The following is a 57137-nucleotide window of genomic DNA, read 5'->3' on the forward strand; positions in this document are numbered from 1 at the left end:
CACTGATCCAAAAATGATCAAAGCTTGGGCCGCGCAGTTAATCAACTATGTATATTGGGCCAAGCAAATCGGTGTTGGCGACTATTACCAAGCTTACAAACAAGCTTTCATTAAAACCTATCCAGATAGTAATGATGATAAGCTCAAAAAAGGCCAATATAAAAACAAAGTTTATGGTATGACTCACTTTATTTTTTCAGCTAGCGAGTATTATCAACATCCAGTAGATCCAAAAGAGTATCAGTGGATTTTAGATTACTTTGAAAACAACATTGATCGCATTTTAACCGATACTACTGAAGATATTATTACTGAAGTGGGTATTAGTTTCTTAATTACTGGTAACGGCGATAACCCAGTTGTAGAGAAAGTGAAAAAGCATGTGATTGCGGCTTACGATCCTAAAACGATGATGATCCCCTCACCACATGGCAAAGTTGAATTATCTTCTGGTGAACACAGAAACGTATTAGCAATGATGTTATTAGATTGGCCTGAAACGTTACATAAAGGACCATATTTAAATAATATTTCTAGTACCAAGAAATACTTACCAAAACTTGTTAAGCCTAAAGCGTCTATGAACGATGCTAAATCACACTAAATATTAGCAGTGATACGTTTGAGGCAAATGCAGTGCATTTGCCTTTTTTATTTCAAACAAAGCTATGATTTTCCGTCATTTTTACTCAACAATAAAGAGAACACTTAATGAGCCGAGCTAAATCAACCTTAGAACAATGGCGAATTGTCCAAGCTGTCGTTGATTTTGGAGGCTATGCTCAGGCTGCAGAAAAGCTCAACAAGAGCCAATCGTCACTAAACCATGCGGTGGCCAAGTTGCAGCATCAACTGGGGATTAACTTACTCGAAGTAAAAGGCCGCAAAGCCTATTTAACCGAGCAAGGAGAAGTGTTATTACGTCGTTCTCGTCATTTAACTCAATCTGTTGAAGAGCTAGAACAATTAGCCTCAAATTTAGGACAAGGTTGGGAACCTAACCTTACCATTGCCAGAGAAATCATTTATCCGATGGGCACTCTAGTGGCAGCTCTAAGCGAATTTTTACCTCAAAGTCGTGGTACAAGGGTAACGATTATCGACTCGGTGATCACTGGCACTCATGAACTTGTGCTTAATAATGAAGTCGACATTGCTATTTGCGCTACACCACCCAAAGGCCATATTGCAGAGCCATTATGTGAATTAAATTTTGAACTTGTGTGTCATCCAGACCATCCGCTTGCGCAATTAGAACGCATTGATGATGACAAGCAGTTAGCCCAGCATTTACAAATTGTGATTAAAGATACGGGAATAAATGCAACCAATGATATTGGTTGGCTTAAAGCGGAACAACGTTGGACTGTATCAAACTTTCATGAGGCAAAATCGATTTTAGCGCGTAACATTGGCTTTTGTTGGATCCCGAACTTTGTTGTGCAGCAAGAATTGCAAAATAAACAACTCATCCGTCTTCATTTGCGTGGAGGTAATAATCGAAAAGCAATATTGAATCTGGTTGTCCCTAATCGCGATCAGCAAGGCCCTGCTTGTAAGTTATTAGAAAGCTTAATTTTAAAACAGCATAACTTACCTTTTAATGGCTGATTATCAGTATACAAAAGTTTACTTAGATTTGGTGTTGTAGATATTTAATCAATATGGCGACTTATTCAAGTCAGCTTCTACATAACACATGATTTTTGTCATGCTCGTGAATCCTTATCTTGCACAAATCGCTGAAAAATCATTGTTCCCTGCACTTTCAATTAAACATCTTAGCATCCATATAAATTAGCTCATTTGGCAAAATATACATAGGGCATTATGATTTGGCTTGCGATACTAGGATGCGTTCAGCCAAGTTCTGATTAAGTAGTTAATATCGAGTTCAGATAATTTACCATCGCTAAATTATCGAATTTAGTTGGTGTTGAATGCATACTGCAGAGACATCGAAAAAAACTACACGTAGATTTCGATGGATTGATGCTGTTGTGAATAACGTTCTGGGAAAGGTAGAGACTGACTAGTTGAATCGTCAACTGCTGCAGTGTCGTTTGCCATAGTAGAATGACGCTGTTCTGCTGATAATGAACGATTTGGAGACAATAAACTCATGTTTGAATCATCAGCATTAAGAGGATCATTGGTTAAAGTTTGACTGTTTTGCGATATGGAAGTATTCGTTGTTGTTGATGACAAAGCATCTGAATTACTTGTTATTAACTCTTTCTTTGCTTCATTCATGTTTTGTAATGCTTGCGCCGCCACACGAATATCAGCCATTGACGGCTGTACTGGCGCCATCGCAGCGGCATACACTTTCTGCATTTTACTTAACGTTGCTTGCGCATCACCATCAACAGTAGACACATCGATATTGACCTCACCATCCACCGCATAGCGACGTCCATCGGGGCCTTTTTCATATTGATAACTCGGGCTTTGTGCCAAACTGCCTCCCACTGCTGCGTGGGCTTGTTCGTGGGTTTTAACTTCGGTATCTCGTTGTGCCAGTTGATCAATTTGTTTAATTTCAGCTTGTTCAATTTGTTGTTGTTTGTCTTTTTCCTGTTGCTCAACTTGTTGAGTTGCTGTTTCAGCTTGACGGTTTGATGTTTGAGATTCTGCATTGACTGACGGATCATCCACTGTTGAATTTTGGTCCGTACTATTTGTCGCTACAGCTGAAGTATTTGTTTCTGTCGCTGAAGCATCCGAGGGTTGATTAAAGATATTAACTGCTGGCTGTTGAGCATTAACGGCTTCACCATGACTCGTTGCGGCTGGTGTATCGGTACTCACAAATGTCCCAGCAACGGTATCAGTTGCCTGGATTGGAGTAGGTGAACGATTTAATACTCCAGTAAGATTAAGTGGACCACTTTTTAAGCTGTAACTATTGAATGTATCAGCAATAATGATTTTTTGAGACTTGGTTTCATTGCTCGCAGTTAAGCTAGATGTAGAGTTATGCTGAGTATCTGTGCTTATAGTGGGTTTAAGGTCTATCGGTACCTTAAACGCCGCTGTTGATGTGACCGTAGTTTGAAATGAACTGGATTTGAGCGAGCTGTTTTTAACTGAACCTGACTGAATATTTCCAGATTGAATGTCTATAGAAATAGTAGGGGCAGATCGAGGGTTACTGGCTTGAATGCTATTTGTTGTTTGAGCACTATTGATTGCTTGTGTATGTGGTTGAGCTTGCGGCGTGGACAATGAATTGCGGTGGTTAAGTTGGGCAGTATTATTAACTGCCCCAGTGTTTGCAGAAACCATCGCCGCATTCATGATTACACTTCAATATCAATCAAACTACCAACAGTCTCAGAAGCTACTTCAATCACTTTAGCAGATGCTTGAGCTTGGTTGGATGATTCAGTCGCAGACACTAAAGCTGATGTGGTGTCAGTTTGCCCAACAGCACGAGAACTTAAGGTCACAGTATCTTGGCTTGGTGAATTAGACACAGCCGGTTTTTGTTGATCTGGCATCGCAACAGATGTTGTTGCTTGCGCTAAACCTTGTTGAGCACTTTGCAATCCCTGCATACCTGACGCATAGGCTGATTGAACTTGCATAATACTGCTCCTGATTTTAAAAAAGTCGATTTATTATGGCCTAAACCGACTAATATGTACAGTTTTCAAACAAAAGTTAGCCGTTAACCCAACCCATCTCCCAATCTTTCCATACTGGATTCATCCCTCGTAATTTAATTTGTGAAATAACCTGTTCAACAGAGCGGTTATCACTGATTTCAAATTGATCAAGTTGGCTGTCTGGCGACATATAACCACCTGGTTGAGTAGAGCTTCCAGCACTCATGTGGGTAATGCCTAAAGGGAGTAAATTATCCCTCAGCGACGGCAGCTCACGCGTTGATAAACTGATTTCAAGTTGAGAGTTAAACAATCTAAACGCACAGATCATTTGCACTAATCCTGCATCGGTTAATTCAACTTTTGGTGTAATACCGCCAGTACACGGACGTAAACGAGGTAATGAAATACTGTAGCGACTGCGCCAATAGGTTTTTTCCAAATAATCAAGATGATGCCCCATTAGCAATGCATCGAGTCGCCAATCATCTAACCCAAGTAATACACCTAGGCCAATTTTATCAATTCCCGCTTGAGCAACTCTGTCTGGGGTATCTAAACGATAGATAAAATCTTGTTTTTTACCGCGTGTATGATGTTGAGCGTAAGTATGTGGACGATAGGTTTCTTGATAGACCATAACGGCATCAACGCCTAATTTGCCAAGACGCTGATACTGTTCAGTTTCTAATGGTTGAACTTCCATTGCTACATAATTAAAAGCCGTGTTAACGAGTGGTAACACGGACTCAAAATACCCCATTCCAACTTTAGTTTCATGCTCACCAGACACTAATAATATCGAATCAAAGCCTCGTTGTTTAATAATCGCCATTTCGGCTGCTAGTTCATCTCTGTTAAGGGTTTTACGCTTGACCTTGTTACTCATACTAAAGCCACAATAATCGCACTCGTTGGCGCATAAGTTTGATAAATATAAGGGTAAGAAAAGACCGATATTGGCACCAAATCGCTGCCGAGTCAGCTGAGCTGCTTGCTGCGCCATCGGTTCAATATATGCCATTGCGGCTGGAGATAATAATGCCAACAAGCTATCAAGATTACCGCTTGGATTTTTCAAAGCCCGCTCAACGTCTTTGGCAGTAGTCGAATACAGCTTCATCGATAACGCATCGGGGGCTAATTGCGAAAATACGCTTGAATACGTCATGTTATCCCCCCTTACCATTCACTGACTTTGCAAGCGAATTGATTGATGGTTCTGACAAGAATCCGGTCAAAGGACTGGTCGCGTTAGCATGGTTGTTCACTGCCCCTAATCCAGCAAGATATGCTTGTCTTCCTGTTGCAACTGCATCAGCAAAACATTTAGCCATTTGTTGGGGATTGGCACTACTTGCAATCGCGGTATTTACCAATACTGCTGCAGCGCCCATTTCCATAGCTCTGCAAGCTTGTGAAGGTGCGCCAATGCCAGCATCTACTATTACCGGAATATTGGCCTGTTCAATAATAATGCTTAAGAATGTTTCCGTCGCTAAGCCTTGATTGCTGCCTATTGGGCTGCCGAGTGGCATAACCGCAGCGCAACCGACTTCTTCTAAGCGCCGACACAATACTGGATCGGCATGCACATAAGGCATAACAATATAGCCTTGTTCGCATAAGTATTGAGCCGCAATCAATGTTTCAATTGGATCGGGCATGAGGTATTTGGGATCGGGATGAATTTCAAGTTTAATCCATTTAGTGCCCAACATTTCATAAGCGAGTTCAGCAGCAAAAATGGCTTCTTTGGCATTACGCGCACCAGCGGTATTGGGTAATACTTTAACCCCCATACTTTGCAAAGGACCGAGTAAATTGTCATGGCCGCGAGTCAAATCAATCCGCTTCATCGCTAAGGTGACTAACTGCGACCCAGAACTTGCTATCGCTTGTAACATTGTATTGTGATCTGAAAATTTTCCCGTTCCGGTGAGTAACCGAGACGAAAATTGATGATCGGCTATCGTTAACATCATTAACCTCCAGCAACGGCAGAAAAGACGGTGATATTGTCATCGGCTTGACACACTATATGCATCCAACGACTTCGAGGCACAACAGTATCGTTGACCACAACGGCCACTCCTTGAGTGGGTAAATCGCTGAGTATAAGTAGTTCAGCCAAATTCAAATTGGCCCGAACATGTTGCTCGACACCATTAAGGTGCAGGGTTATTAGCTCGAGGGGATCAGTTTGTGACATTAGACCGCTCCTGATGATCAGTTAATGGATATTGATGACATACTTCACATTGTGGGTCTTGACTCATTTGGGCATGCTGCCAGCGTAAATCCTTACCATTAAATCGATGTAGAACACCATATTGGGTAAAGGTATTGCAGATGTGCTGAAGGCCCACCAGCGCTTGCATACTGGCGATAATACCCACAGCAGGCCCTAGCACTCCAGTTTGAGTACAATTTTGCATAATGGGGGTATCAAGTGGATATAAACAACAATAGCAACCGCTGTATGAATGCGAATGTGTGTGGGAAAAATCGATACAAAATAATTGCCCCTGATATGCACTGATAGCACCACTAACCAAGGTTAACTGATGCTGTACACACATTTGGTTTATCAGTTGCCTCGCACTCACATTATCAGTGCAATCAAACACCACAGGTTTTACCGCAAATCGTTTAACAAGCTGATTAAAATGCGCTGATGTAACTCGTTGTGCTAGCACATCGATGGTGATTTCAGGGTAAGCGCTACTAAGCACATTTTTTGCAATGCTGACTTTGGCTTTGCCAATATCAGCGGCCCTGAACAGGAGTTGCCTTGGTAGATTGGATAGTTCAACCACATCATGATCAATTAACAGTATTTTCTGAACACCCGCGGCTGCTAAATAGTGCGCCACTAAATGCCCTAAGCCTCCAACACCAATGATCACTACAGCGCTATTCATAATGGCAAGCTGCCCTGCTTCTCCAATATCGCTCAGTAACATGGTGCGCGAATACTGAATATAATCTCGATCAGATAAAGTACTCATACGCCCTCCTGAGATAAATTAGCTTTAGGTAAAGGTCGGGTAAGCTGCAACCATTTATGATGCAAAGTTCGATAAGCCTTCGCCGGATCGTCAGCAGTAGTCACCGCTCTTACAACGGCAGCATCACCAACGCCGGTATCCGCAATCAACGCCAAATTACTGAGATCGATCCCGCCAATAGCAACGGTAGGATAATGGCGCGCAAATAAACTGGCATAACGTTTAAGTTTACTGAGCCCTTGAGGCGCGGAAGGCATTTGCTTGGTCGTGGTAGCAAAAATATGCCCAAGAGCAATATATGAAGGCGAACATTGGTGGGCGAATAAGGCTTCAAAATAACTGTGACTCGATAGCCCTAACGCCATTCCAGCAGCAGCTATCGCGGTTAAATCTGCAGTTGCCATATCTTCTTGGCCTAAATGAACCCCAAACGCACCGTGTTTAATCGCCAGTGGCCAATGATCATTAATAAACAACTGAGCATGATATTCGCGACCGAGTTTGATGGCCTCAATGATATTGGCTTCGAGTGTTAATCCTTGTAATACATGGCTGTCATCAGTATCGATATTAATAGCTAACTTGGCACGATATTGAACCGTCTTACAGCCCGCTTTTAACAATTGTTTAAGCATATCGATATCAGCTACAACAGGATAAATCCCCAAGGGTTGATGCAGTGATTTAAAACCATTCGGTGCAGCTTGCTTGCACGAATCATCAGCGAGATGCTCAGAAGATACCAACTTGATTGATGGCATCATGCCTAAATCATCAGGCCAACCAGTACGGGCTAAGACACCAGGTCCTTGACCAAGGCTTACGCCTAAAGTAAGTCCCTTATTGACGTAGGCTTTTGCCAGCACAATAGCATCATGAATCACGAACTCATGGGCAATAAAACACGCTATGGCAGATGATAATGTGCAACCACTGCCATGATTATTGGTGGTTGCTATCCGCTGGCTACTTAGCATAAACACCGCATTACTGTGTGTAATACTGGCACCTTTAACGTTTTTACTCACATATACATCTATTGCATATTGTTGCTGCCATTGAGCATCACCGCCTTTAGCGAGCACATTGCATTTAAATGTATCGGCTAACAATTTGGCATCGCAGATCATTTGCTGTTGCTGAGCAACCTTGTTATCGACATCACAATATTGCGCTAACGCATACGGAGAACATAAACGTTTCAATTCTTGCTGATTAGGCGTTAGTAAATCAATTAAGCCAATGAGAGGACTAAAATCGAGATCGATAGGATTAAAGTGCGCACCACTACTGGCGACCATGACAGGATCAAGCACCACAAAAGGTACCATCATCTGAGTAGCACGCATTTGAGCTAAACAGCCAGCTAATAGGTCCACCTGTGCTTGGGATGCCAACAGGCCAATTTTAATCGCCACTGGCGGCAGATCGGCAAGTAAACTGCTGAACTGAGCCAACAACATGGATTCAGAAACGGTTTCAACAAGACTCACACTGACTGAGTTCTGTGCGGTTAATGTGGTTATTACGCTACACCCGTGACACGACAAGTCTTGCAAAGTTAATAAATCAGCTTGAATCCCTGCACCACCACCACTGTCAGAACCCGCTATGGTCCAGACAATGGGTGGGGTTTGCGTTATGGATTCACTGACAAATGTCGATGAATTCATGGCGATTATTCCACCTCAACCGTTAAGTCAGTATCAACTTGTGCGACAGATTTGACGTCATGATAAAGCGCCGATCCCGACGCTTTGAACTCTGCCGACTTTTGTGCCATCGCTTCCGCCGGATTTATGGCTTGAGCCGTATGTTGAGCTTGATAAGCACTAGCGGAAGATACTTCAATCTTAAGTGCTTCAGCTTGTTCAAGATTCGCGGCATATTCACGCACTTCGTGGGTTATTTTCATCGAACAGAATTTAGGTCCACACATTGAACAAAAGTGAGCCACTTTTGCCGATTCTTGTGGTAACGATTCGTCGTGGTAAGCACGAGCGGTATCAGGATCAAGACCTAGGTTATATTGATCTTCCCAACGGAATTCAAAGCGGGCTTTTGATAACGCATTATCACGTACTTGCGCACCTGGATGACCTTTAGCGACATCAGCAGCATGAGCTGCAATCTTGTAGGCAATTAAGCCTTGTTTTACATCTTCTTTATTTGGCAAACCTAAGTGTTCTTTGGGGGTGACGTAACACAACATCGCCACGCCGTACCAAGCCATCATGGCAGCGCCGATACCAGAGGTGAAGTGATCATAGCCCGGCGCAATATCGGTTGTTTGTGGGCCTAAGGTATAAAATGGTGCTTCGTCACAAAGGGCCAATTGCTTTTCCATATTGACTTTAATCAATTGCATTGGCACATGACCAGGGCCTTCGATGATGGTTTGCACATCATATTCCCATGCAATTTTGACCAATTCACCTAAGGTTTCTAATTCCGCAAATTGCGCTTCATCATTGGCATCGGCAATTGAACCGGGGCGCATACCATCGCCTAACGACAATGACACATCGTATTGGGCGCAAATCTGGCAAATATCACGAAAATGTTCATATAAGAAACTTTCTTGATGGTGGCTTAAACACCACTTAGCCATAATTGAACCGCCACGTGACACAATGCCGGTAAGGCGTTTAGCGGTCATGGGTACATAACGCAATAACACCCCAGCATGAATCGTAAAATAATCTACGCCCTGCTCGGCTTGTTCAATCAATGTATCTCTAAATACTGCCCAACTGAGGTCTTCGGCAACGCCATTAACCTTTTCTAATGCTTGATAAATCGGCACGGTACCAATTGGCACTGGCGAATTACGGATAAGCCACTCACGCGTTTCATGAATATAACGTCCGGTCGACAAGTCCATGACCGTATCTGCACCCCAACGGGTTGACCACACCAGTTTTTCAACTTCTTCTTCAATCGAAGATGTCACCGCTGAATTACCAATATTGGCATTCACCTTCACCAAAAAATTACGCCCAATAATCATAGGTTCGGTTTCAGGATGGTTAATATTCAACGGAATAATCGCTCGACCTCGAGCGACTTCATCACGGACAAACTCAGGAGTGATAAGTTGCCCAATATGCGCACCAAAAGCCTCACCTGGCGCTTTTTGAGTCAATACGCTATCGGTTACTTCAGCGCGAGCCATGTTTTCACGAATGGCAATGTATTCCATTTCGGGGGTAATAATACCTTGACGAGCATAATACATTTGGGTCACGCATTTGCCAGACTTGGCACGTTTAGGCGCGACAAGGGCGTCAAAGCGTAAATGATCGAGTCCATCATCGGCCAGCCGCTGTTGGGTAAAGCCCGAACTTGCACCCGTTAATTGCTCAGTATCTTGTCGCTCATCAATCCATGCTTGACGGATTTTAGGTAAGCCTTCACGCACATTAATATCGGCAAGGGGATCAGAATAAGCACCCGCGCAGTCATAAACCATTATCGGCGGATTGGCTTGTTTAATGGGTTCAGCGTCAGTACCACCAATGACGGTATCAGTTTGATTCACTTGGCGCATAGCGACGTTGATATCAGCACGACTACCGGTTAAATAGACTTTTTCTGAATTAGGATGTTGTAACGGTTTAAGAGTATCAATAAATTGTTGAGCGTTAGCTCGAGTTTGACGACGGTTTGGATTTGACATTAGCAACCTCAATATTAAGAGTAGAGTTGCTTGTCTGGAGAGGTGTTGATAGCAGCAGTAAACGATAAAAATACTATTGCTTACGTCAATAATCACATAGAAAAATACTAAAGTAATAACGTAACTGGATATATAAACCGATAAAAAACTCGGAGGTAAACGTCCATTTACGGTCTTGTTAATACGTTATTTATCTTCCCAACTATCATGATTATTACGCTTGTTTCCTTCGCAGGTTCTAGCCTGATCAGGTTCAACGGATCCCGAATAAACGGTCTCAGCCATAATGGCACTCCGACAAGATGTCCCGCAGTATAAGCAAGCTTGTCGCTAAATAACAAGCACTAAAATAATCATTTCATACAAAAGTTATCAATCCACATACCAGAAACTAATATGAGGTTATTGATATCCCCATGGTTCATCCATCACCACAGACAGGTATTTATCAAGGTGCGACACTATGTCGCATTCATCATATTTATTAGTAGATTATAATTTCAAAAAACTGACAAACACCTTTGAAATATATTCATCAAAGGTTGATAAAAATAACAATAAAGGTGATGACTTTGGCAAATAAAGCAATCCAAACCATTAAATCAAATACAAATTACCCATGGGTTTACTCATCAATTTCATTGACTATAATGTTTGCTATTACACCTCAAGTAATGGCTGAGCAGTACGATAAGCAAAATAGTGAAGGCATTGAGCGGGTTGAAGTACATGGACAAAACACGACTAACAAAGACTTACTCGGCTCAGCCCAAAGCTTACTTGAAAAGCAAGGAGTAGACTTTTCTGAAGCAGGTGGCGTATCGGCATTACCGATTTTAAATGGCATGATGGGCGATCGCATTAAGGTGCTCATTGATGGCAGTGATATTACCTCATCATGTGCAAACCAGATGAACCCGCCACTTTCTTATGTGTCAGCCAATCACATTAGTTCGACCCAAGTGGTTGCTGGAGTCTCTCCGGTGAGCGCCGGTGGCGATAATATTGCCGGCGTAATTAACGTCACTAGCTTAACCTCTGTATTTACCGATAGTGACAATGTGACATGGCAAAGTGGTAACATATCTAGTGGTTACCGAAGCACCAATGACGCCATTCTCGCAGGTGTAAATGCCACAGTTGCGAGTAAAACATTAAGCTTTAGTTACCAAGGATCATTTGAAGATGCAAACAGCTATACCGACGGCCACGGCGATAAAGTACTAGACACCTTATACCAATCACAAAATCATGCATTAACCGCTGCTTGGCAAGATGACATTCAACAAATTGCTGTCAAATTGACCCATCAACATATCCCCTTTCAAGGTTTCGCTAACCAGTATATGGACATGACGAATAATGACAGTTATGGCGCATTAGTGCGCTATCAACGAACGCTGGAAAATGAAGGCGAGTTCACTGCCCAAGCGAACTGGCACAATGTCGAGCATCAAATGGGCTTCTTTACCGATGAAAAAACCGGCATGATGCCAATGAAAACTAAGGGTAAAGATTACAGTTACCAACTGCATTGGCAGCTACCAATGAGCTCAGACAGCACCTTATTAATTGGCCAAGAATATTATATTTATCAACTTGATGATACATGGCCTGCGATTGAAGGTTCAGCCATGATGGGCCCAAATGATTACGTCAATATTAATGATGGCGAACGTCAACGTGTAGCTCTTTATGGCGAGTGGCAACAAACACTTAATACACGTTGGTGGCTGTCTGCAGGTGTTCGTTATGAATACGTATCAACCAGCACAGGTGAGGTTCAGCCTTATAACACCATGAGCATGATGGGCATGACCAATGTTAATGCCATAGCCGCAGATGAATTTAATGACCTCTATCGAAAGCGCAATGACAATAACATCGATGCCACCCTTCTTGCTCGCTATCAACTCAGCGATACTGAAGTGATAGAGCTTGGTTTAGCCCGAAAGAACCGCGCACCCAATTTATATGAGCGATATAGCTGGGGCCAAAGCACCATGGCCACAACGATGATTGGCTGGTACGGCGATGCAAACGGCTACATAGCCAATCCAGACCTTAGTACAGAAACTGCACATACATTGAGTATGGCTTACAAGCGAGTACAAGATGATTTAGCATTTAGTGCAACAGCTTGGTACAGCAGCATTAACGATTTTATTGATGCCAATGTGGTCAGCAGTTTTAATCGCACAAGCATCGATAGTAATCGTCGTCATATTTTACAGTTTACAAATGTGAACGCTAACTTGTTTGGTGCACGCATTGATGCTGAATATCAACTAGCAGACAACGACACGGGTAAATGGCTCATTAACGCTAACATCAACGCAACGCGCGGCGAAAGAGATGACAACGACCAACCGCTGTATCAAATAAAACCTTTGCAAACAGAGTTAGCTTTGCAACAACAGCTAGGTGATTGGCAAAATAGGTTCAGTTGGCAATGGGTTGCAAGTAAAGATCGCGTGGATGAACAGCGTTTAGAAAACACAACTGACAGTTACTCACTGCTTAATTTAAGCAGCAGTATCCAATGGCATGATGCCACAATGACAATTGCAGTGAAAAATCTACTGGATGAGTATTATCAACTGCCACTGGGCGGTGTCAGTATCGCTGATTATAAAGCTGACAGCAGTAACGGTTTTCAACAAATAGCCGGAGCGGGTCGCTCACTAGAATTAAATGTCAGTTACGCGTTCTAGTTAACCAGCTATAAGTCATAAAGCCGATGCCCTGTAATAATTACCACATTATTGGCTAGGCTAAAACAGCAATTCTGTTGATTATTAGACAGAAAAAGCCTCTACATTACAGTAGAGGCTTTTTCCTATTTGGCTGAGCGGACGCTGATGTTGAAATGGTGAACCAGTTACCTCCGGCGTGACAGGCCGATTTCTATTGTTCTGCGATGGAATTACATAAATACACTAACATTAGCTCATATGGCTGATTTCTGGCTAAGTAAAAACACCAAATCTTTTGATTTTTCATAAGAAAAAAGCCCCTACATTACTGTAGAGGCTTTTTCTTATTTGGCTGAGCGGACGCTGATGTTGAAACAGTGAACCCGCGACCCCCGGCGTGACAGGCCGGTTTCTATTAATCTGCGATGGAATAACATTAATGCACTGACATTTGATAATCTAGCAGGTATTGCATCCTAGGCTGAATCACCAATTCTGGTAATTTTTCATAAGAAAAAAGCCCCTACATTTCTGTAGAGGCTTTTTTCTTATTTGGCGGAGCGGACGCTGATGTTGAAACAGTGAACCCGCGACCTCCGGCGTGACAGGCCGGTTTCTATTGATCTGCGATGGAATAACATTAATGCACTGACATTTGATAATCTAGCAGATATTGCATTCTAGGCTGAATAACACATTCTGTTGATTTTTGAACAGAAAAAAGCCCCTACATTTCTGTAGAGGCTTTCATCTTATTTGGCGGAGCGGACGGGACTCGAACCCGCGACCCCCGGCGTGACAGGCCGGTATTCTAACCAACTGAACTACCGCTCCAAAACGGTTTGCATACACTTAATAAAACTAACAATAGTATAAAAATTATCTGTTTTATTAAGTGTAAACAGTCACTTGAATGGCGGAGCGGACGGGACTCGAACCCGCGACCCCCGGCGTGACAGGCCGGTATTCTAACCAACTGAACTACCGCTCCACACAAGTGCGATGAATAATAAAGTTGTGATAATTAATCGTCAACAGTTTTTTAATTGTTTTCGCTCATTTAGTTAAAAAATGTACAATTATCAAGTTTTAGTACAAAAACCACTCACTTCAGTGGCTTAGTTTTTATCATCTGGCATACTCAAATCAATATCATCTAAGTCGACGCTTTCTAGAATACTGTCTTTAGGTTTATCTTCATTCACTGGATTTTGCTTTAACCTTTCTTCCGCCGCAGCCATCGCCTTTGCCAGCGTTTGTTTTTTACGCCATATCACCAAACCAATAATACCAACGAAAAAAAGTATGCCATTAATGGTAATAATCCAGAACATCGCATCGTCTTTAGCGACTTTCTCTTCAATTTCTGCTTGAATGGCCGCTTTTTCAGCAAGTTCTTCAACTGTTGGGACTGGAGCTGGAGGCTCTACTAAATTAAAAAACATTTCAGGTAAATTGAGCACAATTTCTCGGCCATCAACCGTAGTAGAAACCACACTGCCTTTAACACGATAACTGCCAAACTCAGTCACTTTAGGTAAGTATAGAATTTGATCTGCACTGGTCATGGTTTGCAAGGTAATAGGCAGCAACAACCCAGCAGGGCCGACTAAGTCAAACTCAAAATGAGTTTCTGCTAATTTCACCACAGATTCATCAACCGTTAACTGTATCTGCCATATGCCTTTTAATGGATCGCTATTGGGTACCATTTTGACTTTGATTGGTTGTGGCAAGAGCTCAAACGGCATCACATATTCACGCTCAAAGACATTATTTCGTGCAGTGACATTGAGTACATAATGACCGGTAGGTTGTTGTAAATTATGGCTTCCGGTAAAGATGCCATCGTCAGGTGTTTCGTCCAACAATTCACCATTGTCTTTATAAGCACCAACAATAATGGTTCCCGTTGCGAAATTGTCGTCAGTTGGAAGATGCGCACTGGTAAAACGTGCAGTCCATTCGACCATATACTCCAAACCCGGCATTCTCATGGTTAAATTATCACCCAAGAGTCTTGCTGTAACTTTTAACCTTTCACCCTGATAAAGTGGTTGCGGTAATGGTTGCACAGCAATGTCTAATGCAGAGATTTTTTGTATTGTCGATCCTTCAACCACACTGCCTAATAACTGCCAAGGCCCTGGCATCGGTTTTTCGATATAAATCATATCGGCAGCAATACCATCTACCCATTTTACCGTTTGAGGATGACGATTTGAGTACCATTTGCTGCCATCAGGTAAAATCACCACGACAGGCGCAGAACCATAGCTTCGTTGGATAACTAACGTTAAATGATCAACCATATAATCGATTCGAAAACGATTTTTAAGTTCTGCTGCTTGCGATGCATTGACCATTGCAGCTTGGGCATTAGGTTGCCAAGCAAAGATAAGACTCAGCAACAATAAACATGAAATAGCAAGATAACCGGCGCGAGTGGCACTCATAAAGGTTGGTTTACCCTCTCCAGAGACATTTACCTGACTTCGCAATGAGATCAAGTCGTTGTTCGTGTAATAGTATTTCATCGGCTGATGCACCAACGACTTTAAGATTAAACGCCGCCGGATCGATATTTTTAATTCCGCCACCTTCTTGACCCGCTTTTTCATTAGACAAGTTAAACTTAATTTGTCCACCTGTCATGATTAAGTAAACATCAGCAAGAATTTCCGCATCGAGTAATGCGCCGTGATAAGTACGGCGGCCATTATCGATACCGTAACGTCGACACAACGCATCTAAGTTATTTTTTTGTCCTGGATGCAGACGTTTTGCAATGGCCAAACTGTCGAGAATACTGCAAATCTCTTTGGTTTTAGGCCCAATTGGATTGAGTTTTGAAAACTCATGGTCCATAAAGCTCACGTCGAAGTTGGCGTTATGAGCGACAATTTCAGCGCCATCGATAAAATCGATAAAATCTTTGGCTATTTGATGAAAACGCGGTTCGTTGGCAACACGGTCATTGGTAATACCGTGAACTTGAATTGCCTCTTCATCAATCGCTTGACCAGGATTAATATATTGGTGATACGTTCGACCTGTTAAGCGACGATTAATCACTTCAACACAACCAATTTCAATAATGCGATGGCCCACATAAATCGGTCCACCCGCTTGGTTCATACCGGTAGTTTCGGTATCGAGGATCACTTGACGACTTGCACTAGAAATAATGTTCATATTTTTTACTCATTCAGCCCTCGCCTTTGTATAAATTGAGTATACTGGCGCGAATATTTCGCTATGGTAACAACTTGATGGCCGAACTCAAACAGCTGTATATTTTTACTGATGGCTCTTGCTTAGGAAATCCAGGACCTGGCGGTTATGGCGTGGTAATGAAATATAAACATCAGCAACATGAAATCGCCGATGGATTCTCATTAACAACCAATAATCGTATGGAACTTTTAGCCCCAATTATCGCGTTAGAAACCTTATACGAACCCTGTAATATTATTTTAACCAGCGATAGCCAGTATATGCGCCAAGGTATTATGACTTGGATCCATGGTTGGAAGAAAAAGGGCTGGATAACCTCAACTAAACAACCAGTTAAAAATGTCGATTTATGGAAGCGTCTAGATGCGGTAAGTCAATTACACAAGATCGACTGGCACTGGGTAAAAGGCCATGCCGGCCACATTGAAAATGAACGTTGTGATGTATTAGCACGCAAAGCGGCTGAAGCTAAGCCTCGACAAGCTGATACCGGTTATAACCCAGAATAGTGAGGTCATCGCTATTTAACTCTAGCTCGGGATAATCACTGGTTATCAAAAAGTCCTTTGCTACGCTAACGGGGTGCATTGACATGCAATAAGCTAGATATTACCGCTTCAATCAGCCCTGGTAACAAAAGTAATATTTTGCTATGAAATAGCTCAACTCTTCTGATTTTGGCTTACGGACCTCATCTCTTAAACCGAGTTGAGGTTACTTTTTATGATTTTGAATTGTTTAATGTCTGGGTCTCAATACTCGGAGTGTGAGTTAACCCGGTACGACCTGCCGATGGCGCCGTTGACCAGTTAGGCGCTTTGACCTTCGACTTATCTTTAATCGGTGTAAGTGGAGTCGTCATTTTTCGAGCCACGATTAAGTAAACACTGCCAGTACTAGGTAGCCAGTTGGCGATACTTTTTTGCCACAATGGTGCTTGTTGAGGTTTGCTCGGTTGATTAGGCGTGTTGACTCCCCGGTGCCCTAATAGCGAATGGTACATTAACCGTTCATCTGCTAGTACTTTATATCCCAATAACCCAAGCCAATCTTTAACTCTTGATGGCATAAAAAACTGCCCGTTCCAAGGTAACTGAGTTTGATATTTAGGCAATATTTTGCCTATAAAAGCCGAACTGATGGGATTAAAACCAACAATAAAAATATAACCACTGCTAATGAGCACTCTGTCGAACTCTCGTAAAATTTGATAAGGGTCTGATTCAAATTCTAAAAGAAAACAACTTAACACCGCATCAATGGCACTTTGTTGTACAGGTAAATGATGCGGATCGGCTTGAATACTCGCATCTGCACCATCATAAACAGAAAAATGCCGTGCTATGCTGCAATGTAAACTGTTTAACTGGCTACTTAACGCCCCTGCTTTAAGTAAATGATAGCCAAATATTCGCGGCCACCATGGGGCTAATTTTGCTTCAATCTCAGCTTGCAATAATTCACCAAAAGGTAAATCTTGCCAAATAAGGGGTTTTAACATGGAGCCCGCCAACGATTACTTTGCAAAAATGTCATATTCTCTCAACCCATCAACTTTACCATAGCTCATTTAATGTTCAGCTAACCATCATTGATACTTTCAGGATAACTTCACTTGAAATTATTTAACGATATCCGTTACCCTAACAGATAGTCAATCATCACTCGAGTCAGATTATGCTTAACGTTCATACCATTCCAGCTTTTAATGACAACTACCTCTGGTTAATTCATCAAACAAGTAGCCTTGATGCTTATGTAGTTGACCCTGGCTGCGGCCAAAGTGTTATCGATTACCTAGCTACAACAGAACTTAATTTAGTCGGCATACTCATTACTCATCATCACAGCGACCATACTGGCGGTATAAAACAACTGCAGCAGCACTTCAACAACCGTCTTATTGTTTATGGTCCGAGTAACGAACCTATCGATGGTTTAACCCATCCTTTAACCGTTTCATCGGATATAAATATTGAGATACCTCATTTAGGGCTTACCCAAGTGATGGCAGTTCCTGGGCATACTTTAGGTCATATTGCCTATTATATTGATGATAAATTATTTTGTGGTGATACCTTATTCAGTGGCGGATGTGGACGTTTATTCGAAGGCACACCGACACAAATGCTGCAATCGTTAACTATGCTGGCAAACTTACCCGACCAAACCCAAGTCTTTTGTGCTCATGAATACACACAATCCAATGTCGATTTCGCCTTACATGTCACACCAAATAATTCACAGTTGATTGATTATGCCCACAAAGTTGGACAATTACGCTCACAAAACATACCAACGATACCTAGCACAATCGCGACAGAAAAAGCCATAAACCCGTTCCTACGTTGTCATCTAAATGAGACTCAAGTCGCAATATCAACAGAATACAAAATAACAAATATAGATGATATTCAGACATTTACATTGTTAAGGGAATGGAAAAATCAATTTTAGATTAACATGAAAACACTTTAATAAGACATGCCAAATAATTTAATCTACAATGCCAAACTGAACTAAAGCATGACCAAAAGAGTCTCATAGGCATTTGGTATGTTCGCCCTTTTTTTAACGCCCTGAGAACTTGAGGAAGTGTATCTTCAAATGAAAGCAAACTTGATTATTATAGCTGGCAGTATGCTGGCTATAACGGGGTGCCAGACACTCCATACTGCAGAGCCAAGTTCTGATAGTACAACCCACACTGTTACAGCTAACGCTAAAAACAAAAAATCAGCGACCGTAACCCTTGATCAAATTGAAGAACAAGTTGCTGAAGTTAACGATTTATGGCTCATGATCGGCAATCAAATGCGCTTTCCTGTTGTCGATAATGCTTTAGTGGCTCAATACCGCCAATGGTACATCGAGAATCCTACGCATTTAGAAATCGTGACTCAACGTGCTCAGCCATATCTGTATTACATTGTCGAACAGTTAAAAAAGCGCAATTTACCTTTAGAGCTAGCATTGTTACCTATTGTTGAAAGTGGCTTTGACCCACTCGCCTATTCACCAAGTGATGCCTCGGGGTTATGGCAATTAACCGCGCCAACGGCCATGTCGTTCGGTGTAAAGACAAATTGGTGGTATGACGGACGCCGTGATGTTGCCTCATCGACAAAAGCTGCTTTAGATTTAATGGAATACCTCTACGCCAAAATGGATCACAATTGGTTATATACCATTGCCGCTTATAACTCAGGTGAAGGCCGAATATTCAATGCAATAAAACATAACCAGGCCCGTGGAAAATCGACAGATTTCTGGTCACTATCGCTGCCTCGGGAAACAGCTCATTATGTGCCTCAGTTATTAGCATTGGCCGATGTCATTAAACATGCAGACAAGTACGGTATCAATTTAATCCCTATTGATAATTCACCTCAGATAGAGGTAGTCAATATTGAAAGCCAACTCGACATTAACTTAGCTGCTGATTTGGCTCAAATTGACATAAATGATTTAAAAGCGATTAATCCAGGTTTAAAGCGCTGGGCAACCGCCCCACAAGGTCCACATCAATTGATTGTACCTAGTGAAAAAGCGGCTTCCTTTAAACGAGCATTAGCCACTATTGAACCAAACTCCCGTATTAACTGGGTTCGGTATAAAATTAAATCTGGTGATAGCATCAGTGAAATTGCCGACCAATTTGAGACCACTGCAACATTAATAAGAAGCAGTAACGGTATTAAAGGCAACAATATTGTTGCTGGTCGTTTTTTAATTATTCCTGTTGCGGCAAAAGATCCCGATCTCGTCACCATGACCGCAGACCAAGTACTCGCGCGTAGAACAGTGGTTAAATCAAGCTCGAACAAGCAAGCTTATACCATTAAATCTGGTGATTCATTATGGAAGATAGCGCAGTCACAGCAAGTGACCGTCGCACAACTAATGAAGTGGAATAATCTTAAAAAACAATCCACGTTAGCCATTGGCAAATCATTAGTTATTTTTCCTAATGAAGTCGCCTCTCTCACTGCAAGCAATGATAAAACGGTTAGCTATCGCGTACAATCAGGTGACTCTTTAGCGCGTATAGCACTTAAATATAAGGTTACCGTTGCAGAGTTAATCGAATGGAACAGTTTACAAAACAGTAAATTGATCCAACCAGGACAGATACTGAAATTGATTATGACCAATAGCTAGTTAGCTTTGCCAATAAGGCACAATTAATGAACAAAGGCTAAAATAGCTATTGGTATGAGTTAAACACTCAGTTAATTTCAATCATAAAAAAACGGACAAGTGAACACTTGTCCGTTTTTTTATGGCATAACATTCGCATTAATAAATCCACTGGTTCACAGTGTTCAATAATTTGATTAGGCTAACCATGCTGTTATTACTGTACATTTTTAACCTAGATAACCTCGACATGGGATAATAAACGGTTATAAAACAGTCCTTTGTCTCGCTAACTGTGTTGCATTGACTTGCAATAGGTTAGCTATTGACGTACCAATGCGCCTTGTTAGCAAAACAAATGACAAGTTTGATATAAAATAGGCTAAATATTGTCATTTCGACTCACATATCCCACTTCTTACACCGAGTTGAGGTTAGTTAACTGCAAACCGTATAGCAATAACAAAGCCGCTTTGAATAAGGCTGTAGTATTATTCATATCGAAGCACCTACAGCCCTTGTCATTAATGGATGATTTAAATTCCAAGCTTCTTAAACAATCCTTCTTTTAGCTTTTCTTTAGCTTTATCAGCCTCATCTTTAAATTGGCCTTCCAATAACGCTTTGGTATCAATGCCAAACTTAGGCTCTTGGAATGTACCTTTGATAGTTAACGGAATGTCGATACCTTTCAGTGACTCATCAGCAGCTTCGCCTTGTCCTGATAACGACCCAACGACACTGGTTGTTAAGGTGTAATCCAACGCTTCGGTGGCAATGTTTGCTGTGCCTTTACCATTTAACCGAATTAACGGTGAAGCCATCGCTAAATCAGGGTTAGTCACAACAGCATCTTTCATCGTGAAACTACCGGTCAAACTGGTAAAATCGGTTTTCAGCTCTTCTTTCTTATCTGCCGATAAATCACCTTTCAATTTTTGCTGCGCGCTACGGATCATCTGTGGAATGTTAACCCCATACAACGAGCCATCTGCTACTTCAAACTGACCCACTGCATTAAGATTGTTTTTTAGATTATCAGCAATCAAACTGGCACCGCTGCCTTTAACTTCAAAACTCGCTGTTCCAGAAAGTAAATCCACTTCAGCAGCATCGATTAATAACGGACGAATTTGCACACCAGTTAACTTTTTATCAAACACATAAGTTGGTACCGCTTTACGACCATCAAGCTTAGCGCTAAGTGCTAGCTTACCTTCATATAAATCGGCTGTCAGCGACGATAACGTTAATACACCTTTATTAATGGCCATTTTCATTTGCCAATTTTGCGTTAACATATTACTGACTTTAATTGATTTAGCGGTTAAGTTTAGAGTTAAATCTATACTCTTTAATGCCGATAAATCAGGTTCTTGAGTTGACGCAGCTTCAGATGTTGCCTCAGTTTCTTTCGCATCGCCTTCTTGCTTTGGCAGTAATGCATCGACATCAATATCGCCAACATCAAGATTCATCGCAATTTTAGGAATGCTATTACCATAATTAATCTTAATATCGCCAGTGGCAGCTAAGTCCATAGCTGACATTTTAGTCAATTGCAGCTCAATGGTTTTGGCATCTAATGCCATCGTCATTTGTGTACTCAGCTCTGCGGTAATCGCTTTGCCTGGCAAGCTATCGCCTTGGGCTTTATGCACCATGTCAAAATCATTAATCGTGACATTCTGCAATGCTTGGTCGACTTTAACGTTGCCTTGCCCAGATGACGCTAACTGCATATCAGGCAGTGTCGCTGAAAACTCGTAAGCAAAATCAGCGAATTGTCCTAGGCTGAACTGTCCTAAAGTAAAACTTTTTAGACTGAAGGTTTGAGTGGTATTGCTGGCCATATCAATAATATTGATATTCGTATTGGTAAGTTCAATGCCGCCAATATCTAAGGTCTGTAAAGACATCGCTTCTGAATTGCTTGAGGTTGATTGTGGTTTTTCTGCCGATGTTTCAGCAGTCAAACCATCAAAACTGGTCTTACCGTCTTTTTGAGTGACTAAGTTGAGTGTTAAGCCATCAAGCTTTAATAAATCAACTTCAATTTGTTGGCTAAATAATGGCATCAACGCCACATTAGCCACGGCCTCATTAACATCAAGCATCGAAGCTGGGGTAAACCCATTTGGGTTCGATAACGAAATGCCCCCAAGCTTGATGCCTAAAGATGGAAACACGCTCCAACTTAAATCTTGGCTGATTTGTAAATCACGGCCAGTTTGTTTTTTTACCGCATCGACAATTTGCGGTTTAAAATTATTTAAATCGAAAAACATTGTGAGGTAGACAGTTACACCTATCACTAACGTTAGCACTATTGCTAACAACCACTTTATTAGTTTCATTTTTGCTTCCTTGTCTGTCGCTATTTTAAGTTAAAATAGCTAAATCCAGTGCCTGCCTACTGACAGCAACACCATTTAAATCTGCGTAGATCATCATTCCAGGAGAAATACTGATGCCAGCAATCTCAATTGTGACATTGACCTCTCCTACGCCTTTTTTGTCAGTTTTAATGGGATTAGCGCCTAAAGCTTGCACACCAATTAACATGGTGTTAATGGTTCCAGCGTCACGAATACAACCATTAATGATAATACCTTCCCAACCATTGTCACATGCACTTAAGGCTATCATGTCGCCAAGCAATGCACGTCTTGTTGAGCCACCTCCGTCAACAACCAATACTTTACCGTGACCCTTTTTAGCTAATTCAGATTTTACTTTTGAATTGTCTTCAAAACATTTAACGGTCACGACTTCACCATAGAATATCGATTTTGCGCCGAATGCTTTCCATGGATTTGACAACAACGTCAATTGTTCAGGGTAGTGATCAAATAAGTCTGGCAATAGATCTAACATGACTCCTCCTTGTAGATCAAAATCTTAGGTTACCGAGAATGAGTATATTCAACAAGTATTGTTAACGATATATTATTACACTCAAAAAGTACCGTTAACTTAGTATATCAACATACCCACAAATCAAGTTAAAGAGTGACTTATTCAATAAAAATGAATATAATTTATAAAAATAACGTAAAAAATCATACTTATGAGTGAAGATTTAAATTTACAGAAAATGATGGATGCGTTTGATGAGTTAGACTTCGAACAACGCACTACCACAAACCTTGAAAATGCCCGTAATAAGCAGCAAATGACAGCGTATATTGACTCGTTGGATTTCAGTTTGCGCCGTTTATTAATCTTGCAAGACACGGTCAATACTATTGTTGAGCAGAAACAAGTAAACCTGCTTAAACAAGAGCATATTCAAACTTATAAAACTAAGATAATTAACCTCTCACGCCAGTACAATATCTCATATCAAGATGTCATCAACATTATGGTGCAAATATCACACTAGTACTGCTGAAATAATTCAATCTATTTCTGAGAGAATAAGTAACCTCAGCTTGAGTGAACAGGTGAAATAAATCGCTAAAATGGATTTATTTCAAGTCTGCTATCGCAAACTTGCGATGTATTTAACTCATAATGATTTTTTCATCAATCAGTTACTATATCAATAACATGGCTATTTCAAGTGAAAACACCATCGATAGTAAGTTATAGAGTCTGTGAGATAAAGAGCTGTTTGGGCATCATTCATTATCTCGAACGGAAGCTAGTCAGGCTTATAGAACCAACCTGACTAACGGCGGGTTATTTTACTTTAAATTGGTCTACAAGTTGATGTAACTGAATAGCACCTTGTTCTATATCCATACTGCCTTTGTTAATGAGCTCATTCTGAGCTCGATTTTCTAACGACATGTCATTGATGCGAGTAATATTCATATTCAGTTCGCCAATAACAGTGCTTTGCTCTTCTGTGGCTGCTGCGATTTGAACATTCATTTGCGATATTTGCTCAATTGAAGACTTAATATTTTCAAGCGCAACTACAACTTGTTGAGTTTCATTGACCGTTTCAGATGATTTGACTTTAGCCCTAGCAACAGAAGCATTAACACTGTCAATGGCACTTCTGATTGCGTCGATGATAAGATTAATTTCACTTGTTGAAGCTTGAGTTCGGCTAGCAAGCGTTCGAACTTCATCAGCAACAACAGCAAAACCTCGACCAGCTTCTCCCGCTCTAGCTGCTTCGATGGCAGCATTCAACGCTAACAAATTAGTTTGATCTGCTATTCCCACAATCACATCCAGAATTTGACCAATCTTACTTGAACTTACTTGTAAGCCTTTAGCAACCTCTTCTGTCGCGGCTAATTCACTGGATAATTCAGATATTTTTTTCATCGCATTATCAACAACGTTAGCAGATTTGTCTGCCTCTTTATCAGCATGGTGGGTACTGTCTGCTGCCAGTTGCGCATTAGAAGCCACTTCTGATGCGGTCATCGACATTTCATTTATCGCGGTTGCCACATTCTCAGTTTCGGCTTGTACGTTAGATGAGATTTGATTGGCCTGCTGTGCAATCGTCGACATATTTTGTGCTAAGCGACTCGACTCATCAACCGAGTGGCTGACAGATATAATGACTTTCTGGATTTTATCAATAAAAGCATTGAAATGATGTGCGATTTGTTTGAGTTCATCATTACCCTCTTCAGACAAACGTAAGGTCAAGTCCCCCTCGCCCTTGGCAATATTTTTAAACGCGCTAATGGTTTCAATCATCGGCCCTGAAATACTGCGAATGATAAAAAACAGCAATAAGATGACAGGCAGCCAAACCAGAGCCAATAACAATAAGTATTGCGTAATAAATTGATTTTTATCATTTTGAATATCATCGACATAGATACCCGTCCCGATAATCCATCCCCAGGGCCTAAAACGCTTGACCACTGACATTTTTGGACTGGGTTGTTCCTGTTGTGGTTTGTTCCACATGTAATCTACTCGTGCTGAATCCTGCTGTTCGGTACGTTGGATCATTTGTTCAAACAGCTTAACGCCATTTGGATCTTGCATTGCTAATACCTTGGTATTGACTAATTGCTTAGCAAAAGCATGTTGGATCATCGTCCCTTGAGTATCAATACTGAAATAATACTCATTGCCTGAATAGCGTAATTTATCAATTGCCGCCAAAGCCATGACTTTAGCCTCATCTTCGCTCAGGCTTCCAGACTGAGCATCTTGATAATATTTATCCGCGATGGTGGTAGCGATGTCGACCAAAGCATTCAGTTTGGCTTCTTTCTCATTAATTAACACGTTTTCAACTCGTGTTAATGAAAACCAGAAAACGATAACAGTAGCAATGATTGCTAATGCCAACATTCCTAATAAACGGTTTGCAATTGTCGTTTTACGAAAAAACATATTAATTGGGTTCATACAGGCACCATGACATTATGATTATTATTAAAATGGTTATGAGATGAAAACTGACACGAACTCAGCAATGTTAGTTATAGTATAAAATAGACTCAGTAACAGGACTGTTTTATCACTGCTGTGTTTTGTTGATGAGTTGTTCACGATAGTGCTTCGCAACCGACAAATATAGTAGACTTTATTATAATGGCTAAAAAGGGACCCTTAATTACTCCATGCTGCATCTATCGTAATAATGCAGCTTGATCTGGTTCGATATGCCAATCGATATTTCTGCTCAATAGCGTTTCTATTCCGCAATAAAGATGATTACTTCGCAACAATAACCATCTCAATTTGTGCTCTTAACCACACAAAAGCGGGATCGGTCTCAGTATTCATGTGCCAATATAAATGGGTATCAATGTCCGGTAGTTCAAATGGCATTGTGCACACATGTAAATCTGGATGTGTAAATTGCTCCGCTAAAGAACGCGGTAAGGTCAACATAAAAGGCGACCCTATGACAATTTTCGCGGCTGTTTGGTAACTCTGGCATCGGTATTTAATGTGCCGATTAATACCTTGTTGTTGTAACAAAATATCTTCCATTACTCGGCCAGTGGGCCTGCTCGATACTGCTACATGCTCAGCATTGGCATAGTCGGTTGGAGTCAGCTTCGTACTAGGCTCTAAATACATTGCATGTTGTCGACGGTCTATCAACACACAAAATGGATCTGACAACAGAGTTTTATGGGCTAAAGGGGCATTCACCGCTCGCGCAACATCAATGGCTAAATCCACCTCCCCATTGGCTAATTGACGCGCTATATTTTCCCGAGATAATGACATACTGGCTATTTTCGCATGCGGAATTAACTGCGAAACTTGCTTAATCAGCGTCGGCATTATTTGGCTTTCTAGGGCCTCATGAATGGCTATTTTAAAAGTTTGCTCCGTAGTAAGCGGGTCAAACTCCCCACATTGCTGCAATATTTGCCTTATTCGATTTAGCGCACTTATAAGTTGCGGAGCCATACGTTGACAAGCAGCTGTCGGTTGCATTTGCAGGCCTTGGCGTACAAATAGCGGGTCGTTTAACACTAAACGTAATCGTTTTATCGCATGGCTTACTGCTGATGGCGTTATAAACAACGACTTTGACGCTAAAGTCATGTTTTGTTCAGAATAAAGCGCTTCAAATATTTTTAACAAATTAAGGTCAAGCTGCTGAATTGCTTTAGTATCTGCCATCTTGACCTCTATTGTTAAATGAATTTGCCACACACATCTATGAATAGCATTCATTACAAACTAGCATGTTATTTCATTTCATTCACTCAAAATACTGCGATATGCTGAACTCTTAACAATAGCTTGGTCACATGCTGACAATAACTGAGGCTTACGTCACACAGGATGCTTAAATGAATATCTACGCTACAGAAAAATCACAACAATATTTAGCGAAAGTAACGTTGTTTATTAATCAATATATCCTCCCAATTGAAGCTGAATTACTCGCAGAAAATAGACGAATCAATCACAGTTGCGATTGGACACGTTGGCAACTGTTACCGCAAATAGAAGCACTTAAAGCTCAAGCAAAAGCACTAGGATTATGGAATTTATTTCTACCTGATGCCACATTAGGTAAAGGGCTGACTTGTGTTGAATACGCCCCCTTAGCTGAAGCAATGGGGCGATCGCTTCTGGCCCCAGAAATCTTCAATTGTAATGCACCAGATACCGGTAACATGGAAGTGCTTTATCACTTTGGTGATAAGCAACAACAGCAACAATGGTTAACACCTCTACTAGCTGGCGAAATCCGATCAGTATTTGCGATGACAGAACCTGACGTGGCTTCGTCGGATGCCACCAATATGCAAGCCACTATTATTGAAGACGGTGATGATGTTGTCATCAATGGCCGCAAATGGTGGTCAACGGGTTTGGGCCATCCAAATAGTAAGATCATGATATTTATGGGACTGTCTCATAGCGACGCACCAAAACACCAACGTCATAGCATGGTATTGGTGCCGATGGACACGCCTGGGGTCAGCATCACACGTATGCTAACCGCCTATGGTGATTATGATGCACCTTATGGCCATGGTGAGATGGAGCTCGTTAATGTTCGTGTGCCCAAAAGTAATGTCATTATGGGTTTAGGTAAAGGCTTTGAAATAGCTCAAGGTCGATTAGGCCCCGGTCGTATTCATCACTGTATGCGCGCGATTGGCGCAGCAGAACGAGCCTTATCATTAGCGATTGAGCGCGGTAAATCTCGAATCGCCTTTGGTCAGCCTATTATCAAATTAGGCGGTAATCTTGAACGTATAGCCCAAGCGCGCATGGCAATAGAGCAAGCTCGATTATTGACACTTAATGCAGCGTGGAAAATTGATAACTTAGGCGTCAAGCACGCCATGACCGATATTTCTGCAATTAAAGTGGTTGTCCCGAATATGCTGACCCAAGTCGTCGATATGGCGATTCAAATATATGGTGGTGCAGGCATGAACCATGACACACCATTAGCAGGTTTTGCAGCAATGGCCCGCAGTTTACGTTTAGCCGATGGACCGGATGAAGTGCATATGGCCATGGTGTCGCGTCTTGAGTTAGCAAAATACCAATAATGGTGATGACAATGAAACCAATAGAACAACAACATGTGGTGATCACCGGCGCGGCATCGGGCTTAGGTAAAGCTCTTGCGCTTAAATGGGCGAGTCAGCATGCCGAAGTGTGCGTTGCAGATATTAATCAACCAGCTGGCGAACAGGTGTGCCAAGAAATCGAAGCGTTAGGAGGCAAGGCTTTTTTCGTGCCTTGCGATATCACCAACACAGACAGCATTACAGCCCTCGTAAAAGTACTGAATGAGCGTTGGCAACATATCGATGTATTAATCAATAATGCCGGCGTCGCTTCTGCAGATAAAATAGAAGCTGAACCTATGTTGCAATGGCGTTGGATTATGGAAATCAACTTATTTGGTATCGTTAACATGTGTCAGCAATTTGTACCGCTTTTTAAACAACAAGGTGTTGGCAGTATTGTGAATGTGGCATCACAAGCGGGTTTAACCCCAATCCCATTTATGTCCAGTTATAATGCATCAAAAGCGGCTGTGGTATCGTTGTCAGAAACGTTGCGCTTAGAACTTGCCGATGACAATATTAATGTTAGCGTGTTATGCCCTGGCTTTTTTAAAACAAATCTTGGTACTAGCTTACGCACCCAATTACCAACCATGGAAAAACTCATGGGTAAGCTATTTGATAAGTCACCTATCAATGCAACACAAGTGGCAGACATCGCCTATCAAGGCGAAAAGAACAAACAATTTCTATTACTGACACATCAACAAGGCAAACGGCTTTATCAGTTAAAACGTTTATTGCCTTTACATTGGTATTTTAAACTAGTGTTAAAACAAACACAGCGTCTTAGGCAATTGTTAAGGGAGGAACAAGCTTAATGAACCAACAATATCTTGATAAAGCTAAAACGGTTCGTACCGGCGAGGAGCTTGACGCAGCGGTTATCGACCCGTGGTTAAAACAGCACATTAATGGGCTTGAAGGTGAGTTAACCATAACCCAGTACACTGGCGGTGCATCCAATTGGACTTACTGTTTAAGCTACGCTAATCGCGATCTTATTTTACGCCGTGCACCTAAAGGCACCAAAGCCAAAGGTGCTCACGACATGGGGCGCGAGTATCGATTACAGCAAGCACTTAAACCCGTGTACCCTTATGTGCCTGCAATGCTGGTACATTGCGATGATGACAATGTCTTAGGGACTGAGTTTTATGTCATGGAAAAGCTCAATGGCATTATCCCAAGACAAAATCTTCCTAAAGGCTTAAACGTCGATAAACAACAAGCCAGAACCCTTTGCACCAATGTGATTGATTGTTTAATCGAGTTACACAAAGTGGATATTGATGCCGCTAACCTTAACCACATCGGCAAAGGCGAAGGTTATACTCAGCGTCAGATTGATGGCTGGAGCCAGCGCTACACTCAAGCTAAAACTTGGAATGTGCCCTCTGGTAAAAGTGTGATGACTTGGCTACAACAACATAAACCAGCACAAGAAACCATTTGCCTAACCCACAATGACTTTCGGTTTGATAACGTGGTGTTAGATCCAGATGACATCAGTAAGGTCAATGGAATACTTGACTGGGAACTGGCAACACTCGGTAATCCATTGATGGATTTGGGCAATACCCTCGCCTATTGGGTTGAAGCCGATGATGACTTTTTAGCTCAAATGACTCGCCGCCAACCCACACACCTTGATGGCATGCTCACTCGCGAGCAAGTGGTGAAATATTACTGTGACAAAATGGACATCACTATTGAAGATTTTCGCTTTTATGAAGTATTTGGTTTATTCCGTTTAGCAGGCATAGTACAGCAAATTTATTATCGCTATCACCATAAACAAACACGCAACCCTGCATTCAAACAATTTTGGATTTTTTCACATTATTTATTGTGGCGCTGTAAACGTGCAATGAAGCAAAAAGGATAACCGTGGCGAATATTTATTTAATCCGCCATGGGCAAGCAAGCTTTGGCGCTAATAACTATGACAACTTATCAAGTTTAGGCCATAGCCAAGCAAGGCATTTGGGTGAGTATTTTAACCAACGCTTAATTCAACCTAAGCATGTTATTTGCGGCAACATGACTCGTCATCAACAAACTCGTGATGCTTGTTTATCGACGTTGTCACCACTTTTATTGAATGAGTCATTACAGATAAGTACTCTTTGGAATGAGTTTGACCATGAGAATGTGATTGCGGTTTATCGACCAGACTTAGCCAATCCAGAAGCGATGAAGCATTACCTCCAACAACAAGCTTCACCCACCAGGGCCTTTATCGAATTATTTAGTCAAGCCATTGAGCAATGGCAACAACAATCAAATTACGCTAACGATAACGATAACTATAACTATAACGAATCTTGGCAACACTTTACTCAACGTGTAAGCCAAGGATTACAACAACTGATCGAGCAGACAAATGACAATGACACTGTGTTTGTATTCACCTCTGGTGGCGTAATTAGTGCCGCGATAATGCAAATATTATCAGTACCAGAAGGTCAATTTTTTAATATCAATAAACAGCTAGTTAATTGCGGTGTGAGCCAATTACAGTTAAAACGACAACGACTGAGTTTAATTACCTTAAATGAGCATAGCTTTTTTGATGGGGAGCAACGCCATTTATGCAGCTTGATTTAAGTTATATTTACTTTGTGAGTATCGTTAAGTGACGATGCTCAACACATTTAGCAAAACAATTAAAACAAAAATAAAGAGCACATTATGAAACGGACAAACATATTAATCACTGGGGCGAGTTCAGGTTTAGGCCGCGGTATGGCAATTGAATTTGCTAAGCAAAACCATAATCTAGCCTTGTGTGCTAGACGAATAGACCGCCTCGAAGAATTAAAGCAAGAATTATTGGTGATTAATCCCAATATACAGGTGTTAATTAAATCACTTGATGTGAACGACCACCCACAAGTATTTGAAGTATTTAGTCAATTTAAACAAGAATTAGGCCAACTAGATCGCGTCATTGTTAATGCTGGAATGGGCAAAGGTGCTGCAATTGGTAGCGGTTTTTTTGAAGCTAACTTACAAACTGCGCAAACTAACTTTATTGCTGCAATAGCCCAGTGTGAAGCTGCGATGGCCATTTTTCGTGAGCAAAACAATGGCCATCTTGTCACTATTTCATCGATTAGTGCAGTGCGTGGATTTAGACGTGCCATGACCGTTTATGCGGCTACAAAAGCAGCCTTAACGTCGTTATCTGAAGGTATCCGTATCGATGTGATGAACACACCAATAAAAGTGACGTGTATACACCCTGGCTTTATTCGCAGTGAGATTAATGAAAAAGTTAAAACGGTTCCGTTTATTGTCGACACCGAGACAGGTTGTAAAGCTATGGTTAAAGCGATTCAAAAAGAGAAAGCTAATGCTTATGTACCGAGTTATCCATGGGCTATTTTGCATTGGGTATTACGTATTGCGCCGCTTAGTGTGCTGCGTAAAATGAGTTAAATTTTTTTAAGAAAATGAGCTAAAACAAAAATGCCAAACTCTATGTTTGGCATTTTTTTATTACGCACATTAACTTCAATGATATTTATTAAGCTGCCACGACTTGTCTGGCTTTACGCAATGGGTGCAAACGATTATGCATCACTTTAATGGTGTCGAATTGTACTAGCGATTTGCTGTCTGATAACTGACAGTATTGCGATAGAATCATCACTGTGGCGGCTTGTAAGCCATTATCAACCACTAATGCTAATACTTTTGAATAACCACAATTAAGTTGAAATAACTTACCGACTTCGCAATAAACACACTCATCACTCACGTCAAAAAACCAAGACTTGGGCATTTGTGATTGTAATAAAAAATGGGCAGCGGTGGCATTTAAAGCGGTTTGTACAATACCTGCATCAGAGATGTGTAGCACTTTAGGAAGTGTTTCGAGCATTTTAATGTAGAATTTTGCGTGTTCAAGATTAAATTCAGTTGCGGTTAACGCATCTGGAATTAATTGTTTTGTCTTGTATGGGGTTAAGAACTCCATCTCGGAACCCAATGAAATACTTAGCTTCTTGCAAGTTTCATTGTATTCCCAATGCCAGTCCTTGTTTGGCATTAATAACATGGCAATCTGCACCTAAATGTTGAACACTTGTGCATAATAGTTTATTTTTCACCCAATATCAAAATTTAATTATAAATTATAACATAAATTTCATAGTGTTAGCGCGATCGAATGATCTAAAATTCGATCGCGGCATGATTTTTGATCAATAACGTTATATTTTAGTCACTATTTTTTACAATAAGCTCTAGCGATCTGATCAACCAATTTAGGACCTTGATAGATAAAACCAGAGTATATCTGCACCATAGTTGAGCCAGCGTCAAATTTAGCTAAAGCATCTGCTGCACTATTGATCCCACCAACACCAATGATCGGGATCTTACCTTGTAAACAGATCGCTAATTGTTTGATCACTTGTGTTGATAAATCCGTCAACGGTTTGCCACTTAACCCACCCATTTCTTCAGCATTTTTTAATCCAACCACATTATCGCGGCTTAAGGTGGTGTTGGTCGCGATAACACCATCAAACTGATTACTCATCAATGAATCAGCTATCGCGCTAATTTCTTCTGAGCTTAAATCAGGCGCAATTTTTAACGCCACTGGCACATATTTACCGTGTTTAGAGGCTAATTCAGTTTGTTTGGCTTTAATTGAGCTAAGTAAGTCATCTAATAACTCACCGTATTGCATTGAACGTAAACCAGGAGTGTTAGGAGAGGAAATATTAACTGCAATATAGCTCGCATATTGATAAACCTTTTCCATACAAATTAGGTAGTCATCTTTACCCTGCTCTACTGGAGTGTCTTTATTTTTACCTATGTTCACGCCAACCATAATGTCAGACTTTTTGGCCATTAAATTACGTACCAGATTATCGACACCTTTATTATTAAAACCCATGCGATTAATAATGCCTTTGGCAGGTTTTAATCGAAATAAACGCGGTTGATCGTTACCGGCTTGTGGCCGTGGTGTTACTGTCCCGACTTCAACATGGCCAAAACCCATTGCATGAAAAGCATCAATTGACTCGCCGTCTTTATCTAATCCTGCAGCTAAGCCGACAGGATTTGGGAACGTCAGTCCCATACAGGTTACAGGAGCAGATTTAACCTGTTGACGATAGAAACAATTTAACAGATTGTTTCCGGTCATTTTCAAACTGCCAATCGCGATATTGTGGGCTAACTCAGGGTCCATCTGAAACATTACTTTTTGCGCGAGTTTGTAAAACATGTTTTCTCCTAGACCTAAAAAAAACCCCGGCAATCGCCAGGGCTTATTCACATTATAAAAACTACTTCTGACCTTCGCAATGCAAAATCAGCAAGTTCAGTTCTCTTAAGGCGACTGAGAACTTAGCAAATTCATGGGTTTGAGAAACCTTGAAGTCGGCTAGCATGTGATACCATCTTTCAAGCAATGGTTTGTTTAATGTAATCCATTGATTAATAACACTATCTGCATCACAAGTATCTGTACAAGTACGTAATACTGCAGAACTTAATGCACGTTGTTGCCAATCAAGTTCTTCTCTGAATGCCGCACGAGCAAGTGCTTGCCAATGGTTTGCTACAGGTTGAGCATTGATTTGTTCTAAGAACCAATGTAATTCAACTTTTGCACCGAGTTTGAAGTAAGTTTCTGATACCAGATCAACTGACTTATTCTCGATTTGAGCAATTTGTGCAATGTCTAACGCAGAGAATAATGTACTCATTTTAGCGACAATTAGTGCAACTGCTTTAGGGACATTTTCTTTTACTAGAGTAGTAATTTCAGCAGAAATCACTTTAACTTCAGCTTCAATCATATACTGGTCAACGTTAGCTTTAAGCTGTTCAAATACAGGCTTAAAGAATGCCACTGTTTGATCAATATCATGAGCACGATTGCGATGACGAATAAACCAACGACATGCTCGACGCATATTACGACGTAACAGATGTAGCATTTCACCCTGCACATGTGCCGGAATAACACCATTTAACTCAGTAATAGAAGCGGTTAACTCATCAAGACCAAAGATCTCTCGGGCCATAGTATAACTAATAGCCGCTTCAGCAACTGTTGCACCGGTCTCATCTTGCATACGTTGTACAAAATTAAAGCCCATATCATTAACTAATTCATTAGCTAATGATGTAGCAATAATTTCACCACGTAGAGGATGTGCGGTCATTTTATCAGCGTATTTTGCTTGTAACTTTTTAGGGAAATAAGCCACTAATAACTTGCTTAAAAATGCATCTTCAGTGATTTCAGGTGTCACGAGCTGCTCTTTAAGTACCATTTTAGCGTAAGCAACTAATACCGATAACTCAGGACGAGTTAATGCACGGCCATTGGCTAAACGTTCTGCAAGATCGTCATCAGTTGGTAAGAACTCAAGTGCGCGGTCAAGTTTACCGTCTTTTTCAAGATACTGAATAAAACGAATTTGCTCTTTAAGCTGTGACACACCATGTACTTGGGTAACCGAAATCGTACGGGTTTGATCTTTACAATCTTTAATCACAATTTCACTGACTTCGTCAGTCATGTCTTCAAGTAAACGGTTACGCTGTTTAACGGTTAACTCACCTTCTGCCACTAACGTGTTTAAGAAGATTTTGATGTTAACTTCGTTATCTGAACAATCTACACCGCCAACGTTATCGACGAAGTCGGTATTCATACGGCCGCCATTAGCGCAGTATTCAATACGGCCTAATTGAGTGCAACCTAAGTTACCGCCTTCACCGATGATTTTAGCACGTACTTCTTTACCATTAACACGTAAGGTGTCGTTGGCACGGTCGCCTACTTCAGCATGCGATTCTTTGCTCGACTTAACGTAGGTACCAATACCACCATTCCAAATCAAGTCTACTGGCATTTTCAGTAGTTCTTTCATCAGTTCAGTTGGGTTCATGGTGTCTTTGTCAGTGTCCAACATCTTCTTGATTTCTGGTGTCAATTTAATTGACTTAGCAGAGCGTAAGAATATCCCGCCGCCTTTAGAAATCAGTTTAGCGTTATAGTCTTCCCAGCTTGAGCGTGGCAGTACAAATAAACGCTGACGCTCAGCATAGCTTTCTGCAATTTTGGGCGTAGGGTCAATAAAGATGTGCATATGGTTAAATGCAGCGACCAATTGAGTTTGCTCAGATAACAGCATACCGTTACCAAATACGTCACCAGCCATGTCGCCAATCGCAACACAACTAAATGGAGTAGTTTGGCAATCTACACCAATTTCACGGAAATGGCGTTTAACCGACTCCCATGCACCGCGTGCAGTAATACCCATTTTCTTGTGGTCATAACCGTTACTACCACCAGAAGCAAACGCATCGCCTAACCAGAAGTTATATTCAATCGCAATCGCATTAGCAATATCTGAGAATGTTGCCGTGCCTTTGTCAGCAGCAACAACCAAATATGGATCGTCTTCATCGTGACGTACAACATCTGCGGGTGGAACCACTTCACCATTAACAATGTTGTCTGAAATATCTAATAACGCACGGATAAAGATACGGTAACATTCTTGCCCTTCAGTGAATAATGCTTCGCGGCCACCTTCTGTCGGCAGTTGCTTACACACAAAACCACCTTTTGCGCCTACAGGCACAATCACGGTGTTTTTAACTTGTTGTGCTTTTACTAAACCGAGTACTTCGGTACGGAAGTCTTCACGACGATCAGACCAACGTAAACCACCTCGGGCCACTTTACCACCGCGTAAATGCACACCTTCAACACGAGGCGAATACACGAAAATCTCAAACTTAGGCATCGGCTTAGGCATTTCTGGGATTAAGCTCGGTGCAAATTTAAACGAGATATAGTCTTTCGCTTTTCCGCCAATGGCAGTTTGATAGAAGTTAGTTCGTAATGTGGCGTTAATTAAATCTAAGTAACGACGAATAATACGGTCATCATCTAAGCTTGAAACGTCATCAAGTTGTATGTTCACCTGTTCAAGGAACTTACTTAAGGTGCGCGTTTTTAGTTTAGGGTTAAACTTACGGATGAACATTTTCACCAATAAGTCCGCTAATTTAGGATAACGGCTAAACGTTTCTTCGATGTACGACTGACTGAATGTTGCATCAATTTGACGCATATACTTAGCATAAGCACGCAAAATAGACACTTCACGACCACTGAGGCCGGTTGACAGTACCATGCGGTTAAAGCCGTCATCTTCTAACTTCTTCTGCCACACTTGCAATAAAGCCGTTTGGAAACGGTCTTGACTGTCGGCTAGATTCTCTGTGGCAGCGCCTTGCACTGTCATTAAGAAATCTAAAATCCAGAATGTCGCGCCATCATTGGTTTTCACTTCGTACGGACGTTCATTGATCACGCGTAAGCCAAAGTTTTCTAGCATTGGCAAAACATCAGACAAATGAATTGGCTCGTCTTTATGAAACAGTTTTAAGCGAACTTTATTGTCATTTAACGCCGACTCTTGTGGCTGATAGAACAACATGCCTAATTTATGATCATCATCCAAAGCTTCTAAATGCTGCATATCAACCACAGCAGAACTTGGTAACACATCATCTTTATAGCTAGGTGGGAACGCATTTAAATAACGCTTTGTCAGTCCTGTTCCAGCTTGTTCACCAACGGCATTGTTTAATGCAGTGTGCAGTTTGTCATCCCACGAGCGAGCGGCTTCAATAAGATTTTTTTCAATGGCGGCCACATCAACATCCATATTGTTATTATCAACTTTGATAATATAGTGAGTGCGAGCCAGAGTAGACTCAGAAAAATACGTGGTGAACTCAACATCTTCATTACTTTGGAAATGTTGTGCCAAAATGCGTTGAGTGTCTTGGCGTAACTTAGTGTTGTAGCGGTCTTTAGACACATACACTAAACACGACAAGAAACGACCATAACCGTCTTTACGCACAAACAGCTTTAACTTATCGCGATCTTGCATTTCCAAAACACCATGAGCTATGTTTGATAGCTCAGGATCTTTAGCTTGAATTAGCTCATCACGAGGTAAGTTTTCAAGAATGTTCATCAACGCTTTATAATCATGCGAGCGCGGAGTTAGCCCAGAATTATCAAGAATGCGCTGAACCTTTTCGCCCAATAATGGAATTTCGCGTGGGCTACGGTTATAAAGATTTGAAGCATATAAACCAATGAAGCGATCTTCACCGATTACGTTGCCTTTTTTATCGAAACGTTTAACACCAATATAATCTACATAAGCCGGACGATGTACACGACTTTTAGCAGAGCTCTTGGTGAGAACAAGTAAGCTTTCATCTAATGCCTCTTTACGGGCTGAATCAGATAAACTTGAAAGTAATAAACCACGCTCACTGTGTGAGGTTTTTGAACGGTTCATTAGCCCTAAGCTAGATTCAATATTAGGAACAAGCTCAACATCACCTTCAACACGTTTTAAATCGTAATAACGATAGCCAAGCAAAGTGAAATGATGGTTGTTCAAGTAGTTTAAAAAATCAACTGACTCTTTCAATTCCGTTTTATCACCAGGGAATGGACGTGAAGGTAATTGCTTAATAGTCTCGGTTAATGTATCTGACATTAATTGCCAATCATTGACCGACGCTGAAACATCAGCAAGTACAGATTGAATTTCTTTTTCAATCGCTTTAATGTCAGCATCACTATTTTGTTTATCAATTTCGACCAAGAATACAGCAACATTATTGCTGTTATCAGTTGTGTCATTAACAAATGACACATCTGACACATTGTTGTTATTACCACGTACAACGGCTAATGGCGTATGTAACATCACATGGGCAGTGATGCCCATTCGATTTAACGCCATTGAGAGCGAGTCAACCAAGAAAGGCATATCAAGTTGGATAACCTCAATAATGCTGTGAGTTGACTGCCAGCCATGTTTTGCTTGGCTAGGATTAAATACACGGATGTGGGTTTGATCCTGGGCCGTTTTATTCAGCGCATTCCAAAGGCTCACTACAGCACCATATAAATCACTGTCATTACGAGCATTGAGATCGTCTTTTGACATATGGGCGTATAGGCAATTGGCAAATTGCTCAACTTGTTTGGCTTGAGAATGAGGGATTTTTGTGTGAATTAAATTGACTACATTTTCCAGTAGTACTGAAGGCATTGCATCTTTCAAGGCCATGTTGCAGATTCCTTAAGCGTCTATGGCAGCGCTCTTATCATTATATGGATGCTTCGGCTTGTTGATTGTGTCGGTCCGAGTCATTTTGTGTGTAGCACGTAAATAACTGTTTTTCGTTTAACAAAAGAAACTCATATTTGAGATCTTGTGCAAAGTTTATTACTAAATTGCTGCTATATCGAGGAAAATTTTAGTGGTACATCCTCTATAAATCCAGTCGGCAGCATAGATTAGCGTTTAAAATGACATTTAAGTCGTTTGCATAGAGTAACTATGCAAAATAAAAAAGGGAGCTAAGCTCCCTTTTTTATTTAATTACATGTTTTAGTTACTTTTTTCGCCAAAACATCGCTGAAAGTGCGGGTAGAATAATAATTGCTCCCAACATATTCACTAAAAACATAAATGTCAGCAAAATTCCCATATCCATTTGGAATTTAAGGTCTGAGAAGAACCAAGTGCTCACTCCAATGGCTAACGTTAGGCCGGTAAAGATAACCGCACTACCACGTTCAACGAGAGCTTCGAAATACGCTTGTTGCACCGGCATGCCATTACTGAGTTTATTGGACATCGTCGACAAGATATAAATCCCGTAATCAACGCCGATACCCACACCTAATGCAATCACCGGTAAGGTACTCACCGCTAACCCAATATCAAGCAAGGTCATTAATGCTTGCGCTAATGTTGATACCACATAAAGTGGAATAATTACCGCTATCGTCGCTTTGAGTGACTTAAAGCTAATTAAACACAGTACAAACACAGCGCCATATACATATAGCATCATTGGTAGCTGAGCTTCGCTCACGGCTTCATTTGTGGCGGCCATGACACCAACAGGACCTGATGCTAGCTTAAATTGCAAAGTGTCAGAGTTAAGTTGTGCGGCAACCGCTTTAACTTTGTCTACAACCACCTCGATGGTTTCAGCTTTGTGATCTTTTAAGAACAAGTACACAGGCATAACCGAGCAATTACTATTGAGCAAACCAGATGTTGTCGGTACTTGGCCAACGGCTTGGACTAAACTCGCGGTGGTACGCGGTAAAATCTCCCACTTAGGGTTACCTTCGTTAAATCCTGCATTCACTTTCTTAGCAATAGATGCCAAGCTTGCCGTTGACTCTACCCCAGGTGTATTTGCCATCATCCATTCGAACTGATCTATCTGAGATAACAATGAATGATAAGTACAGGCTTCTGGTGTAGCTTCTACAATCACAGACATTACATCAGTTGTAATTGAAAAATGTTTAGTGATAAAGAAAGTGTCTTGGTTATAACGAGAGTCTTGATGCAGTGCAGGCGCCCCGCCCTGTAAATCACCAATTTGCATTTTGGACGCTTGTTGAAAACCAACCGCGTAAAGTATCGCAGTCGAAATCAATACGACAATGGCATATTTAGGGGTCGCAAATTTAGACAAACCACGCCAAATATTTTCAATTTTTTGACGTTTTTCAGGACTGTCTTGCTTACTCGGTAATTCAAAATATGAAATCACCAATGGTAGTAAAATCAGATTGGTTAAAATAATAACCGCGACACCTAACGATGCAGAAATAGCCAACTCACGAATAATACCAATATCAATTGACAGTAAGGTTAAAAAACCAACCGTATCAGATAATAATGCAACACCACCGGGCACTAATAAGCTACGAAATGCGGACGCTGCAGCGGCTTTAGTTGTTTGGCCATCAAGCACACGACGACGTACAGCATTGATCATCTGTACCCCGTGACTAACACCAATAGCAAACACTAAAAACGGCACTAAAATCGACATTGGGTCCAAACCAAAGCCAACCACGGTTAATAATCCTAATTGCCAAAATACTGCAACCAAACTACACACTAGTGGCAAGACGGTTAGCACTATCGATTTTGAAAATAGGTATACCATTACAGCAGTAATCGCAATGGCGATTAAAAAGAACAGCAGTACGCCTTTAGCGCCCTCAGCAACATCCCCAGCCATTTTTGCAAAACCGATAATATGAATTTTGATCTTATCGTTTTCAAACTTGCCACGAAGCTCTTGCTCTAATTGATTTGCAAACGCAATAGTATCAATAGCCTCACCCGTTTGAGGGTCAAACTCCATTAACTGCGCAGACACCATGGCAGAGGTGTAATCATTACCGATAAGTCGGCCTACAATGCCAGCTTTTTCAATGTTATCACGAACGATTTTAAGACCGTAATCATCATTACTAAAATCAGCAGGGATCACCGGACCACCGGCAAAGCCGTCTTCTACGACTTCGGTAAAACGAGTTGAAGGTGAGAATAACGACTTAACCTGAGAACGTTCTACACCCGGAATAAAAAATAATTGATCGTGCACATTTTTGAGCGCATCAAAAAATACCGGGTTAAATATATTGCCACTGGTATCTTCTACCGCCACCATAATACTGTTAGCACCACCAAAATCTTTTTGATGTTTGGTATACGTTTGCATGTACGAATGATTGAGTGGGATATTTTTACTAAAAGCAGCATCCATTTTTAATTGGCTGGCTTGATACCCTAAGAAAAAAGTAATAAAAATAAACGAAATGATGACCCATTTTCGATTGCGGAATAAATGAGATTCAAATCCATTGACCAGTTTTTCTAACATCTTTTCGGCCCTATTATTGTTGTTTTAATTGTCCAGTTTAACCAAAAGGTTAATCAAGCTGGAACAGTCCCTTAGAACCGGCAAACCATAACTGGCCTTTACTGTCTTTAGCAATTGCCACTATATTTTCACCTTGGCGTCTGGCAACAATGGTTGCTTTATCATCATCTACTGACAACACAATCCCAGCATTTCCCACCAGGTATAGGTCATTACTAGCGGTAATAAGTGCGCTATTAATTGATGATTGGACAGGTAAATTAACTTCTTGCCATGCGGATAGCGTTAAGTCTGACTTAAACACATGACCACGTAAGCCCATGACATAAACATCTTCGCCAACTTCAATGGCATTAAACATTGAACCATCATAATCAAAGTTAGTTTTCGAAAATGTTTGGCCGTTATCACTCGATACCGCGACCAAGCCAAGCTCACCCACAAGCAACAATCGTTTATCTTTCAGGCGAATTAAACGGTTGAAATGGGGTAATAATGAAGCTCGCTCAGATAAATACAATGCTTCATCTTCTGCTTTAAGTTCATTTAAATAGGCAATATCTTCTTCAAATAATAATTCTTGATGAAATTCTTGTTGCCATGTTTTACCGCCATCAGCGGTGCGATAAAATAATCCATAAGCGCCCACCGCAATACCATCAACGGGACTATAAAAACGAATATCTAGAAAAGGTTTCTCTATTTCGGCAGATTGCATCTGCACCGACCACGTTAATCCACCATCTTGAGTGTGGATGATGGTGGCATCATGGCCGACAGCCCAACCTTGTTTGTCGTCGAAAAAAAACACTTTGGTTAATTGAGACAATACAGGGGTCGCGACTTGGTGCCATTGATTATTGTCCAAAAGCAACACATTACCGCGTTGGCCTACCGCGACAAGTTTGTCACCAGCATTAGCAATATCAAGCAATAAAGAGGATTGAGCTAGGGGTTGAATCTGAACAGAGAGTGGATCGAGTTGAGCATCTACTGAAGTAGTATATAAACATGCACTAATCCCAATCGCCACTGCACTGCGAAGCATGCTAAACGTCATACAAACTTCCTTTACAATTTATAGGGGCGCAACCGCGCCCCATTTTATTTATGGCTTGTTAACGAATACCGGCACGTCTTAGGGCGTCTGGGGTAAAGTTAGCTTCAGAAAGCGATGCATCAAAATTATACATGCGACCTTCGTTGTCTAGACCCATTGCTAAATAACGGCGAGATTGAAGATCATGGAACACTTCTAAGGTACTCCAAAGCGCAGGCACTTCATAATAGTTGATAAGATGAGCGACACCAACACGATAAAGCTCATCGCGATTATCATATATATCCGTTACTGCAACTTGCCATGAATCTTCATCAATATAAAACACGCGAGTTTTATATGTATGACGCATGCCTTCTTTTAACGTCGCTTTGACTTCCCATACGCGATGTTTTTCATAACGTGGATATTCAGGGTTAATATGGCCAGGTTTTAAAATTTGGTCATATTTCAACGCATCTGAATGTAAACGATAATCATTGTATGGAATATAAATCTCTTTCTTACCGACTAATTCCCAGTTATAACGCATTGGAGAGCCGTTAAACATATCGAAATCATCTGTTGTTCTTAACCCATCAGACACAGTACCAGGTGTATCAAAAGCTACGTTAGGCGCTTTACGAACTCGGCGTTGTCCAGTGTTATAAGTCCAAGCTTGGCGTGGAAGAGCCTCTTGATCCATGGTTTCTTTTACAAGTAATGCTGTACCAGCAAGTCGTGCTGGTTGAGTCACAACTTGTTTAAAGTAAAACAATGTATTTGTTTCTTTAAGTTTCTCTAATGTCACCTCTGGACGAGAATATTCAAAACGAATTTCCTCAGCGTTTTCAACCAAAGTGTAAGAACCATTAGACATCGGTGCAGCTTGGCTACGATAGGTTTCTACATCAACACCACGATAACGTAAAATATGATTCCAAATCACTTCTAAACCGTTAGCAGGGATTGGAAATGGCACACCAATGGTCGCCCCAGTAATACCGTTACCTTGTGAAACTAACTCAGCTCTAACGGCATTGGCTTTAGTCGCATCATAAACATATTGAGGTACGGCTGCAGTACGGCGACTTTCATAGACATTCATTTTGTAAGTATCTGGATATACTTCAAATAATTGTTTCTGACCCGGGGTTAAAAACTCAGCATACTGGGCTTTATTTTCATTAGTGATCGTAAATAGCACTTTGTCAGTTGGGAAAGGATCTGGATGATGCATACCCTTAGTGTAACCGGCTATAGGTTTGCTAATACCACCACTCCAAACAGGAATTGAACCATCGGCATTAGCCGCTTTTTCTGCACCCATAGGGGTTAATGTTGTACCCAATTTGTCTGCATCAGCTTGTGATACTTTCGCCAGCGCAGCAGGTGCACTTAGTGCTAGCATCACTGCTGCCGATAATATCGTCAGTTTCTTCATTATAATTATCCTTCTAAATCGAATACTTGACGTTGAAAGAGATGTAATCTCTGTCTGTCATCGCATTTGTTGTTCCTACGCCACCAAAGAAGCTGTTGTAAGAAATATCTGCGCCCCAACGACTTTGATAATCAAAGTTCACACCCAAAGCGACAGATTTTCTGCCTTCGGTGAATAAGAACATTGGATCCGGTGTAATGCCATCAACGTCATGAGAGAAAATCACTCTTGGGTACATGTTCACACCAGCAAACACATTGTTAAAGTCAGCTTTCGCCACTAAACGATAACCCCACGCAAAATCTGTTGGGAATGGATTGGTTTCAGGACCATTATGCAATGCGGCAATAATACCAGTCATTTCTGGGTTACCACCAGAACGAGCGGTTCCTGGACCGTTTAGACGTAATTCGTCAAAACCAGGCATATCATGGATCCACACACCACCGACTTCAGCAAGCATGGTTAGATTATCTAAACCTAATGTCGGGCCGAATAAGTGGGTAAAGGTTACCTGTGCTTGAGTCGTATCGGTAAGTATATACCCCTCAGCGTTTGAGCCAGGCTCCACATTATCCATTTGTGAAATACCATCTAAATCAGGACGAAGACCCGCATTAGCGAGCTGCTGAGGCATCGCTAAGAAAAGTAATTCAACGTCGTCAATTTGCAATGGCTCATCAACACGATGAGAAATTTCACCAGCAACAGAAGTATCGCCTACCAAAGTGTTAAAACTAAAACCATACAACTGGATATCTTCAGGATATACAATTTGCGATTTGGTAAAGGTTTCCATACTTAACAAAAGTTCGCGGTCAATGTTCCCACCACTTTGTGCTAAACGGCCATAATCACGACCAATAGCTTCTGCAGTAAAGTTAGAGGCAGTACCACTAATAATTGGACGACGACTGTGGTAATTCATGTAATAAAAACCAAACTCAGTTTCGCCCAGTTCTGGAGAGTAATAGCCTAATTTAACCCCAAATTGACCATCATCACTAGGATCTGCAGCATCTTGAACCAAAGCAACCTTAGTTGAATAAGCAGTCATGTAAGCGGCATATGCTGAGTTAAACCCAGTAGCGGCTGCAGCTTCATATAAACGTGAATATTCTGAAATAAGGAAATCTTGGTTGATATCTGGATTGGAGTTGAAACCCAATTGCGCATTTTGGTTGTAGCCACCATATCCAGCAAAATCATTGGTTGCAAAGTTAGAACCCGGTGTAGGGATCCAAATCGGTTGCCAATCATATTGATAAAATGCTTCAAGGTTTAAGTTTTCAGATAAACCTAACGATGCCCAAACCATGCCTTGTGGACGGAATGCTTCTTTGAGCTCCGCACCGGGTGCATTAAGAATATTTAAGTCTACAGCATTGATTTCAGCAATACCGTGAGAAATCAAGGTGCTTTCGCCCCATGAAACGACTTGGTTACCGACACGAACACTTAATGGGTTAGCGCCGTCATTTAAATCCCAGTTACCGTAAACAAATGCATCTAGTAAGCGAATATCTTTACATTGCACTTCTGACGCTTTGCTATCTTCACAAGGATCAAATTCTTTTCCGGTTAATGGATCGTTAAAGCCATAATCACCATCATTTAATTTGCGATCGTAAAAATACATACCACGTAAAAAGATACCGTAGTTTTCATACTTTAATGATAATTCGTGGAGACCTTTAACAATCTCAGACGTGGTATCACCTTGTGCATACAACAAATTACTTAAGTCATTGTTGCTTGAATAAGAACCAGGCTGAGTCCAAATTTCTGTTGAGGTATATTTGGTTGATCCAAACGCACCACCAAATGCCGAATAACCAGACCAATCGAATTGTGGTTGGTTTACCTTTCCGATTTGATTATTCCAATCGCGGTCTGACACACGCCAACTCGCACCTGCAGTCCAAGTTGAGTCAAATGTACCTCGTACATCACCCCAATCAAAAGAAACTGCTGAGGCTGAAGTGCTCATCCCCAAACATAATGCCGACACCACCCCCAAAGCGAGAGCCGACTTGTTAAATCTTTTTTTAACAATATTCATTTTAGTTCATCTCCGTAACCTGTTGGATTAGTTGTTATAGGAATTTAACCAACATCTTGTTAGCCCACAGGCAACACCATTGTTACAGCATTTAACTATATTGAGCAAGGTCAAAAAAAAGAAAATGTTTAAGAAAATTAACGATGTCGGGGTAAAAACGACAAAATAAAACCAGCCTATATTTGAATTAACACAGACGATATAATTACAGTCATTTAACCATTAACGAAAAAAGTTTATTTTCATAGACTTATATATATTAACGGGGTGCTACTTCACACACCACTAATCAATCAAACGTTTGAAGTAAATACTCTATAATTTATTAAGTGATTTGAAATTCCCATCTTGGTTAAGGACTAATTTGAACTGTCCTTGAATACCTTGAGGAGTTAAATAAGGTCTAAAATACTTACCATTGATGTGCAACACACGACCGTGGTGATCTCTTACTTGCACTTTCTCTGCAAGTCCTTGGTAATATGGTAGAAATGCTTCATAACTTACGTTAAGAGAAAATAATAACTCCATAATTTACTCCATAAAAAGGAGAGCAAGCTCTCCTTTTTAACATACTAAACAGTCTAACTATTCATACTAGATGAATAGCCGTGACGCTATTATTCGGCCAATGATTTAGTGACTTTTTCATATAAATCTTTTGATAAATCCGGTAAAGCTTTTAACTCTGCTAAACACTGTTTCATTAATTGCTGACGATGTTGATCGAATTTGGCAAACTGAATTAATGGTGTGATCATTCGCGATGCGACTTGTGGATTCGACTTATTCAATTTGACTAAAATTTTAGTCAAATAACGGTAGCCTTCGCCATCAGCACGATGAAATTGATAAGTGTTTGCGGCGGCAAAAGCCCCAATCAATGAACGTACTCGGTTCGGGTTAGAAAAACTAAAACTGCTGTGTTTTGTCAGCGTTTTAATTTGATCTATCACTTCATCGCAATTCACTAACGCTTGTAATGTCAGCCATTTATCCATCACTAATGGCGTTGATTCCCACGTAGACTCAAAGTCACTTAATAACATAGGTAAACAGGCTAGTTTGGCTGTAGCTGCCGCTTTCAAAGCCCCTAAGCTATCAGTCATATTTTTAGCTGAATAATATTGCTTTTCAACTAATGATTCATGAGTATCGGTCACTTGACATAACAATGACAAGGCAATGTTTTTAAATGCACGAGCACCAGCGTTATCTAAAAGTATCAGCTCTCGATAACGTACCAATAATTCATCTTCACAAGCTGATGCAAGTTCTTCAACAACAAACTCTCTGGCTTTGGCCAAAGCATCTAAATCAACACTATCTACCTGCTCGATTAATGCAGAAGCAGTAGGAATAGACAAAATTTCAGCCACTAAAGCTTGGTCTATATTCGCATCTAAAATGACGCCTCTAAATGCTTCAACAACACGAGTATCGACCATCATGACTTGCTGCTTTTGCAACTGAGCAACGTTATTCCAAATGGCTTGGCTCACTAACTGCACAGATGCTTCCCAACGCGCCACTTCGCTAGAAGCATGGCGCATAAGATGCACAAGTTGATCAATGCTAAAATCGTAAACCAATTTAACAGGTGCTGAAAAATCTTGTAGTAAAGATGCTATAGGTGCGCTTTCTAGTCCATCAAACACAAAGGTTTGGTTGGCCTTAGTCACATCTAGCACTTTATTGACTATTGATTGCCCTACACTATCCAACAGCTCAACACTGAACGGAATATGCAAGGTTTGGCCCTTCACACCTTGCGACATCACTTGTTGAGTAACGGTTAAATGGTACTCACCTTTATCCGCATCAAAACGGTCTTTTACCGTCACAACGGGTGTACCAGCTTGGCTATACCAACGACGGAATAAGGTTAAATCTTTACCGCTAGCATCTTGCATAGCATTAACAAAGTCATCGCAGGTTACCGCTTGGCCATCATGACGCTCAAAATAGCACTTCATTCCAGCTTGAAAGCCTTCTTCGCCTAGAATGGTGTGCATCATGCGGATAACTTCAGCGCCTTTATTATATACCGTCACAGTGTAGAAATTGTTCATTTCAATTACACTTTCAGGACGAATAGGATGTGACATTGGACCGGTATCTTCAGCAAACTGTTGATTTTTCATCACTCGAATAGCATGAATGCGGTTAACTGCGCGCGACCCAACATCGGAACTAAATTCTTGATCACGAAATACCGTTAAGCCTTCTTTTAAACTTAACTGAAACCAATCACGACACGTGACTCGGTTACCTGTCCAGTTATGGAAGTACTCATGACCTACAACCGACTCAATACCATGATAATCTTCATCTGTTGCACTGGCTTTATCAGCGAGCACGTATTTGGTATTAAAGACATTCAAGCCTTTATTTTCCATCGCACCCATATTGAAAAAATCAACTGCAACAATCATATAAATATCAAGATCATATTCAAGACCGAAACGAGTTTCATCCCATTTCATTGATTTCTTCAATGATGCCATAGCGTGATCAGCTTTATGTAAGTTGCCTTTATCAACAAAAACTTGCAGTTTGACTTCACGACCAGTTTGAGTCGTAAAACTGTCATTAAGTAAATCAAAGTCTCCAGCGACCAAGGCAAATAAGTAACTTGGTTTAGGGAATGGATCATGCCATTTGACAAAATGACGACCAGAACGAGGCATCTCCCCTTTATCAATTAAATTGCCGTTACTTAACAAAAATGGAAATGCCTGTTTATCGGCTTCAACGCGCACGGTATAAATAGCCAGAACATCGGGTCTATCTAAGAAATAGGTGATCCGGCGAAATCCTTCTGCTTCACATTGGGTACAATAAGCACCGTCTGACATGTAAAGCCCTTCAAGACTCGAATTTGCCTCAGGGTCAAGCAAAGTGACCACTTCTAATTCAAACTCATTTTGGTCCGTACTAATTATTAATTGGTTGTCGTGTTGACGATAGTTAGCTGCTACACCATTAAGTTTCACTGTACTTAGCGAAAGTTGTTCGCCATCAAGCACTAAATCATGCTGATGCTCACCATTACGGATCACCTTACTGATGGCTGTCACTTTAGTGTTTTTGCCATCCAGAATAACGTTCAAATCAACATGGGTAATGGTGAATGAAGGCTTGGTATAATCTTTTAGGTGTTTTTCTTGCGCTTGGTTCATACATGTTCCTCTTGAACGGTACTAATGCCAATATGATTAAATGTGCGTGGTCTTTATCGAATTGGTACTGTTTTTAGTGATTGTGATTAAGAAAAAACGCGCCTAAGCGCGTTTTTTAACAGTAATAAAAAATTACTTTGAGTTTGTTTTAGCTATTTTTTCTACGTCAGCCATATCGAGGGTGATATAAGCCGTTTCATCTAAAAAGGGATCAGGTAACTTGCTATCATCTGTTTTTTCAATATCGTCTAAAGACTTCACGGCAGCCAAACCTTGATGGACTCGACGTGCGTTTGCTCGGTCTAAAGCACGCTTATCATCGTCTTCACGAGAAGCAATTCGTTCACTCTCAACAAGTGATATTGTTTTGTCTTTATGATGTTTTTTAAACTCAGTAATGTCTTGGTATATATAACTGAACTCTACATCTTTGCTGATACGCTCTTTATGTTTAACATCAAGATTGTTGATCAGCATAGGGTTGATATTCCCTAAAGTAGAGTACTGAGCAACGGGAACCTTATCCCATGGCAGAGCATTCTCTTCCTCTGACTCGCCGTATTCGCCAGCCTCTAAAGCACTTGGAAAACGGACATCAGGCGTAACGCCTTTTAATTGAGTGCTGCCACCATTAATACGGTAAAATTTAGCGATAGTATATTGTACGTGACCAATTGGCTTTTCATACATGTCATAAATACGACCCAAGCTTTTATGTTGCTGAACAGTCCCTTTACCAAAGGTAGACTCACCGACGATAAGTGCGCGGTCATAATCTTGTAAAGCCGCAGCAAAAATCTCTGAAGCCGATGCACTATAACGATCAACCATCACCGCCAATGGGCCATTATATGCACTGGCGCCATCATTATCACGATTTTGATTAATGCCACCATTAGCATCACGGATTTGAACAACTGGGCCCATGTCAATAAACAGGCCTGTAAGTAATGTCGCTTCGGTTAATGCTCCACCGCCATTACCACGAAGGTCAATAATAATCCCTTCAACATTGTCTTTTTCAAGTTTAGTGATTTCTTTAGCCACATCTTGTGACAAATTCATATAAAATCCAGGGATTTGGATCACCCCGACTTTACGATTGGCATACTGGCCTTCTTTAGGCTCAACCACTTTTGAGGTCGCGGCACGGTCTTCTAAACGAATTTTATCTCGGGTAATGACCACTTCAAAAGGTTTAGCATTAGCCCCGCCTTTATTCGGTAAAATCTGTAATACGACTTCACTTCCTTTTGGCCCTTTGATCAAATCAACAACATCATCTAAACGCCAACCTATGACATCAACAATGTCACCGGTTTTTTGACCAACACCAACAATTTTATCTTCTGGTGATAATTTCTCGCTATTGGCAGCAGGCCCTCCGGCCACTAAACTTTTGATGACGGTGTAGTCATCATCCATTTGCAACACGGCCCCAATACCCTCAAGACTTAAATTCATTTCCATTTGGAAACGTTCTGCATTACGAGGTGATAAATAACTTGTATGAGGTTCAACACTACGAGCAAACGCGTTCATTACTGTTTGAAACACGTCTTCGCTTTGTGTTTGGCTTAAACGCTTAATGGCATTGTTGTAACGCTTCTCGAGCACTTCAACAATTTCAGGCCACTTTTTACCGGTTAATTTAAGATTTAACGCGTCATATTTAACGCGCTGACGCCAAAGTTCATTCACTTCGGCTTCATCTTTTGGCCATTGCGCATCTTTGCGATCAAATTCATACGCATCGCCAGCTTGAGTAAAATCGAACTCTTTATCAAGCAAAGACAACGCATAAGCAAAACGCTCATAACGACGTTTCTGTACTAGGTCGTACATGGTAAATGCAGGGCTAATATCGCCTGATTCAACCATGTTATCAAACTGGTTTTGATATTGACTAAAGCTCGCAATGTCTGCCGCAGTCAGCACATTACGACGATAATCAAGTTGCTCAAGAAAACGGGTATATATTTGCTCAGAGAATGCATCGTCAAGTACAAAACGATGATAATGCGAGCGAGTAAACAAAGTTGTTACTCGCTTGCTAGCCACTTTATGTTGTGGCTCTTGTGCTAGTTTAGGTAACTCGCTGATTTGAATCGTTGGTGAAATTGCCCATGCCGAAAAGCCGACAAATAAACTGGCAATTGACGCGGCCAAGGTAAGTTTTCGCATCAACAAGTACTCCTTAAATTTCTATAATAGTATGTGCTCAGCACGTACTTTGATGGATAAGCCAGAATCTAATTGAACAAGCACATCCTCTTTATTAATATCAGTCACAACACCAGGAACAGGTGTGGCACCTAATTTAACATTAACGCGTTGTTTTTGTTTTAAATCTTCTAGCTTAGCCGGCACAAGTTTAATCACTGGAGCCGCTACCGGTGCAGGACGTTCCTTTTTAACGGCAGGAGCACGTTTAGGTGCCACTTTCTTTGCCGGCTTTTTAGGCGCTAACGCTTGACGTTTTGCTTTGGCTTTATCTTGGCTTTCTTTAAGCGTCAAAATAGCATGGTCAATGTGCTCTTGTTCTAATTCAGCACATTCATTACCGTCAAGATCTATACGTTTAGCACCTGCTTTAACGCCTTTCAAATAGCGCCAGCTGCTTGTGTAGCGACGAAGCGCTACACGTAATTGTGTTTTACTGACTTTAGAATCATCAGCTAACCGTTCAGCCAAATCTTGAAACAAACCAATTTTTAATGGCTTCGTTTCACCTTCTGCAATAAAGCATAAAGGAAAGGTTTCATATAAATACGCTAAAATTGCGTTGGTGTCGGTCAACTTGTCTGTTGATTCCATTTTTACTTCCACGTTAATAAAGGGACTGATTATGCGGCATACAATTTGCCTTGCAGTCGTTCATCTTTCGTTAAACCTTACTGTTAAGGCTTAACGTACAAAATATCACTATCCGCCAGTTTGCTAAAGTCATTGAAACAAACCTTAACAATTTAACCAAACTTACTCTCAGCTTAATCATCGCTCATCAGTAAATCCAGCACAAATGCGTATAGCGGCATATTATAAAGCCCGCGACAGCGAATGCGACCATGATTTAATCTAATTTGTTCGCTATTTAACCAAATAGGCAAGTTTCGAAACTTTTTACCATGTTTTCTAAACCAATTTGATCATCTTGATCGAATCGATTCAGTAATGGGCTGTCAATATCTAACACTGCCACAACCTCATTACCCTGCCTAACAGGGATCACGATTTCTGAATTACTGGCAGAATCGCATGCAATGTGGCCATCAAATTGATGAACGTCGGCAACTCGTTGGGTTTTATTTTCTGCTGCGGCAGTGCCACAAACACCTTTGCCGATATTGATACGGGTACAAGCCACTTTACCTTGGAATGGTCCAAGGACTAATTGTTCACCACGCTTAATATAAAAACCTGCCCAGTTTAGGTCTTCTAGGTTGTCATTTAGCAACGCTGAAAAATTTGCCATAGCAGCAATCAAATCATCTTCGCCTTCAAGTAAAGCTTGTGCTTGACGATTTAATGTTTGGTAAAATTCGGTTTTCATGTCCATTCCTTAAGCTGACACTCAATCGAAGAATGAGTGATGAATACGACTATTCTGCAGATGTAGTTTTAGCCGTAGTCTTTTTAGTTTTCGCTGTAGGAGCGTTTTTAACCTGTACGATGCCTTTTAGCAAGTTAGAAAGCTCATCTTTATTGTTTGCTAGATAAAATGCCAGCTGTTCGCATTTATTTTCATCAAGTCCGAGGTCTGCCTTAATAAGAAATGGCACTAGGTTATCGGAAATATCAAGCATCTTATCGTAGGCATCAGCCTCTTTCTTCGATATAAATGTCATCTTTTCCACCCCTTCTCTGACCACGACAAATTGGGTTATCACTGCCATGATGTAATCCTCACTGTTTTTATATACAGTGCATAGAATCTCACATAGTTAACTTATGATGCAAGTGTTCTGATTATTCTGATATTATCAAGCACAAGAAAATCGAGATTATTTAACAATTAACTCATTTTTCTGCCAATATAAGGCCAAGCAGAGAGGTTTGACTCTTCGCTACCCAATAATGTGTTTTACTATGGATTAGATTAATTCTTCATGCATGAATTTGATGATCATGATTCTATAATTCTATGCCAATCATGTGATTTGGCAGTGAGAAAACGAGCTTTGCCTTCAAGTGCCCGTGCGCTTTGTCCGCGTTGCCACACGGCGCTCTATGATTCACCTTATTGCTCCATTAATGGCATGCTAGCGTTATGCGTTGCGGCGTTAATTATTTTTATTCCTGCTAATTTATTGCCAGTACTCGAAATCCACTTCCTTGGCAGTGTACGAACCACTACGGTGCTGCAAGCTGCTGTGACGGTTTGGGCCGAAGGATATTGGGTTGTAGGCCTAGCGGTAATGGTTGCTGCAGTTATCGCGCCTGGGTTATTGATTTTGTCAATTATGGCTCAAGTTGTAATTGTAAAATTAAAACTGCACAACTCATTTTGGCAAAGAACCTACACTACATTGTTAAAAAATCATGGTTTGATATCACAAATGACCATGTTAGAAATTTATGTCATCAGTTTTCTCGTGTCGGCCTTTCAGTTATCAGACTTTTCCGATGTGTATTTTGGTATGGGAACATTCAGTTTTACAATGTTGTTTATCATCATCTTATTTTTACAACGTGAATATAATCTAGAACACATGTGGAGTTATGTAGATGCCTAGTACTCCAATTACACCATCCAATGAACATATAGTGGACAGCCCTAAGCAAACTGCGAATACCGATAACGAGCCGAAAACTGAGGTTTTACCTCATATTCAGGGCAAGAAAATGGGCTTATGTTTATGCCCTGTTTGTCGCAAACTTAACGTCACAAGTAACAGTCATTGTCGACGTTGTTTTAGTCAATTAAGTAGCCGTAGTTATGCCAGCATCCAACAAAGTTGGGCTTTATTAGTTACCGCGACAATTTTACTTGTTGTCGCCAATATTTACCCTATTACCTTGTTAACTAATCGCGGAGTGGTCACCAATGACACCATTTTTAGTGGCATTAGTCATTTAGTCAAAACCGGTATGTTTCCGATTGCTATCATTGTTTTCACTGCCAGTATTTTAGTACCTTGGCTTAAAATTATTGGCTTAGCGACTTACTTGACGGCTATTAGTTTTAACTTACCAATATCAAAAAGAAAATTAATGGTTGGGTTTCACATTATTGAATGGATCGGCCGCTGGTCAATGCTCGATTTATTCGTTATTTCATTAACAGTTGCCTTAGTTAATATGGGGCAATTATTAGACGCAAAACCTGCACCTGCCGCGACAGCATTTGCGTTAGTTATCTTACTAACGCAAGTCGCAGCAAAAGTGTTAGATACTCGATTACTTTGGGACCGCTTGGAAAACACTGATGACACAAATTGAATCGCCTAAAATTGTGAAGAAAAAGTTATTCTCGCCAATATGGTTATTACCGGTTGTTGCTTTGATATTAGGTGCCTGGTTAGGGGTCAAAAGCATTAAAGAATCCGGCATTGAAATATTAATACATTTCCCTAGTGCTACGGGTATTGATATCGGCAAAACGTTGGTCAAATACCAAGGATTGACGGTAGGTAAAGTCACTGACATTGGTATTGACGATGATCTAAAAGGGGTAAACGTTAAAGTTATTATGGATTACCGTGCCGACCCTTTCCTCAATAAAAACACCCTTTTTTGGTTAGTAAAACCTAAAGCAAGTATTACCGGAGTTGAAGGACTCGATACGTTATTTTCTGGTAATTATATTGCTCTTCAACCTGGTGATGGCCGCTCTGCAACCGTATTTGAAGCACAACGTGAAGCGCCTGCGATACTCCCCGGCAGTGAAGGACTGATGATCGAACTAAAATCCCCTAAACTGGGTTCGATTGATGTTGGCTCGCCTGTATTTTACCGTCAAGCACCTGTCGGAAGCATTGTCAGTTATCGCCTCGACGGAAATAAACAAATAATTATCAGCGCATTTGTTCAAGAACAATATGCCCATTTAGTCAATAAAGACTCCCATTTTTGGAATGTATCGGGCTTGAAAATCGATGCTTCTTTAGCGGGGATAAAAGTCAGCACTGAAAGTATCGCGTCTATTTTGGCCGGCGGCATCAGCTTTGATACCGGCAGCTACACTGAAAAGGCCCAAAATGGTGATGTTTACAACCTATATGAGGATGAGCTTACCGCTATTGGAGGTGTTCATTTTGATTTAACTGCATCTAGCAGTGAAGATGTTAATGAAGGCACCGCCATCACCTACCGCGGTATCGTTATTGGTGAAATAGAAAAAGTAACCTTAACCGACACTGGAGTGAAGCTTATTGCTCGGGTTGAACATCATTACAAAGCATTAATTACCAACGATAGCCAATTTTGGATAAGTGGTGCCGAGTTATCATTAAAAGGTGTCAAAAATATCAGTAGACTGGTTACTGGCAGTGTTATTAATGTCTTACCAGGCACTCAAATAACCGAAGAGGCGATGCAATTTGAATTGGCATCACATGCTCCCGATTTGCTCAGTCAAGACAAACTTAAATTGACGGTAGTTGCCACGACTCACACAGGTGTCAGTAATGGCGCGCAAGTGCGATATAAACAATTGCCTATTGGGCAGATAACCAGTATTGGTTTAAGTAAAGACTTTTCAACTGTTGAATATAACATTGAAATTCAACCAGAGTTTAAGAGTTTGCTGACTAAGGGAAGCTTCTTTGTTCCTGAAAGTGCCATAGCCATTAATGCTTCACTAGAGGGCGTTAATGTTAAAACTCGCGACCTCACTACGATGTTGGAAGGCGCTATTAGCTTAATTCCGGGTAACAGCGAAATGCTGCTTTCGGCTAATAGTACTTTAACACTGCACGAATCAATTGAATCGGCCCAAACGCTTTACGCTCAACAACAGCTGACACCCTTTACTTTAACTAGTATTGATGGTGCCGACTTAGCTGAAGGCTCGCCAATTTATTACAAAAAAATGCAAATAGGCTCAGTGAATAAAGTCAATTGGTTAGCTAAAACGGATAAATTTAATATCGATATCAATATCGACAATAAATTTGTTCCGTTAATTAAGCCCACTACGGTTTTTTGGCGTAATGACGCTGTAGCCATCAATGCCAGTTTAGCCGGTGTCGATATCAATGTTGCACCATTGAAAGGTGCAATAAATGGCAGTATTACCCTTGGACATATAGACGACAGAGTTGATACTGAAAATAATCAACCTAATCTACGATTATATGATAACAAGTCACTCGCACTCATGCAGGCTAAAGTCATCAACCTCACTCTGCCTGTGAGTACTAAAGTGTCAGAAAAAGCGGCTATTCGCTATCAAGGGCATAAAATTGGTGAAGTGTCACAGGTTAAACTAAATCAAGATTTAAACACTCAGAATGCACAAGCTTATATCTATGGCCATTACGTAAACCATTTTAGTGCCAGTGACACTGAATTTTTTATCGTCGATGCACAAATTTCTTTAGCGGGTATTAATGCCCCAGAAACACTATTAACGGGTCCTTATATTGGTGTTATCCCAGGTAACAGCACAGAAATTATTGATAATTTTGTTGCCCAACCTCACTCGAGCTTTGAGGCTACCGTACCTAAAGATGCATTAGCATTCCAATTAGTAGACGATCAACTAGGTTCTATTAAGGTCGGTACACCGCTATTTTTCCGCGGAATTAAAGTCGGACAAATTGATGGATACAGGTTGGATGACTCAGGAATTGAAATTACGTTGTTTGCCCATGTAAATGCTGAATATAGTCACTTAATCAACCAGACTAGCCAGTTTTGGGATGCCTCTGGTATTAAATTAGACGTCGGTTTATTTTCGGGTGCACAGTTAGAAACAGGCTCATTAGAAACGATACTCGCCGGTGGTATAGCATTTGCGACCCAAGATACAACATCAGATAGTAATCGTATCAATGCAACCGAACGTTTCCCATTGCATGAGAATATGCAAGATGAATGGGCACAATGGCGACCTACACAAACTAAGTAACCTCATCTAGAGATAATACAATTAGTACAAAAAAAAGGCCGATATATTTATCTAATGCTATTCGGATAAGCATTACTGTTTATATTTAAGTGGATAACGGCTAGGTATATAGAGCACTGAGCGTGGATACGTTCGGTGCTTTCTTTTATCTGGAAGGATAAAGTGTTTTATATCGG

General features: G+C 40.9%; 43 protein-coding genes, 2 tRNA genes and 1 riboswitch (1 of these 46 only partly in view). Of the genes, 15 read left to right on the forward strand and 30 right to left on the reverse strand.

Annotated elements, in window-relative coordinates; all coding sequences use genetic code 11:
* Window positions 1-604 carry the 3' portion of a DUF3541 domain-containing protein gene (locus tag H5125_RS05970; RefSeq protein WP_101087016.1) on the forward strand. The gene continues 527 nt to the left of window position 1, outside the view, so 604 of the gene's 1131 nt are visible here — the last part of the coding sequence; its start codon lies off the left edge, out of view; its stop codon occupies window positions 602-604.
* Between the two features lie 107 nt (window positions 605-711).
* Window positions 712-1611 (forward strand): LysR family transcriptional regulator, encoded by a 900-nt coding sequence (locus H5125_RS05975; protein WP_182743757.1) that lies wholly within the window; start codon window positions 712-714, stop codon window positions 1609-1611.
* Between the two features lie 357 nt (window positions 1612-1968).
* Here the strand turns inward: H5125_RS05975 and H5125_RS05980 are convergent, their stop codons facing one another.
* The 8 genes from H5125_RS05980 to thiC all read right to left on the reverse strand — a co-directional run bounded on the left by H5125_RS05980 (window position 1969) and on the right by thiC (window position 10301).
* Window positions 1969-3300 carry a putative metalloprotease CJM1_0395 family protein gene (locus tag H5125_RS05980; protein WP_182743758.1) on the reverse strand — a complete coding sequence of 444 codons (1332 nt, stop codon included), beginning with the start codon at window positions 3298-3300 and terminating at the stop codon, window positions 1969-1971.
* Between the two features lie 2 nt (window positions 3301-3302).
* A complete protein-coding gene (locus tag H5125_RS05985; protein WP_182743759.1) occupies window positions 3303-3590 on the reverse strand; it encodes a chemotaxis protein in 288 nt (95 codons plus the stop codon).
* 76 nt (window positions 3591-3666) lie between these two features.
* Window positions 3667-4782, reverse strand: coding sequence for a 2-iminoacetate synthase ThiH (gene thiH / locus H5125_RS05990; protein WP_182743760.1), 1116 nt, complete (start codon window positions 4780-4782; stop codon window positions 3667-3669).
* A gap of 1 nt (window position 4783) precedes the next feature.
* Window positions 4784-5593: a thiazole synthase gene (locus tag H5125_RS05995; protein WP_182743779.1), complete on the reverse strand. Its 810-nt coding sequence runs from the start codon at window positions 5591-5593 to the stop codon at window positions 4784-4786.
* A 2-nt stretch (window positions 5594-5595) separates the two neighbouring features.
* Window positions 5596-5823: a sulfur carrier protein ThiS gene (gene thiS / locus H5125_RS06000; RefSeq protein WP_182743761.1), complete on the reverse strand. Its 228-nt coding sequence runs from the start codon at window positions 5821-5823 to the stop codon at window positions 5596-5598.
* Window positions 5810-6622, reverse strand: a complete 813-nt coding sequence (locus tag H5125_RS06005; RefSeq protein ID WP_182743762.1) for a HesA/MoeB/ThiF family protein — start codon at window positions 6620-6622, stop codon at window positions 5810-5812. Before H5125_RS06005 ends, thiS begins: the two co-directional genes overlap by 14 nt.
* Entirely contained in the window at window positions 6619-8295 is a 1677-nt protein-coding gene (locus tag H5125_RS06010; protein ID WP_182743763.1) for a bifunctional hydroxymethylpyrimidine kinase/phosphomethylpyrimidine kinase, read from the reverse strand. The genes H5125_RS06005 and H5125_RS06010 overlap by 4 nt, the downstream gene beginning before the upstream one ends.
* Window positions 8296-8300: 5 nt before the next feature.
* Window positions 8301-10301, reverse strand: coding sequence for a phosphomethylpyrimidine synthase ThiC (gene thiC / locus H5125_RS06015; protein WP_101087007.1), 2001 nt, complete (start codon window positions 10299-10301; stop codon window positions 8301-8303).
* Between the two features lie 207 nt (window positions 10302-10508).
* A riboswitch (TPP riboswitch) is annotated at window positions 10509-10608 on the reverse strand.
* 259 nt (window positions 10609-10867) lie between these two features.
* On the opposite strand from thiC, the gene H5125_RS06020 reads away from it, so the two are divergent.
* Window positions 10868-13015 carry a TonB-dependent siderophore receptor gene (locus H5125_RS06020; protein ID WP_182743764.1) on the forward strand — a complete coding sequence of 716 codons (2148 nt, stop codon included), beginning with the start codon at window positions 10868-10870 and terminating at the stop codon, window positions 13013-13015.
* A gap of 739 nt (window positions 13016-13754) precedes the next feature.
* Here the strand turns inward: H5125_RS06020 and H5125_RS06025 are convergent.
* The 4 genes from H5125_RS06025 to dnaQ form a co-directional block, all read right to left on the reverse strand.
* Window positions 13755-13831 (reverse strand) — tRNA-Asp (locus tag H5125_RS06025).
* Window positions 13832-13911: 80 nt separating this feature from the next.
* Window positions 13912-13988, reverse strand: a tRNA-Asp gene (locus H5125_RS06030).
* A 127-nt stretch (window positions 13989-14115) separates the two neighbouring features.
* Window positions 14116-15453, reverse strand: a complete 1338-nt coding sequence (locus H5125_RS06035) for a TIGR03503 family protein (protein WP_182743765.1) — start codon at window positions 15451-15453, stop codon at window positions 14116-14118.
* A gap of 10 nt (window positions 15454-15463) precedes the next feature.
* Entirely contained in the window at window positions 15464-16192 is a 729-nt protein-coding gene (gene dnaQ, locus H5125_RS06040; protein WP_101087004.1) for a DNA polymerase III subunit epsilon, read from the reverse strand.
* Window positions 16193-16269: 77 nt separating this feature from the next.
* Between dnaQ and rnhA the strand changes: the two genes are divergently transcribed.
* Window positions 16270-16743 carry a ribonuclease HI gene (gene rnhA, locus H5125_RS06045; protein WP_101087003.1) on the forward strand — a complete coding sequence of 158 codons (474 nt, stop codon included), beginning with the start codon at window positions 16270-16272 and terminating at the stop codon, window positions 16741-16743.
* A 212-nt stretch (window positions 16744-16955) separates the two neighbouring features.
* Here the strand turns inward: rnhA and H5125_RS06050 are convergent, their stop codons facing one another.
* Window positions 16956-17735, reverse strand: a complete 780-nt coding sequence (locus tag H5125_RS06050; RefSeq protein WP_182743766.1) for a methyltransferase domain-containing protein — start codon at window positions 17733-17735, stop codon at window positions 16956-16958.
* Window positions 17736-17911: 176 nt separating this feature from the next.
* On the opposite strand from H5125_RS06050, the gene gloB reads away from it, so the two are divergent.
* On the forward strand, window positions 17912-18691 hold the full coding sequence (gene gloB, locus H5125_RS06055) for a hydroxyacylglutathione hydrolase (protein ID WP_162023270.1): 780 nt from the start codon (window positions 17912-17914) through the stop codon (window positions 18689-18691).
* 150 nt (window positions 18692-18841) lie between these two features.
* The gene (locus tag H5125_RS06060; protein ID WP_162023271.1) at window positions 18842-20395 is read left to right on the forward strand and encodes a LysM peptidoglycan-binding domain-containing protein; all 1554 of its coding nucleotides are present in this window, start codon (window positions 18842-18844) and stop codon (window positions 20393-20395) included.
* Between the two features lie 515 nt (window positions 20396-20910).
* Here H5125_RS06060 and H5125_RS06065 read toward each other — a convergent pair.
* Window positions 20911-22731 carry an AsmA family protein gene (locus H5125_RS06065; protein WP_182743767.1) on the reverse strand — a complete coding sequence of 607 codons (1821 nt, stop codon included), beginning with the start codon at window positions 22729-22731 and terminating at the stop codon, window positions 20911-20913.
* Between the two features lie 25 nt (window positions 22732-22756).
* Window positions 22757-23251: a putative 4-hydroxy-4-methyl-2-oxoglutarate aldolase gene (locus tag H5125_RS06070; protein WP_101086998.1), complete on the reverse strand. Its 495-nt coding sequence runs from the start codon at window positions 23249-23251 to the stop codon at window positions 22757-22759.
* Between the two features lie 193 nt (window positions 23252-23444).
* Between H5125_RS06070 and H5125_RS06075 the strand changes: the two genes are divergently transcribed.
* Window positions 23445-23759 (forward strand): hypothetical protein, encoded by a 315-nt coding sequence (locus tag H5125_RS06075; protein ID WP_101086997.1) that lies wholly within the window; start codon window positions 23445-23447, stop codon window positions 23757-23759.
* 299 nt (window positions 23760-24058) lie between these two features.
* Here H5125_RS06075 and H5125_RS06080 read toward each other — a convergent pair whose 3' ends face one another.
* The gene (locus H5125_RS06080; RefSeq protein WP_182743768.1) at window positions 24059-25708 is read right to left on the reverse strand and encodes a methyl-accepting chemotaxis protein; all 1650 of its coding nucleotides are present in this window, start codon (window positions 25706-25708) and stop codon (window positions 24059-24061) included.
* A 309-nt stretch (window positions 25709-26017) separates the two neighbouring features.
* Window positions 26018-26944: a LysR family transcriptional regulator gene (locus tag H5125_RS06085; RefSeq protein ID WP_174839640.1), complete on the reverse strand. Its 927-nt coding sequence runs from the start codon at window positions 26942-26944 to the stop codon at window positions 26018-26020.
* A 173-nt stretch (window positions 26945-27117) separates the two neighbouring features.
* Here H5125_RS06085 and H5125_RS06090 point away from each other — a divergent pair, with 173 nt between their 5' ends.
* The 5 genes from H5125_RS06090 (at window position 27118) to H5125_RS06110 (ending at window position 31806) form a co-directional block, all read left to right on the forward strand.
* On the forward strand, window positions 27118-28338 hold the full coding sequence (locus H5125_RS06090) for an acyl-CoA dehydrogenase family protein (protein WP_101086994.1): 1221 nt from the start codon (window positions 27118-27120) through the stop codon (window positions 28336-28338).
* Window positions 28339-28349: 11 nt separating this feature from the next.
* Window positions 28350-29183 carry an SDR family oxidoreductase gene (locus H5125_RS06095; RefSeq protein ID WP_101086993.1) on the forward strand — a complete coding sequence of 278 codons (834 nt, stop codon included), beginning with the start codon at window positions 28350-28352 and terminating at the stop codon, window positions 29181-29183.
* Window positions 29183-30250 carry a phosphotransferase family protein gene (locus H5125_RS06100; protein ID WP_182743769.1) on the forward strand — a complete coding sequence of 356 codons (1068 nt, stop codon included), beginning with the start codon at window positions 29183-29185 and terminating at the stop codon, window positions 30248-30250. The genes H5125_RS06095 and H5125_RS06100 overlap by 1 nt, the downstream gene beginning before the upstream one ends.
* Before the next feature lie 2 nt (window positions 30251-30252).
* Entirely contained in the window at window positions 30253-30972 is a 720-nt protein-coding gene (locus tag H5125_RS06105; RefSeq protein WP_182743770.1) for a histidine phosphatase family protein, read from the forward strand.
* Window positions 30973-31056: 84 nt separating this feature from the next.
* Window positions 31057-31806: an SDR family oxidoreductase gene (locus H5125_RS06110; protein ID WP_182743771.1), complete on the forward strand. Its 750-nt coding sequence runs from the start codon at window positions 31057-31059 to the stop codon at window positions 31804-31806.
* An 88-nt stretch (window positions 31807-31894) separates the two neighbouring features.
* Here H5125_RS06110 and H5125_RS06115 read toward each other — a convergent pair whose 3' ends face one another.
* The 13 genes from H5125_RS06115 to H5125_RS06175 all read right to left on the reverse strand — a co-directional run bounded on the left by H5125_RS06115 (window position 31895) and on the right by H5125_RS06175 (window position 52783).
* Window positions 31895-32428 (reverse strand): cell division protein ZapC, encoded by a 534-nt coding sequence (locus tag H5125_RS06115; RefSeq protein WP_182743772.1) that lies wholly within the window; start codon window positions 32426-32428, stop codon window positions 31895-31897.
* A gap of 168 nt (window positions 32429-32596) precedes the next feature.
* Window positions 32597-33616: a quinone-dependent dihydroorotate dehydrogenase gene (pyrD, locus tag H5125_RS06120; protein WP_182743773.1), complete on the reverse strand. Its 1020-nt coding sequence runs from the start codon at window positions 33614-33616 to the stop codon at window positions 32597-32599.
* A 61-nt stretch (window positions 33617-33677) separates the two neighbouring features.
* Window positions 33678-38525 carry an NAD-glutamate dehydrogenase gene (locus H5125_RS06125; protein WP_101086988.1) on the reverse strand — a complete coding sequence of 1616 codons (4848 nt, stop codon included), beginning with the start codon at window positions 38523-38525 and terminating at the stop codon, window positions 33678-33680.
* A gap of 328 nt (window positions 38526-38853) precedes the next feature.
* On the reverse strand, window positions 38854-41160 hold the full coding sequence (locus H5125_RS06130) for an RND family transporter (protein WP_101086987.1): 2307 nt from the start codon (window positions 41158-41160) through the stop codon (window positions 38854-38856).
* A 49-nt stretch (window positions 41161-41209) separates the two neighbouring features.
* Window positions 41210-42220: a YCF48-related protein gene (locus H5125_RS06135; protein ID WP_101086986.1), complete on the reverse strand. Its 1011-nt coding sequence runs from the start codon at window positions 42218-42220 to the stop codon at window positions 41210-41212.
* A 58-nt stretch (window positions 42221-42278) separates the two neighbouring features.
* Window positions 42279-43643, reverse strand: coding sequence for a DUF1329 domain-containing protein (locus H5125_RS06140; protein ID WP_101086985.1), 1365 nt, complete (start codon window positions 43641-43643; stop codon window positions 42279-42281).
* 13 nt (window positions 43644-43656) lie between these two features.
* Window positions 43657-45705: a DUF1302 domain-containing protein gene (locus H5125_RS06145; RefSeq protein ID WP_101086984.1), complete on the reverse strand. Its 2049-nt coding sequence runs from the start codon at window positions 45703-45705 to the stop codon at window positions 43657-43659.
* 315 nt (window positions 45706-46020) lie between these two features.
* The gene (locus tag H5125_RS06150; RefSeq protein ID WP_162023284.1) at window positions 46021-46236 is read right to left on the reverse strand and encodes a DUF2835 domain-containing protein; all 216 of its coding nucleotides are present in this window, start codon (window positions 46234-46236) and stop codon (window positions 46021-46023) included.
* 89 nt (window positions 46237-46325) lie between these two features.
* On the reverse strand, window positions 46326-48887 hold the full coding sequence (gene pepN / locus H5125_RS06155; RefSeq protein WP_182743774.1) for an aminopeptidase N: 2562 nt from the start codon (window positions 48885-48887) through the stop codon (window positions 46326-46328).
* A gap of 132 nt (window positions 48888-49019) precedes the next feature.
* On the reverse strand, window positions 49020-51071 hold the full coding sequence (gene prc, locus H5125_RS06160; protein ID WP_182743775.1) for a carboxy terminal-processing peptidase: 2052 nt from the start codon (window positions 51069-51071) through the stop codon (window positions 49020-49022).
* Between the two features lie 21 nt (window positions 51072-51092).
* A complete protein-coding gene (gene proQ / locus H5125_RS06165; RefSeq protein ID WP_011637685.1) occupies window positions 51093-51704 on the reverse strand; it encodes an RNA chaperone ProQ in 612 nt (203 codons plus the stop codon).
* Between the two features lie 277 nt (window positions 51705-51981).
* On the reverse strand, window positions 51982-52440 hold the full coding sequence (locus H5125_RS06170) for a GAF domain-containing protein (RefSeq protein WP_101086980.1): 459 nt from the start codon (window positions 52438-52440) through the stop codon (window positions 51982-51984).
* A 49-nt stretch (window positions 52441-52489) separates the two neighbouring features.
* The gene (locus H5125_RS06175; protein ID WP_101086979.1) at window positions 52490-52783 is read right to left on the reverse strand and encodes a YebG family protein; all 294 of its coding nucleotides are present in this window, start codon (window positions 52781-52783) and stop codon (window positions 52490-52492) included.
* 213 nt (window positions 52784-52996) lie between these two features.
* Between H5125_RS06175 and H5125_RS06180 the strand changes: the two genes are divergently transcribed.
* The 3 genes from H5125_RS06180 to H5125_RS06190 all read left to right on the forward strand — a co-directional run bounded on the left by H5125_RS06180 (window position 52997) and on the right by H5125_RS06190 (window position 56961).
* Window positions 52997-53623: a paraquat-inducible protein A gene (locus H5125_RS06180; RefSeq protein WP_011637688.1), complete on the forward strand. Its 627-nt coding sequence runs from the start codon at window positions 52997-52999 to the stop codon at window positions 53621-53623.
* Window positions 53624-53732: 109 nt separating this feature from the next.
* Window positions 53733-54329 (forward strand): paraquat-inducible protein A, encoded by a 597-nt coding sequence (locus tag H5125_RS06185; RefSeq protein WP_101087225.1) that lies wholly within the window; start codon window positions 53733-53735, stop codon window positions 54327-54329.
* Window positions 54316-56961, forward strand: coding sequence for a PqiB family protein (locus tag H5125_RS06190; protein WP_182743776.1), 2646 nt, complete (start codon window positions 54316-54318; stop codon window positions 56959-56961). Before H5125_RS06185 ends, H5125_RS06190 begins: the two co-directional genes overlap by 14 nt.
* Window positions 56962-57137: the final 176 nt, after the last annotated feature.

Origin of the sequence: Shewanella sp. SR44-4, assembly GCF_014163715.1 — a bacterium.
GTDB lineage: Bacteria > Pseudomonadota > Gammaproteobacteria > Enterobacterales > Shewanellaceae > Shewanella.

Coding starts and splice junctions, on each gene's coding strand:
- thiS (WP_182743761.1), bottom strand. CDS start 5,823: ATGTCACAAACTGATCCCCTCGAGCTAATAACCCTGCACCTTAATGGT.
- H5125_RS05995 (WP_182743779.1), bottom strand. CDS start 5,593: ATGTTAACGATAGCCGATCATCAATTTTCGTCTCGGTTACTCACCGGA.
- H5125_RS05985 (WP_182743759.1), bottom strand. CDS start 3,590: ATGCAAGTTCAATCAGCCTATGCGTCAGGTATGCAGGGATTGCAAAGT.
- H5125_RS06125 (WP_101086988.1), bottom strand. CDS start 38,525: ATGGCCTTGAAAGATGCAATGCCTTCAGTACTACTGGAAAATGTAGTC.
- H5125_RS06080 (WP_182743768.1), bottom strand. CDS start 25,708: ATGAACCCAATTAATATGTTTTTTCGTAAAACGACAATTGCAAACCGT.
- thiH (WP_182743760.1), bottom strand. CDS start 4,782: ATGACGTATTCAAGCGTATTTTCGCAATTAGCCCCCGATGCGTTATCG.
- H5125_RS06035 (WP_182743765.1), bottom strand. CDS start 15,453: ATGAGTGCCACTCGCGCCGGTTATCTTGCTATTTCATGTTTATTGTTG.
- proQ (WP_011637685.1), bottom strand. CDS start 51,704: ATGGAATCAACAGACAAGTTGACCGACACCAACGCAATTTTAGCGTAT.
- H5125_RS06170 (WP_101086980.1), bottom strand. CDS start 52,440: ATGAAAACCGAATTTTACCAAACATTAAATCGTCAAGCACAAGCTTTA.
- H5125_RS06085 (WP_174839640.1), bottom strand. CDS start 26,944: ATGGCAGATACTAAAGCAATTCAGCAGCTTGACCTTAATTTGTTAAAA.
- H5125_RS06095 (WP_101086993.1), top strand. CDS start 28,350: ATGAAACCAATAGAACAACAACATGTGGTGATCACCGGCGCGGCATCG.
- H5125_RS06135 (WP_101086986.1), bottom strand. CDS start 42,220: ATGACGTTTAGCATGCTTCGCAGTGCAGTGGCGATTGGGATTAGTGCA.
- H5125_RS06020 (WP_182743764.1), top strand. CDS start 10,868: ATGACTTTGGCAAATAAAGCAATCCAAACCATTAAATCAAATACAAAT.
- H5125_RS06050 (WP_182743766.1), bottom strand. CDS start 17,735: ATGTTAAAACCCCTTATTTGGCAAGATTTACCTTTTGGTGAATTATTG.
- gloB (WP_162023270.1), top strand. CDS start 17,912: ATGCTTAACGTTCATACCATTCCAGCTTTTAATGACAACTACCTCTGG.
- H5125_RS06100 (WP_182743769.1), top strand. CDS start 29,183: ATGAACCAACAATATCTTGATAAAGCTAAAACGGTTCGTACCGGCGAG.
- H5125_RS06140 (WP_101086985.1), bottom strand. CDS start 43,643: ATGAAGAAACTGACGATATTATCGGCAGCAGTGATGCTAGCACTAAGT.
- H5125_RS06010 (WP_182743763.1), bottom strand. CDS start 8,295: ATGAATTCATCGACATTTGTCAGTGAATCCATAACGCAAACCCCACCC.
- H5125_RS06175 (WP_101086979.1), bottom strand. CDS start 52,783: ATGGCAGTGATAACCCAATTTGTCGTGGTCAGAGAAGGGGTGGAAAAG.
- pepN (WP_182743774.1), bottom strand. CDS start 48,887: ATGAACCAAGCGCAAGAAAAACACCTAAAAGATTATACCAAGCCTTCA.
- H5125_RS06090 (WP_101086994.1), top strand. CDS start 27,118: ATGAATATCTACGCTACAGAAAAATCACAACAATATTTAGCGAAAGTA.
- H5125_RS06115 (WP_182743772.1), bottom strand. CDS start 32,428: ATGTTATTAATGCCAAACAAGGACTGGCATTGGGAATACAATGAAACT.
- H5125_RS05975 (WP_182743757.1), top strand. CDS start 712: ATGAGCCGAGCTAAATCAACCTTAGAACAATGGCGAATTGTCCAAGCT.
- dnaQ (WP_101087004.1), bottom strand. CDS start 16,192: ATGAACATTATTTCTAGTGCAAGTCGTCAAGTGATCCTCGATACCGAA.
- prc (WP_182743775.1), bottom strand. CDS start 51,071: ATGCGAAAACTTACCTTGGCCGCGTCAATTGCCAGTTTATTTGTCGGC.
- H5125_RS06110 (WP_182743771.1), top strand. CDS start 31,057: ATGAAACGGACAAACATATTAATCACTGGGGCGAGTTCAGGTTTAGGC.
- H5125_RS06145 (WP_101086984.1), bottom strand. CDS start 45,705: ATGAATATTGTTAAAAAAAGATTTAACAAGTCGGCTCTCGCTTTGGGG.
- H5125_RS06065 (WP_182743767.1), bottom strand. CDS start 22,731: ATGAAACTAATAAAGTGGTTGTTAGCAATAGTGCTAACGTTAGTGATA.
- H5125_RS06150 (WP_162023284.1), bottom strand. CDS start 46,236: ATGGAGTTATTATTTTCTCTTAACGTAAGTTATGAAGCATTTCTACCA.
- H5125_RS06060 (WP_162023271.1), top strand. CDS start 18,842: ATGAAAGCAAACTTGATTATTATAGCTGGCAGTATGCTGGCTATAACG.
- H5125_RS06075 (WP_101086997.1), top strand. CDS start 23,445: ATGAGTGAAGATTTAAATTTACAGAAAATGATGGATGCGTTTGATGAG.
- thiC (WP_101087007.1), bottom strand. CDS start 10,301: ATGTCAAATCCAAACCGTCGTCAAACTCGAGCTAACGCTCAACAATTT.
- H5125_RS06005 (WP_182743762.1), bottom strand. CDS start 6,622: ATGAGTACTTTATCTGATCGAGATTATATTCAGTATTCGCGCACCATG.
- H5125_RS05980 (WP_182743758.1), bottom strand. CDS start 3,300: ATGAATGCGGCGATGGTTTCTGCAAACACTGGGGCAGTTAATAATACT.
- H5125_RS06070 (WP_101086998.1), bottom strand. CDS start 23,251: ATGTTAGATCTATTGCCAGACTTATTTGATCACTACCCTGAACAATTG.
- pyrD (WP_182743773.1), bottom strand. CDS start 33,616: ATGTTTTACAAACTCGCGCAAAAAGTAATGTTTCAGATGGACCCTGAG.
- H5125_RS06180 (WP_011637688.1), top strand. CDS start 52,997: ATGCATGAATTTGATGATCATGATTCTATAATTCTATGCCAATCATGT.
- rnhA (WP_101087003.1), top strand. CDS start 16,270: ATGGCCGAACTCAAACAGCTGTATATTTTTACTGATGGCTCTTGCTTA.
- H5125_RS06185 (WP_101087225.1), top strand. CDS start 53,733: ATGGGCTTATGTTTATGCCCTGTTTGTCGCAAACTTAACGTCACAAGT.
- H5125_RS06190 (WP_182743776.1), top strand. CDS start 54,316: ATGACACAAATTGAATCGCCTAAAATTGTGAAGAAAAAGTTATTCTCG.
- H5125_RS06130 (WP_101086987.1), bottom strand. CDS start 41,160: ATGTTAGAAAAACTGGTCAATGGATTTGAATCTCATTTATTCCGCAAT.